General features: G+C 72.0%; 49 protein-coding genes and 4 tRNA genes (1 of these 53 only partly in view). 17 read left to right on the plus strand and 36 right to left on the minus strand.

From position 1 onward, the window contains the following. Positions 1-588 precede the first annotated feature (588 nt). From ACYVK7_RS19455 to ACYVK7_RS19475, 5 genes are all read right to left on the minus strand, one after another. Positions 589-1,281, minus strand: a complete 693-nt coding sequence (locus ACYVK7_RS19455; RefSeq protein ID WP_460889367.1) for a 3-oxoacid CoA-transferase subunit B — start codon at positions 1,279-1,281, stop codon at positions 589-591. Beyond that, positions 1,278-2,009, minus strand: a complete 732-nt coding sequence (locus ACYVK7_RS19460; RefSeq protein WP_460889368.1) for a 3-oxoacid CoA-transferase subunit A — start codon at positions 2,007-2,009, stop codon at positions 1,278-1,280. Before ACYVK7_RS19460 ends, ACYVK7_RS19455 begins: the two co-directional genes overlap by 4 nt. A gap of 104 nt (positions 2,010-2,113) precedes the next feature. Continuing rightward, the gene (locus tag ACYVK7_RS19465; protein ID WP_460889369.1) at positions 2,114-2,908 is read right to left on the minus strand and encodes an IclR family transcriptional regulator domain-containing protein; all 795 of its coding nucleotides are present in this window, start codon (positions 2,906-2,908) and stop codon (positions 2,114-2,116) included. A gap of 343 nt (positions 2,909-3,251) precedes the next feature. Then, positions 3,252-3,324, minus strand: a tRNA-Arg gene (locus ACYVK7_RS19470). A gap of 208 nt (positions 3,325-3,532) precedes the next feature. Next, positions 3,533-3,624, minus strand: a tRNA-Ser gene (locus ACYVK7_RS19475). Between the two features lie 241 nt (positions 3,625-3,865). Here ACYVK7_RS19475 and ACYVK7_RS19480 point away from each other — a divergent pair. Then, on the plus strand, positions 3,866-5,578 hold the full coding sequence (locus ACYVK7_RS19480; protein WP_460889370.1) for a GMC oxidoreductase: 1,713 nt from the start codon (positions 3,866-3,868) through the stop codon (positions 5,576-5,578). On the opposite strand, the gene ACYVK7_RS19485 is transcribed toward ACYVK7_RS19480, so the two are convergent. Beyond that, a complete protein-coding gene (locus ACYVK7_RS19485) occupies positions 5,571-6,191 on the minus strand; it encodes a TetR/AcrR family transcriptional regulator (RefSeq protein ID WP_460889371.1) in 621 nt (206 codons plus the stop codon). The two genes, ACYVK7_RS19480 and ACYVK7_RS19485, sit on opposite strands and share 8 nt — an antisense overlap. A 61-nt stretch (positions 6,192-6,252) precedes the next feature. Between ACYVK7_RS19485 and ACYVK7_RS19490 the strand changes: the two genes are divergently transcribed. Further along, positions 6,253-7,152, plus strand: a complete 900-nt coding sequence (locus ACYVK7_RS19490; protein WP_460889372.1) for an oxidoreductase — start codon at positions 6,253-6,255, stop codon at positions 7,150-7,152. A gap of 120 nt (positions 7,153-7,272) precedes the next feature. Here the strand turns inward: ACYVK7_RS19490 and ACYVK7_RS19495 are convergent. From ACYVK7_RS19495 to ACYVK7_RS19515, 5 genes are all read right to left on the minus strand, one after another. Further along, a tRNA-Ser gene (locus ACYVK7_RS19495) sits at positions 7,273-7,357 on the minus strand. 125 nt (positions 7,358-7,482) lie between these two features. After that, positions 7,483-8,121, minus strand: a complete 639-nt coding sequence (locus tag ACYVK7_RS19500) for a GTP-binding protein (RefSeq protein WP_460889418.1) — start codon at positions 8,119-8,121, stop codon at positions 7,483-7,485. A 172-nt stretch (positions 8,122-8,293) separates the two neighbouring features. Then, the gene (locus tag ACYVK7_RS19505; RefSeq protein WP_020017526.1) at positions 8,294-8,704 is read right to left on the minus strand and encodes a DUF742 domain-containing protein; all 411 of its coding nucleotides are present in this window, start codon (positions 8,702-8,704) and stop codon (positions 8,294-8,296) included. Positions 8,705-8,714: 10 nt separating this feature from the next. Then, on the minus strand, positions 8,715-9,164 hold the full coding sequence (locus ACYVK7_RS19510; RefSeq protein ID WP_020017525.1) for a roadblock/LC7 domain-containing protein: 450 nt from the start codon (positions 9,162-9,164) through the stop codon (positions 8,715-8,717). 38 nt (positions 9,165-9,202) lie between these two features. Next, complete coding sequence (locus tag ACYVK7_RS19515) at positions 9,203-13,294, minus strand: HAMP domain-containing sensor histidine kinase (protein WP_460889373.1); 4,092 nt, start codon at positions 13,292-13,294, stop codon at positions 9,203-9,205. Positions 13,295-13,437: 143 nt separating this feature from the next. Between ACYVK7_RS19515 and ACYVK7_RS19520 the strand changes: the two genes are divergently transcribed. Together ACYVK7_RS19520 and ACYVK7_RS19525 are read left to right on the plus strand one after the other, a co-directional pair. Next, positions 13,438-14,415 (plus strand): NAD(P)H-quinone oxidoreductase, encoded by a 978-nt coding sequence (locus tag ACYVK7_RS19520; protein WP_460889374.1) that lies wholly within the window; start codon positions 13,438-13,440, stop codon positions 14,413-14,415. A gap of 94 nt (positions 14,416-14,509) precedes the next feature. Beyond that, positions 14,510-15,160, plus strand: a complete 651-nt coding sequence (locus ACYVK7_RS19525; RefSeq protein ID WP_460889375.1) for a bacterial proteasome activator family protein — start codon at positions 14,510-14,512, stop codon at positions 15,158-15,160. A 60-nt stretch (positions 15,161-15,220) separates the two neighbouring features. On the opposite strand, the gene ACYVK7_RS19530 is transcribed toward ACYVK7_RS19525, so the two are convergent. From ACYVK7_RS19530 to ACYVK7_RS19540, 3 genes are all read right to left on the minus strand, one after another. After that, positions 15,221-16,339: a hypothetical protein gene (locus ACYVK7_RS19530; protein ID WP_460889376.1), complete on the minus strand. Its 1,119-nt coding sequence runs from the start codon at positions 16,337-16,339 to the stop codon at positions 15,221-15,223. Between the two features lie 98 nt (positions 16,340-16,437). Then, complete coding sequence (gene dcd, locus ACYVK7_RS19535) at positions 16,438-17,013, minus strand: dCTP deaminase (RefSeq protein ID WP_460889377.1); 576 nt, start codon at positions 17,011-17,013, stop codon at positions 16,438-16,440. 75 nt (positions 17,014-17,088) lie between these two features. Further along, positions 17,089-17,559: a TM2 domain-containing protein gene (locus ACYVK7_RS19540; RefSeq protein ID WP_460889378.1), complete on the minus strand. Its 471-nt coding sequence runs from the start codon at positions 17,557-17,559 to the stop codon at positions 17,089-17,091. A gap of 156 nt (positions 17,560-17,715) precedes the next feature. On the opposite strand from ACYVK7_RS19540, the gene ACYVK7_RS19545 reads away from it, so the two are divergent. Further along, positions 17,716-17,789 (plus strand) — tRNA-Gly (locus ACYVK7_RS19545). A gap of 61 nt (positions 17,790-17,850) precedes the next feature. Here the strand turns inward: ACYVK7_RS19545 and ACYVK7_RS19550 are convergent. Together ACYVK7_RS19550 and ACYVK7_RS19555 are read right to left on the minus strand one after the other, a co-directional pair. After that, complete coding sequence (locus ACYVK7_RS19550; RefSeq protein ID WP_460889379.1) at positions 17,851-18,228, minus strand: hypothetical protein; 378 nt, start codon at positions 18,226-18,228, stop codon at positions 17,851-17,853. Beyond that, positions 18,216-18,515 (minus strand): hypothetical protein, encoded by a 300-nt coding sequence (locus tag ACYVK7_RS19555; RefSeq protein WP_460889380.1) that lies wholly within the window; start codon positions 18,513-18,515, stop codon positions 18,216-18,218. The genes ACYVK7_RS19550 and ACYVK7_RS19555 overlap by 13 nt, the downstream gene beginning before the upstream one ends. Positions 18,516-18,655: 140 nt before the next feature. Here ACYVK7_RS19555 and ACYVK7_RS19560 point away from each other — a divergent pair, with 140 nt between their 5' ends. Next, positions 18,656-19,378, plus strand: coding sequence for a GntR family transcriptional regulator (locus ACYVK7_RS19560; protein ID WP_460889381.1), 723 nt, complete (start codon positions 18,656-18,658; stop codon positions 19,376-19,378). 69 nt (positions 19,379-19,447) lie between these two features. On the opposite strand, the gene ACYVK7_RS19565 is transcribed toward ACYVK7_RS19560, so the two are convergent. Both ACYVK7_RS19565 and ACYVK7_RS19570 read right to left on the minus strand, forming a co-directional pair. After that, positions 19,448-20,362 (minus strand): NAD(+)/NADH kinase, encoded by a 915-nt coding sequence (locus ACYVK7_RS19565; RefSeq protein ID WP_460889382.1) that lies wholly within the window; start codon positions 20,360-20,362, stop codon positions 19,448-19,450. A gap of 1 nt (position 20,363) precedes the next feature. Next, on the minus strand, positions 20,364-21,401 hold the full coding sequence (locus ACYVK7_RS19570; RefSeq protein WP_460889383.1) for an SPFH domain-containing protein: 1,038 nt from the start codon (positions 21,399-21,401) through the stop codon (positions 20,364-20,366). An 89-nt stretch (positions 21,402-21,490) separates the two neighbouring features. Here ACYVK7_RS19570 and ACYVK7_RS19575 point away from each other — a divergent pair, with 89 nt between their 5' ends. Beyond that, positions 21,491-22,267, plus strand: a complete 777-nt coding sequence (locus tag ACYVK7_RS19575) for an NUDIX hydrolase (RefSeq protein WP_460889384.1) — start codon at positions 21,491-21,493, stop codon at positions 22,265-22,267. On the opposite strand, the gene ACYVK7_RS19580 is transcribed toward ACYVK7_RS19575, so the two are convergent. Together ACYVK7_RS19580 and ACYVK7_RS19585 are read right to left on the minus strand one after the other, a co-directional pair. Continuing rightward, complete coding sequence (locus tag ACYVK7_RS19580; protein ID WP_460889385.1) at positions 22,236-23,288, minus strand: pirin family protein; 1,053 nt, start codon at positions 23,286-23,288, stop codon at positions 22,236-22,238. The two genes, ACYVK7_RS19575 and ACYVK7_RS19580, sit on opposite strands and share 32 nt — an antisense overlap. 497 nt (positions 23,289-23,785) lie before the next feature. Beyond that, entirely contained in the window at positions 23,786-24,796 is a 1,011-nt protein-coding gene (locus tag ACYVK7_RS19585) for a hypothetical protein (protein WP_460889386.1), read from the minus strand. A 294-nt stretch (positions 24,797-25,090) separates the two neighbouring features. Between ACYVK7_RS19585 and ACYVK7_RS19590 the strand changes: the two genes are divergently transcribed. Next, positions 25,091-25,702 (plus strand): TetR/AcrR family transcriptional regulator, encoded by a 612-nt coding sequence (locus tag ACYVK7_RS19590; protein WP_460889387.1) that lies wholly within the window; start codon positions 25,091-25,093, stop codon positions 25,700-25,702. Between the two features lie 4 nt (positions 25,703-25,706). On the opposite strand, the gene ACYVK7_RS19595 is transcribed toward ACYVK7_RS19590, so the two are convergent. From ACYVK7_RS19595 to ptsP, 3 genes are all read right to left on the minus strand, one after another. Then, positions 25,707-26,843 (minus strand): magnesium and cobalt transport protein CorA, encoded by a 1,137-nt coding sequence (locus tag ACYVK7_RS19595; RefSeq protein WP_460889388.1) that lies wholly within the window; start codon positions 26,841-26,843, stop codon positions 25,707-25,709. 312 nt (positions 26,844-27,155) lie between these two features. Continuing rightward, positions 27,156-28,034, minus strand: a complete 879-nt coding sequence (locus ACYVK7_RS19600) for a sugar phosphate isomerase/epimerase family protein (protein ID WP_460889389.1) — start codon at positions 28,032-28,034, stop codon at positions 27,156-27,158. A 58-nt stretch (positions 28,035-28,092) separates the two neighbouring features. Then, a complete protein-coding gene (gene ptsP, locus ACYVK7_RS19605) occupies positions 28,093-29,742 on the minus strand; it encodes a phosphoenolpyruvate--protein phosphotransferase (RefSeq protein WP_460889390.1) in 1,650 nt (549 codons plus the stop codon). A gap of 149 nt (positions 29,743-29,891) precedes the next feature. Here ptsP and ACYVK7_RS19610 point away from each other — a divergent pair, with 149 nt between their 5' ends. Beyond that, on the plus strand, positions 29,892-30,410 hold the full coding sequence (locus ACYVK7_RS19610; RefSeq protein WP_460889391.1) for a PTS sugar transporter subunit IIA: 519 nt from the start codon (positions 29,892-29,894) through the stop codon (positions 30,408-30,410). An 84-nt stretch (positions 30,411-30,494) separates the two neighbouring features. Further along, a complete protein-coding gene (locus ACYVK7_RS19615; RefSeq protein WP_460889392.1) occupies positions 30,495-31,139 on the plus strand; it encodes an HAD family hydrolase in 645 nt (214 codons plus the stop codon). 51 nt (positions 31,140-31,190) lie between these two features. Here the strand turns inward: ACYVK7_RS19615 and ACYVK7_RS19620 are convergent, their stop codons facing one another. Then, a complete protein-coding gene (locus tag ACYVK7_RS19620) occupies positions 31,191-33,191 on the minus strand; it encodes an NHL domain-containing thioredoxin family protein (RefSeq protein ID WP_460889393.1) in 2,001 nt (666 codons plus the stop codon). Between the two features lie 10 nt (positions 33,192-33,201). Beyond that, positions 33,202-33,417 (minus strand): hypothetical protein, encoded by a 216-nt coding sequence (locus tag ACYVK7_RS19625; RefSeq protein ID WP_460889394.1) that lies wholly within the window; start codon positions 33,415-33,417, stop codon positions 33,202-33,204. Positions 33,418-33,674: 257 nt separating this feature from the next. Here ACYVK7_RS19625 and ACYVK7_RS19630 point away from each other — a divergent pair, with 257 nt between their 5' ends. Next, positions 33,675-34,748 carry a chymotrypsin family serine protease gene (locus ACYVK7_RS19630; RefSeq protein WP_460889395.1) on the plus strand — a complete coding sequence of 358 codons (1,074 nt, stop codon included), beginning with the start codon at positions 33,675-33,677 and terminating at the stop codon, positions 34,746-34,748. A gap of 209 nt (positions 34,749-34,957) precedes the next feature. Next, a complete protein-coding gene (locus tag ACYVK7_RS19635) occupies positions 34,958-35,302 on the plus strand; it encodes a hypothetical protein (protein WP_460889396.1) in 345 nt (114 codons plus the stop codon). 98 nt (positions 35,303-35,400) lie between these two features. On the opposite strand, the gene ACYVK7_RS19640 is transcribed toward ACYVK7_RS19635, so the two are convergent. Further along, positions 35,401-37,557, minus strand: a complete 2,157-nt coding sequence (locus ACYVK7_RS19640; RefSeq protein WP_460889397.1) for a S9 family peptidase — start codon at positions 37,555-37,557, stop codon at positions 35,401-35,403. A 36-nt stretch (positions 37,558-37,593) separates the two neighbouring features. Then, the gene (locus tag ACYVK7_RS19645) at positions 37,594-39,639 is read right to left on the minus strand and encodes a cytochrome c oxidase assembly protein (RefSeq protein ID WP_460889398.1); all 2,046 of its coding nucleotides are present in this window, start codon (positions 39,637-39,639) and stop codon (positions 37,594-37,596) included. A 157-nt stretch (positions 39,640-39,796) separates the two neighbouring features. On the opposite strand from ACYVK7_RS19645, the gene ACYVK7_RS19650 reads away from it, so the two are divergent. Continuing rightward, positions 39,797-40,078 carry a WhiB family transcriptional regulator gene (locus ACYVK7_RS19650; RefSeq protein ID WP_308292390.1) on the plus strand — a complete coding sequence of 94 codons (282 nt, stop codon included), beginning with the start codon at positions 39,797-39,799 and terminating at the stop codon, positions 40,076-40,078. 194 nt (positions 40,079-40,272) lie between these two features. On the opposite strand, the gene ACYVK7_RS19655 is transcribed toward ACYVK7_RS19650, so the two are convergent. The 4 genes from ACYVK7_RS19655 to hisC form a co-directional block, all read right to left on the minus strand. Then, positions 40,273-41,769: a dihydrolipoamide acetyltransferase family protein gene (locus tag ACYVK7_RS19655; RefSeq protein ID WP_460889419.1), complete on the minus strand. Its 1,497-nt coding sequence runs from the start codon at positions 41,767-41,769 to the stop codon at positions 40,273-40,275. A gap of 24 nt (positions 41,770-41,793) precedes the next feature. After that, positions 41,794-42,822 carry an alpha-ketoacid dehydrogenase subunit beta gene (locus ACYVK7_RS19660; protein ID WP_460889399.1) on the minus strand — a complete coding sequence of 343 codons (1,029 nt, stop codon included), beginning with the start codon at positions 42,820-42,822 and terminating at the stop codon, positions 41,794-41,796. Between the two features lie 5 nt (positions 42,823-42,827). Continuing rightward, positions 42,828-43,997 carry a pyruvate dehydrogenase (acetyl-transferring) E1 component subunit alpha gene (pdhA, locus tag ACYVK7_RS19665; RefSeq protein ID WP_460889400.1) on the minus strand — a complete coding sequence of 390 codons (1,170 nt, stop codon included), beginning with the start codon at positions 43,995-43,997 and terminating at the stop codon, positions 42,828-42,830. 418 nt (positions 43,998-44,415) lie between these two features. After that, positions 44,416-45,504 carry a histidinol-phosphate transaminase gene (gene hisC / locus ACYVK7_RS19670; protein WP_460889401.1) on the minus strand — a complete coding sequence of 363 codons (1,089 nt, stop codon included), beginning with the start codon at positions 45,502-45,504 and terminating at the stop codon, positions 44,416-44,418. Positions 45,505-45,518: 14 nt separating this feature from the next. Between hisC and ACYVK7_RS19675 the strand changes: the two genes are divergently transcribed. Continuing rightward, positions 45,519-45,926 (plus strand): phage holin family protein, encoded by a 408-nt coding sequence (locus ACYVK7_RS19675; protein ID WP_460889402.1) that lies wholly within the window; start codon positions 45,519-45,521, stop codon positions 45,924-45,926. Here ACYVK7_RS19675 and ACYVK7_RS19680 read toward each other — a convergent pair. From ACYVK7_RS19680 to ACYVK7_RS19690, 3 genes are all read right to left on the minus strand, one after another. Beyond that, positions 45,923-47,461, minus strand: a complete 1,539-nt coding sequence (locus tag ACYVK7_RS19680; protein WP_460889403.1) for a hypothetical protein — start codon at positions 47,459-47,461, stop codon at positions 45,923-45,925. The genes ACYVK7_RS19675 and ACYVK7_RS19680 overlap by 4 nt on opposite strands. Then, positions 47,455-47,781 (minus strand): hypothetical protein, encoded by a 327-nt coding sequence (locus tag ACYVK7_RS19685; protein WP_460889404.1) that lies wholly within the window; start codon positions 47,779-47,781, stop codon positions 47,455-47,457. Before ACYVK7_RS19685 ends, ACYVK7_RS19680 begins: the two co-directional genes overlap by 7 nt. Positions 47,782-48,010: 229 nt before the next feature. Further along, a complete protein-coding gene (locus tag ACYVK7_RS19690) occupies positions 48,011-50,506 on the minus strand; it encodes an amylo-alpha-1,6-glucosidase (protein ID WP_460889405.1) in 2,496 nt (831 codons plus the stop codon). Positions 50,507-50,671: 165 nt separating this feature from the next. On the opposite strand from ACYVK7_RS19690, the gene purB reads away from it, so the two are divergent. From purB to ACYVK7_RS19705, 3 genes are read left to right on the plus strand one after another with little or no spacing between them, the layout of a single operon-like run. Next, positions 50,672-52,171, plus strand: coding sequence for an adenylosuccinate lyase (gene purB, locus ACYVK7_RS19695; RefSeq protein ID WP_460889406.1), 1,500 nt, complete (start codon positions 50,672-50,674; stop codon positions 52,169-52,171). Positions 52,172-52,191: 20 nt separating this feature from the next. Beyond that, positions 52,192-53,568 carry a M20 family metallopeptidase gene (locus ACYVK7_RS19700; protein WP_460889407.1) on the plus strand — a complete coding sequence of 459 codons (1,377 nt, stop codon included), beginning with the start codon at positions 52,192-52,194 and terminating at the stop codon, positions 53,566-53,568. 44 nt (positions 53,569-53,612) lie between these two features. Further along, the gene (locus ACYVK7_RS19705) at positions 53,613-53,978 is read left to right on the plus strand and encodes a hypothetical protein (RefSeq protein ID WP_460889408.1); all 366 of its coding nucleotides are present in this window, start codon (positions 53,613-53,615) and stop codon (positions 53,976-53,978) included. 79 nt (positions 53,979-54,057) lie between these two features. Here the strand turns inward: ACYVK7_RS19705 and ACYVK7_RS19710 are convergent, their stop codons facing one another. Then, complete coding sequence (locus tag ACYVK7_RS19710) at positions 54,058-56,382, minus strand: hypothetical protein (protein ID WP_460889409.1); 2,325 nt, start codon at positions 56,380-56,382, stop codon at positions 54,058-54,060. Continuing rightward, positions 56,379-57,099, minus strand: partial view of an MMPL family transporter gene (locus tag ACYVK7_RS19715; RefSeq protein ID WP_460889410.1) — the 3' portion only. 2,117 nt of this gene lie beyond the right edge of the window; the window shows 721 of its 2,838 coding nt (coding positions 2,118-2,838); its start codon lies beyond the right edge, outside the window — the gene reads right to left on this strand; the stop codon is at positions 56,379-56,381. Before ACYVK7_RS19715 ends, ACYVK7_RS19710 begins: the two co-directional genes overlap by 4 nt.

Genomic DNA, 57,099 nt, shown 5'->3' on the forward strand with positions numbered 1-57,099 from the left:
CACACCCTGCGAGGATTAAAACTTTGGCATTGACTATCAAGCACACTGTTGAGTTCTCAAACAACCGACGCACACCGTCAGAGTCACCATCTTGTGGATGCTGACCCCATCCGGGGCAACCTCTTCAACTTACCAGACCGGATCCTGCCCCGCAAACTTGCTGGTCCTGATGGACCCGCACGCTCTACAAGAGAGGATCCTCATCCGATATCCCGCAGGGCATTGTGAATCACCCTGCATCAGAGATGGGATCCAGCCCCGGCGCGGCCACTCGGACCGTTTCCGGCCCTCGTGTCCGTCGGCCCGTCGGGCTGACATCCAGAACAGTACGTCAGGTGCCGGGGTGCGTCAAAGCCGGGGGCGGTGACGGCGCACACAGATGCGCTGTTCACCAAGTGTTTTTCCAAGAGCGCGTCGGGTTAGGGCGCTCCGGAGCCATGCCGGAGCGCCCTGGCCGCCCCGTGCAGGGGCTCGTTGGCCGTGACCAGACCAAGAACCCTCCCGGACGGCCATGTCCGCGTAATCTTTGATTCAGATTTCGTCATCCGGCCGCGGGTGCACTCGTGCCGTGCGCGCCGCGCCGGGGCGCTAGCCCGCTGCGGAGCCAAGGCGTAGGCCGAGCAGCTCCTCGAGCTCTTCGTGTGAGACCCCGTGGGTCTCGACGACGCGGGCACCACCCGCGCCCGTGGCGTCCGGACCGACGTCGAGCACCGCGACGTCGGTGTAGACCCGCGACACGCATCCGACCCCTGTGAGCGGAAGCGTGCACCGCTGGACCAGCTTGGGCCGGCTGTCCTTGGTCAGCAGGTTCATCATCACGACGGTCCGCCGGGCTCCCACCGCGAGGTCCATCGCTCCTCCCACAGCGGGGACAGAACCAGCCTCGCCCGTGGACCAGTTCGCGAGGTCGCCGGAGACCGACACCTGGAACGCCCCCAGCACACAGACGTCGATGTGGCCGCCGCGCATCATCGCGAACGAGTCCGCCTGGTGGAAGTACGAGGCACCGGCCAGCTCGGTCACCGGGACCTTGCCCGCGTTGATGAGCTCCGGGTCCACCCGGTCCGGGTGCGGCGCCGGCCCCATGCCCAGCAACCCGTTCTCCGTGTGCAAAGTGATGCCGGAGCTCTCGGGCAGGTGGTCGGCGACGAGTGTCGGAAGCCCGATACCCAGGTTCACGTAGGAACCCGGCATGACGTCCTCGGCCACACGTGCCGCCAGCTGGGCGGCGGACAACGGGGCCGCGCCTCGTGGGTCGGCCGGGATCGCCCCTGGCCTCACGTCGTGGCTCCCTGCCTCTTCGGCCGCGCGCCTTGCTCCGGCTCCGCGCCCGCGAGCGTCGTCGGGCCGTCGACCGGCACGACCACGTCGACATAGATGCCGGGGGTCACCACCGTCTCCGGATCGATCGACCCGGTCGGCACCACCTCGCGCACCTGGGCCACTGTTCGTCGCGCGGCCGTGGCCATGACGGGCCCGAAGTTCCGAGCCGTCTTGCGGTAGACGAGGTTGCCCGCGCCGTCGGCCCGGAACGCCTTGATCAGGGCAAGGTCCGCACGGAGCGGGGTCTCGAAGACCATCGGGACGCCGTCGATGACCCGGGTCTCCTTGCCCTCCGCCAGGGGTGTGCCGTAGCCGGTCGGTGTGAAGAAGCCACCCAGGCCCGCCCCCGCCGCTCGGATCCGCTCGGCCAGGTTGCCCTGCGGCACCAGCTCGAGCTCGATCCGGCCCGCTCGGTAGGCCTCGTCGAAGTGCCATGAGTCCACCTGGCGAGGGAAGGAACAGACGATGCGGCGGACCCGGCCGCGTTGGACGAGCCGCGCCAGTGCGTCCTCACCGTTTCCTGCGTTGTTGGAGACGACGACGAGGTCACCGGCGCCCTGGTCCAGCAATGCCTCGACGAGTTCTACCGGCTGCCCTGCCGGACCGAACCCGCCGATCATCACCGTCGAGCCGTCGGCTACGTCGCGCACGGCGTCCGCCACTGTCGATACGAGCTGGACGGTCATGCGGTGCCCTCGCGGGCGCACGCCTGCTTCATCGATCCACACCCCCGCCTGTTCGCAGAGCGCACATGAGTTCTATCTGCGCACACTCACGCTAACAGCCGGACTCAGCCACCGGTACGGGCCAGATCCGCCTCGATCTCGCGGGCCGCGCGCAGCAGCGAGGGCACCAGCTCGCCGACCATCTCCTCGACCGGCCCGCGGCGCACCGGCGCGGAGACGTTCACAGCGGCGACCACCCGGCCGGCGCCGTCGCACAGCGGCGCGGCGACCGAACGCAGGCCCTCCTCCAGCTCCTGGTCGACGAGCGCCCAGCCCTGCTCCCTGACCGCCTCGAGCTCGGCACGCAGCACGCCCTTGTCGATGATCGTGCGCGGTGTCAGCGGCACCAAGGTGGCGCCGGCCAGGAACGCCTCGCGTTCACCGTCGGACATGTGGGCCAGGACCGCGCGCCCCATCGAGGTGGCGGACGCCGGGAACCTCGTACCGACCTGGATCGCCGCGGACATGATGCGGCGCGTCGCCACGCGCGCCACGTAAACGATGTCGGCTCCGTCGAGCACCGCCACCGACGAGGACTCACCGACATCCTCGACGAGCTGCTCGAGGTGCGGCTGCGCCACCTCGGGCAACGAGAGGCTCGACAGGTAGGCGTACCCGAGCTCGAGCACCTGGGGACGCAGGGCGAACACCCGCCCGTCGGTCACCACGTAGCCGAGCTCCACCAGGGTGTGCAGGAAGCGGCGGGCCGATGCCCGGCTGAGCTCGGCTTCACGTGCTACCTCGCTCAGGGTCATCCGTGCGCGGTCCGTGCCGAACGCGCGGATCACCGCGAGCCCTCGCTCGAGGGACTGCACGAACTCACCTGACCGGGTACCGGCGTCCTGAACGATCTCGCTCATCTCAGGTCCTCCTGCCGCGCGCGTCCGCTTCGCATCCTCGGCCGGGCCTCCGGCCGCTGCAGCTCGCACGTGTGCGACCGACGGGGGTGCGTCGCCTGGGCGGCACGCCCGTCCGGGACCTTCCGGGGCCGACGGCGGAACGCATCGTTGAGCTCCGACGCCCGTCGCCCTGGTCGCACTCCGAACGGGTGTGCCGCACGTGAACGTAGCGACAGCGCCGAGCCCTGGTCAACACTCGAGTGGCCTGGGTCACAACCGTGACCCGATCGGGATGTGAGCGCCTGGCTGTGCAACGACGAAGCCCCGATCAGCTTTTCCGCTGATCGGGGCTTCGTTCCTGATGTGCGCCCGGAGGGATTCGAACCCCCAACCTTCTGATCCGTAGTCAGATGCTCTATCCGTTGAGCTACGGGCGCCTGCTGTACCGCACACTACTGGCCTGCCGTTCACACGGCCGACCGACGAGAACATTACCGCCTGTTCGACGTGGACCCAAACTCAAACCCATGTCAGCCGGGGAGAACTCCGTCACAGCCCTCCGGAGGAGGCACTCACGCACCGGACCGGCGCTCCGAGCCCTCCCACAGAAAAGGCCCCGGGCGTCACGCGCGGCCGGGACCTTCCTGGCGGAGACGGAGGGATTTGAACCCTCGAACGGGTTGCCCCGTTACCACCTTAGCAGGGTGGCGCACTAGACCTGACTATGCGACGTCTCCTCGCGGCCGGCTCTACCCAGGCAGGCCGATGCCGCGCGGCCCAGGCTACCTGGCGTACGGCGCGCTGAGCAAAGCGGCGCGCCTCGCGAGCTCGTTAGGCGCCTCGAACTGGCGTCATCCCGCCGATTTTTCCGCCGGATCTCGCTGCCGCCACAAGCGGTCCCGCACACCAGATGCGTCCGCGACGGCGATCCTCCGCCCCGTATTTCACACAGCGTCAATAGCAGGTACATTCGCGGTCATGGACTACGACGTCTTGGTGATCGGGTCTGGCTTCGGCGGCAGCGTCGCGGCCCTCCGCCTCACTGAAAAGGGCTACCGCGTGGGAGTGCTCGAGGCGGGGCGCAGGTTCGAGGACCATGAGTTCGCCAAGAACTCCTGGCACCTCAAGCAGTTCCTGTGGGCGCCGGCCCTCGGCTGCTACGGCATCCAGCGGGTGCGCCTGCTACGGAACGTCCTGTGTCTGACGGGCGCGGGCGTCGGCGGCGGTTCCCTCGTGTACGCGAACACGCTCTACCGGCCCCTCGACCCCTTCTACGCGGACCGCGCGTGGTCTCACATCACCGACTGGAAGACGGAGCTCGCGCCGTACTACGACCAGGCGGAGCGCATGCTCGGCGTCGTCCAGTACCACGGGAGGTCCCCCGCCGACGCGATCATCCGGGGCGTCGCAGAGGACATGGGCGTGAGCGACACGTTCCGGCCCACCCGGGTGGGCGTGTACTTCGGGCCGGGCGGCGCCGAGGACCCGGCGCCCGGCTGCCGAGCCGCCGACCCGTTCTTCGGTGGCGTCGGGCCCGAGCGCAGCGGCTGCACCGAGTGCGGCGAGTGCATGACCGGCTGCCGGCACGGCGCCAAGAACACCCTGGTCAAGAACTACCTCTACCTCGCGGAGCGTGCGGGGGCCGAGGTGCACCCGCTCACCACGGCCGACGTCGTCCGCCCGCTGCCCGACGGTGGCTACGAGATCCGTACGCACCGCACGGGCCGGCGATGGGGCGGCCGACGGCGGTTCACCGCGCGGCACGTCGTGTTCGGCGCGGGCACCCTCGGCACGCAGCGCCTGCTGCACGCCATGAAGGACGCCGGCACGCTGCCGCGGCTGTCCGAGCGGCTCGGACACCTCACGCGGACCAACTCGGAGGCGCTGCTCGGCGCGATGACGCGCAAGGTGGGCACCACGGACTACTCCCGTGGCGTCGCCATCACCTCGTCGTTCTACCCGAGCGAGAGCACGCACATCGAGCCCGTGCGCTACGGCCACGGCTCCAACGTGATGGCGGCGCTCCAGCACATCCTCGTCGACGGCGGACCGTTCCGGTTCCTCCGGTGGTTCGGTGAGATGGGCAAGAACCTCAGGTCCCTGCCCGTGCTGCTGGACTGGCGCCGCTGGTCCGAGCGCACGATCATCGCCCTGGTCATGCAGGCGCAGGACAACTCGCTGACCACCGTCACCAGGCGTGCGCTCTTCGGCCGCTTCATGACGTCCACCCAGGGCACCGGCGCTCCCAACCCGAGCTGGATCCCCGAGGGTCATGAGGCCGTGCGGCGCATCGCCGACAAGATGGGCGACGGCGGCGCCGAGGGGATCGCCGGCGGGACCATCGGCGACCCGTTCAACATCCCGCTGACCGCGCACATCCTGGGCGGCTGCGCCATCGGGTCCGACGCCGACAGCGGGGTGGTCGACCCCTACCTGCGAGTGTTCGGCCACGACGGCCTGCACGTCATGGACGGCGCCGCCGTCACCGCGAACCTCGGGGTCAACCCCTCGCTCACGATCACGGCGCAGGCAGAGCGCGCATGCGCGCTGTGGCCCAACGCGGGCGAGCCCGACGCACGCCCGGCCCTCGGAACGGCTTACACGCCGGTGGAGCCGGTGCGCCCCGTCGCACCCGTGGTGCCGGAGGCGGCCCCGGCGGCACTGCGCCTGCCGATCGTCGGCATCAGCTAGCGCGGATCGGCGTCGACCGCGGGCCGGCGTCGACCGCGTGCGCCGGGTACTGCGCGACGACGTCGTCGATCAGGCCGTCGAGCTGGTCGGCGGGAAGGACCCCGCAGTTGACGAGGCCCGCGAGGCCCTGCAGGGTCGCGAGGAACAGCAGACCGGCCCGTTCCGGGTCCGGTGACGCGAGCAACCCCTCTGCCTGGCCACGCCCGAAGACCTCCAGCATCGGCGCGAACGCGTCGGCAGCACCCTGTTCCACGAGCGCACCGCCGTCACCCCGCTCATGGGCGAACATCAGCTCGGCCAGGTTCGCGTCCGCGACGGCGAAGGTCACGTACGCGTCGGCGAGCGCACGAATCTGCGCCGGGAAGTCCGGTGCCGCGACCACGGCTTCCCGGAGACGCGCACCGAGTCGGGTGAAGCCCTCTGCGGCGAGACCGTCGAGGAGCGCCTGCCGGTCGGCGAAGTACCGGCGAGGTGCCGAGTGGGAGACGCCGATGTCGGCGGTGAGCTCGCGGAGCGAGATGCCGGAGACCCCACGCTCCCGCAGCACCAGCGCAGCCCGGTCCAGCACCGCCTGGCGCAGGTTGCCGTGGTGATAAGGGCGCGTCGGCGTCATGCGGCCAGCATACAAGAAGTGTCCGTTGACAACATAGTGTCCATTGGCTACATTGCTGGGCATGCCTACTCTCGTCTCGCCCGCACGGATCCCTGACCAGACAGGCCGGACCGCGATCATCACCGGCGGCGCAAGCGGTATCGGCCGCGCCACCGCGGCCGCGCTGGCCGCCCGTGGAGCACGAGTGGTCCTCGCCGTGCGTGACCAGGAAAAGGGCCGCGCGACGGCGTCCGACCTCGGTGGCCACGTGGAGGTCCGCCGGCTCGACCTCGCCTCGCTGGCCTCGGTCCGGGCGTTCGCCGACGGCATCGGCGGCTCCGTGGATCTCCTGGTCAACAACGCCGGGGGCATGAGCGCCACCCTGCAGCACACCACGGACGGCTTCGAGGTCCAGCTCGGGACCAACCACCTGGGCCACTTCGCCCTGACCAACCTGCTCCTGGACCGGGTCGCCGGGCGTGTCGTGACGGTGACCTCCACCGCGTACCGGACCGCCCGGATCGACTTCGACGACCTGCGGTGGGAGCGGCGGCCCTACAGCCCGTTCGGCGCGTACGGGCAGTCCAAGCTCGCCAACCTGCTGTTCACCACGGAGCTGCAGCGCCGGCTGACCGCGGCCGGCTCCGCGGTGCTCGCCACCGCCGCGCACCCGGGCTGGGCGTCCACCGGCTTTCGGATCGCGAGCGGCAACCGGTTCTTCGACCGGCTCATGGCGATCAGCACCCCGCTGGTCGCGCACGGCCCGGAGGGCGGCTCGCTGCCCACTCTGCTGGCCGCCGTGGGCGAGGTCCCGGGCGGCAGCCTCGCGGGGCCGAGCCGGCTCGGCGGCGTGCGCGGCCCGGCCACCACAAGCCGCTCCGCGGTGGCCGACGACGCCGAGGTCGCCGGCCGGCTGTGGGAAGTCTCCGAGCAGCTGACCGGTACTCGCTTTCCGTTGACCGCCGACCCGGCCACGCCCTGAGCGGACCCGTCACGACGCCCGCAGAGCCCGGCAGATGGCCATGCTCTCCGTCCGAACGTTCCCGGCACAAATACGATGACGCGAGACATCTACCAACGATGTCCCGCGTCATCACACGAGCGGAGGGCGAGGGATTCGAACCCCCGGTGCGTTGCCGCACAACGGTTTTCAAGACCGTCACATTAGGCCGCTCTGTCAGCCCTCCTCGCAGCGTCGAACCCGCCGTGCAACAGGCGAGGCGACGCGGCCACACAGTCTAGCGTCTGCCCGGACAGCGACGGCGGGCCGCCCTCAGGGTGGCCCGCCGTCCGCGGTGTGCTGGCGTGTGACTCAGCCCTGCGCCTGTGCGCCGGACCGGAGCTGACGCATCGCGAGCTGAACCAGCGCGATGAGCGTCTGCTTGGTCGCCGCGCGGGAGCGTGCGTCCGTGTACAGCATCGGCACGTGCGAGGGGATCTGCAGCGCCTCGCGTACGTCCTCGAGCCGGTGCTTGGCCACGCCGTCGAAGCAGTTCACGCCCACGACGAACGGGATGTTTCGCGACTCGAAGTAGTCGATCGCCGGGAAGCACTGCTCCAGGCGGTCGGTGTCGACCAGGACGACGGCGCCGATCGCACCGCGCACCAGGTCGTCCCACATGAAGAGGAAGCGGTCCTGGCCCGGCGTACCGAACAGGTAGAGCCACAGGTTGCCCGGGAGCTCGACACGGCCGAAGTCCATGGCCACCGTGGTGGTGGTCTTGCGGTCCGTGACGCCACCGGCGTCGTCGACGCCCACCGAGTGCTCCGTCATCGCGGCCTCGGTGTTCAGCGGCTCGACGTCGGAGATCGAGCCGATGAAGGTCGTCTTACCCACGGCGAAGCCACCGGCGACGACGATCTTGACGACCGTCGGCGCAGTGCGCTCGGCTGCGGGCTGCGCGCCCGGAGCCGCTTGCGCGCCGGCGTTGCCGGCCGGGGCCTGCTGCATCACCGGCGGCGCGGGCTGCGCCTGCGCCGGACGGGATGCCTGAGCGGTGGGCGCCGGAGCGCCACCGCCGCCCCCCAGCACGCTCTGGCGCGCCGGGGTGTTCGAGCTAGCGGTCGCAGTGCCGGCGTTACCCGACACCGGGGCCCAGTTGGGACCGCTGCGGGCCCCGCCGTCAGAGGGCGGAAATGCCATTCAGAACACTCTCCAAGACGCTCAGCGACAGGCCCGAGTTCGAGCTGCCGTGGCCTGTGTGGACGTTAACCGGTGTCGAGGTGTGCACGGTGACGTGCCCTTCCTCCTGCATGTCCGCCACAAGGATCCGGACGACACCGAGGGGCAGCCGCAGGAGGGCTGAGAGCTCGGCGATCGACACGTACGTGTGCGCGGCGTGCTGGAGGATCGCGCGCTTCTCGGGCGGCAACCCGAAGCTGCTGACCGCGCCTGGCAGAACCTCCACGAGAGCCTCGAGCGGCAGGTCGGACAACTCCGACCGCACCCGGCCTCCGGTGACCGCGTAGGGGCGCACGGTGGACGTCTCACGGACGTCCCCCTGTCCCTGGGAACCGAAAGGTGCGTACGTCATGGTCGAGTCCTCATCCCACGCTGGCGGCTCGGGTCTGCCCATCGACCGGGAGGCTGCCACGCATCTCCGAGATCAGCTGCGGCGTGAGCGTGGCCTCGGTGCGGGACACCAGGAGAGCCATCTCGTAGCCGATAAGACCGATGTCGCACGTAGCCTCCGCCACCACGCCGAGCACGGACCCGTTCGAGACGTTCATCAGAAAAAGGAAGCCATTGTCCATCTCGATGATTGCCTGACGGACATTACCGCCGTTGAGCTGCCGAGAAGCTCCACGCGTAAGGCTTGACATACCCGAGACGATCGCCGCCAGCTGATCGCCGCTGGTGCGGTCCAGCTGGTCGGACATCGCCATGAGCAGTCCGTCCGCCGACACGACGAGCGTGTGCCGGCTGCCGGGAACGGTACGCACGAAGTTGTCGAGCAGCCACCCGAAATTCGTTGCTTCGGTGCTGAGGGTCACTCTCTGTTCCTCCTAGTCAGAATCCACAGACGCGCTTGTCACCGCGACTGCGGCGCTGAGTCAGGGACATGATTCACGGTCGAGGGTGCCCACGTCGAGTCCCCGTCGACCTTCTTGCCGTTCTCGTGCTCCGATCCACCCTCGTCAACCGACTCCGACCGGCCACGGGCGGTGGCCGACTGGAACGCCGAGAGACGTGAGCGAAGCTGCTCGGGATCACGGTCAATGCGAGCTGAGAGGCGCTCGACAGTGGGGTCCGCCCCGGTGCCGGAGGCACCGCGAGTACGACGGGTCAGACCGCCGCCCACGACCTCGGTGTTGACGGCCGCCGGACGGTACGAGTCGTTCTCTTTCACATCATCTTCCTGATAAGCCCCTCGGCGCAGGAGGCTCGTCATCTCCTCGTAGAGGACCGCCGAGGCAGTCCACTCCGACCGAGCCTCCACCGAGTCCCGCACGTACTCCGGGTCCAGCGGGTCCTTGCCGTCACCGTCCGTGCCGGCCGCGCGCTTGGCGAGCGGCGCGGGCGAACCGTACGTGGGGTCGTACACAGCGCCCGTCGGGTACGGCTCGCTGAACTCGCGGGCCGGGGTCTCGAGGGTCTGCTGCGCGGTCGTCATCGGCACGGCCTGGGTGGCCGGGCCCGAGGCGAACGAGGTAGGTGCCTGCTCGGGGGCCGGCGCAGGCGCCGGCGCCGCTGCACGCGGCGCCGCGTCGACGAACGGGTTGCTGGTCGGCGCCGGGGCGGGCGCCGCGGGAGCGGCGGGCACGGCCGACGTCAGCGACTCCTGGACCGCCCGCTGGTAGCCCTCCTGGTAGCCCCGCTGGTACGTCGGGTCCGCCAGAGGCTGGTCCGGAGCCGGTGCGGGCGGGGACTGTGCGGGAGCCTGGGCAGGGAAGGCGCCCGTCATCGGCCTTGCCGGCTGCGGGGCGGGAGCCCCCTGCGGCGGTCCGCTCAGCGGCCGGAAGTCCTGCTGCGGCTGGAAGTCCTGCAGACCGCTGGGGACCTGGAAGTCCTGCGGCAGCGCCGCGGGTGTCTGGAAACTCTGCGTCTCCGTGCTCGGAGCACCGAAGGCCGGTGCACCGCCGGCCGGGCCGCTCACCGTCTGGATCGGGCGCGACGCCGGACGCTCCTGCGGCTGGTAGGCGCGCAGCTCACCGGTGGCGGGCTGACCTGGCCGACGGCCGAACAGGCCACGCTTCTGCTGGGCCGGCTTGGCGCCCTGCTGGGTGCCCGAACCGGTCGAGCGGCGGCTCGGGAGGTCCGCCATGAGCTCCTCGAACGCGGGCAGCGCCTCGAAGGAGGAGTCGGGACCCTGCGGAGCATCCGCTCCGAGACCCTGAGACTGGTCGTCCTCGCCTCTGCGCGGGCCACCGGTGCCCTCCTGCGACCCACCGAAGTTCCGGGCGGGTGCCGGCGCCTGAGGACCGTTCCCCGCGGGGAACCGCATCACGTCGGTGTCGGACATCCCCGGCAGGGCGGCCGGGTCCTGCGTGATCGGGTCGAGCTGCAGCGACTGGGTGCTGCCCGGGTCGACCGGGTCGATCGTGTTCAGCGAGCGGAAGCTCGAGAAGAGGGCGCTGCGCTGGTCCACGTCCACCGCGGCAGGCGTGGTGTCCTCGAAGACCGGTGCGACGGGCTCCTCCTGCTTCGGCGCCCGCTGGCGGCTCGGCAGGGAGTTGCCCTCCGACACGTTCGACGGCGGTGCCCAGGCGTTGTCGTCACCCTGGTACTCCTGCGGGAGCGATGGCGTCTGGATCTCCGGCAGCACGATGGAACCGGTCGGCGTCGTCTCCGCCGCCGGCTGTGCGGCCGTCGAGCTGCGGCGCCGGGCCAGACCGAGCGCGGTCGTGCCGTCCGTCAGGGCGTTGATGTCGACCTGCTGCGCGGTCGGCGCCGGCTGCGCGGCGAACGCCGCCGCGGCGATCTGCGACGTCCCGGTCGGGACCGGCAGGCCGCCCTGCTGCGGAACCGACGTCGTGGCCGGCGAGGCCGCGGTGACGGCGGGCGCGCCGAAGCCGCTCGTCGGGGCACCCGCGCCGCGCATCGCACCGGTGCCAGGACCGGTGGCCAGGCCGCCGTTGAACTGCGAGGCGGCCGCCTGTGTGTTGGCCTCCAGCGGGTCCGTCGGCATCGGCAGCGGCATCGCGTTGTCGGGCATGAACAGCACGGCGGGGAAGCGGACCGTCACCTCGGTGCCGGTGCCACCCTCGCCGACGCCGAACTCCACCAGGGCGCCGAGGCGGTCGGACAGGCGGCCGACCACGTAGAGGCCGAGGCGCTGGGCGCCGACGGCGTCCGACGCGGCGTGGCTGAGCACCTTGCGGTTCGCCTCGGCCACCTCGTCGGGGTTCATGCCGAGGCCGTGGTCACGGACCACGACGGTGACGAACTGCTCGTCGCGCGCCGTGGTGACCTCGACCGGCGTGTGCGGCTCGGAGAACATCGTCGCGTTCTCGAGGAGCTCCGCCAGCAGGTGCGCAGCGTTCAGCGCGTTGTGGCCCAGCATCATCGGGTCGACGACGAGGTTCAGGCGCACGCGGTCGTACAGCTCGATCTCGGAGGACGCCGTACGGATGACGTCGGAGACCGGCATGGGCTGGCGTACACGACGACCGGAGTCGATGCCCGCGAGGACGAGGAGCGACTCGGCGTTGCGGCGCATCCGGGTCGCGAGGTGGTCGAGCCGGAAGAGGTTCGACAGCGTCGACGGGTCTTCCTCGGAACGCTCGAGGTCGTCGAGGAACGCCAGCTGCCGGTTGAGCAGCACCTGGTCACGGCGGGCCACGTTGACGAACATCTCGGCGATGGAGCCGCGGAGGGCCGCCTGTTCGCGGGCCACGTCGATGGTCGTCCGGTTGACGTCGTTGAACGCCGCGGCCAGCTGGCCGATCTCGTCCGAGGACTCGACGGTGATCGGGTCGAGGTCGATGCTCGGGCCCTGCCCGGGGACGGACACCTGCTCCACCAGGGTGGGGAGGCGGTCACGGACCACGCCGGCGGCCTGGGTGAGGCGACGCAGCGGGGAGACCAGGCGACGCGCGATGACGAGCGCGGTGATGATCGAGAAGCCGAGGGCCGCGATCGCGATGCCGCCGGTGAGGTAGGCGCGGTTCGCGGCGACGTCGGCCTGCTCCTGTGCGAAGCCGGCGGCGTCCTCACGGACGGCGTCACGGACGATGCGACCCTCTTCGACCCACTTGGCGGACTCGTCCTCGAACGCGGCCATCTGCGCCGGCTGGATGGCCTCGAGCTGACCCCGCGCCACGTTGCCGCGGACGGCGCCGTAGACGCCGTCCATGCCGGGAACCTGGTAGTCCCCGGGGATGCGGTCGTAGAGGTCCTGCGCCTCGTCCCACTGGCGGTCGCCGAGGTTCACCAGGTCGGCCGCCCGCAGGGACATGGTCCTTGCGGCCTCGCCGTGCTGCGGGTGGTTCGCGAAGATGCCGAGCGTCAGGCCGACGACCGGACGCTCGTACGTGTTGGTCAGCATGAGCTGGTCCATCGCGTGGTACGCCTCGAGGCGGGTACCCAGCTCGCGGTCCTCCGACGTGTCGGCGATGGCGTCCATCACCTCGAGCGCTCCGTCGATGTACCCGCCGTACGCATCCGTCGCCGCCTGCTCGGTGAGCCGGCCGGCCGCGACCTTCTTCTGCACGTCGGTGATCGCTGCGCGGTCCTCGATGGTCTGGGTGACGGCGGTCTTGACCCGCTGGTCGAGCATCGAGATGTCGATGTCCAGCAGGGCGTCGTCACGCTCGTCGAGGGCCTTGATCGTCTGCGCCTGAGCGGCCGGCTTCGCCCACTTAGGGCTGCCGTCCTCGTTCTTCGCCTGGGTGACGCCGTCGTCCTCCATCTCCGGCTCGCCCTGCAGCAGGGCGGTGCGGGCCAGGCGGCCTCTCTCGGTGTCGTCGATCATCGCCACGATGTTGTACGCCCGCTCCTGCGCGAACGTCGTTCCTGCCGCGTCCTGGTACTCGAGCGCGGCGACGAGATCGCTCGTCTGCTGCGCGCGCATCGCGTCGACCACCGACAGACCGATGATGTACGCCGCCGCGATGACCAGGACGATGGCAGGCGTGACCAGTGTCGCAAGAACTTTCCCGCGCACTCCCAACCTGCGGAACATGCGTACCTCTCTCCATCACTGATCCGGAAGGGGGTGGCGTGCGTGGTGCCCGCCGAACACCCCTCGGTGCTGCGTACAAGTTACCGGCACCCGGTTTCCGCTGACGACCCTCGTGAGGCCACACGGAAGTAGGCTTCATCGATGTGCGAGCCGTCACGATATCCGGACCGGGCCCATCAGGGAAACTCTCCGTTTCCTCCCTGAATCCACCGAATGCTGGCCAAAGGGACGTGGTGATCACCGTCGCCGCTGCCGGCGTGAACCGTGCTGACCTGCTCCAACGCGCCGGATACTACCCCCCTCCGGCAGGTGCCCCCGACTGGCCGGGTCTCGAGATATCAGGAACTGTGAGGCGTGTCGGGCCCGGCGTGTCGCGATGGCGCGCCGGAGACCGGGTCACCGCACTGCTCGAGGGCGGTGGTTACGCCGAGGAGGTCGTGGTCCCCGAGGCCCAGGTGCTCCCCGTCCCCGACAGCGTCGACCTGGTCGACGCGGCAGCGCTTCCCGAGGCGGCGTGCACGGTCTGGAACAACCTGGTGGACGTCGGGCGGCTGCGCTCCGGGGAGTGGGTGCTGGTCCACGGCGGATCCGGCGGCATCGGCACCTTCGCGATCCAGGTCGCCCGGGCGCTCGGCGCACGCGTGGCTACCACGGCCGGCGGGCCGGAGCGCTCGGCGCGGTGCGCCGAGCTCGGCGCCGACCTGGTCATCGACCACCGCGAGCAGGACTTTGTCGAGGAGGTGCTGCGGGCGACGGACGGCCGCGGCGCCGATGTCGTGCTCGACCTGCTCGGCGGTGGCGCACTGGGCGACAACGTGCGCGCGCTCGCCCGGGGCGGCCGCCTGGTCGTCATCGGCATGCAGAAGGGCCGGCGCGGCGAGCTCGACCTCAGCGACCTTCTCTCCCGGCGGGGGACCGTCACGGGCACGCTGCTCAGGTCGCGGCCCGCGGACGAGAAGGCGCGCATCGTCGCCGATACCGAGCAGCACGTCTGGCCGATGGTCGCCGAGGGGCTGGTACGGCCCGTGGTGCACGCCCGCGTCCCGTTCGCCGAGGCGCAGTCGGCGCACGAGCTGCTCGAGTCCGGCGAGGCCTTCGGCAAAGTCCTCCTGGTCCCCTGATCATCCCGTGCCTATATATAGGCATGGCCGACAATTTCGTTCTCGCCCGATAACTGCCATGCGAACGACCGGCGATCCGGGCAAGACTGGACTCATGACCGACGAGCGAGCCAACCCCCAGCCCGACGAGCGACGCGACGACAGCTCCGACCACGGCGAGCGAACCGAAGGAACGCCTACCGCCCACCCTCAGGTGGTGACACCCGACGGCACCGCGGTGCCCGCGGACCGCACGCCGGAGAGCACCGACGACGAGGACGAGATGAACGAGGCCGAGGCCGTGGTGGGGCAGGTCGAGGAGCCGGCGAAGGTCATGCGCATCGGTGGCATGGTCAAGCGCCTGCTGGACGAGGTCAGGGACGCCCCCCTGGACGAGGCCGCGCGCACCCGCCTGGCCGAGATCCACGAGCGCTCGATCCACGAGCTCGAGGACGGGCTCTCCCCCGACCTCGTCGACGAGCTGCACCGGATCACGCTGCCGTTCTCGGACGACTCCGCGCCGTCCGACGCCGAGCTCCGGGTGGCTCAGGCGCAGCTGGTGGGCTGGCTGGAAGGCCTCTTCCACGGGATCCAGACCGCGCTCGTGGCGCAGCAGATGGCCGCACAGGCGCAGCTCTCACAGATGCGCCGTGCCCTGCCGCCCGGCACCGGAGCGTTCGTCCCGGGCGGCCCCGGCGGCCCCGCCATGCCGGGCCAGGAGGAGGAGCCGGGCGGCGAGCGCCGGACCCCTGGTCAGTACCTCTGACCCAGCCGCTGACCCAGCGGTCAGTGGCGCGCCCGCCCGCGTCGCCGCTCCGGATCGCCCTCAGAGGTCGGAGGGATCTACCAGAAAGCCGTCCTCGTCGGCGATCTCGCCCCCAGCGGCGGCGTGGACGGCGCCGGCGAGCCGGGCCACCAGCTCCGCCGCGCGCTTCCGGGCGACCCGTAGCTCCATGGACGGGAACTCCCGCTGCGACTCCACGAGGTCGTGCGGCTCCCAGTGCACCCAGTAGCGCACCGCCCCGTGCTCGGCCCACGGCAGACCGCGCAGCAGACGCGGGAGCTTCTCCTCGCCACTGATCTCGACCGACACGATCCCGTCGACGCCGAGCTCCACCACCAGCCCGTACCCGTCCAGGACGCGCGGTCCGGTGAGCGCCTTGATGTCGTAGTCGTCGGCGGCGGCGTGCAGCTTCTTGCGCAGCTCGGGGTCCAGAGGGTCGCCTGGGTAGAGCGGCTTGTCCGCGATACCGCTGGGCGGGCCGCCCCACTCCTGGCCGTCCATGTGGAGACGTGCCCGCGGGTGGACCTTCTGCAGGATCGTGTGCGCGGCCTGCGGGTCGAGCCAGACGTCCGAGTACACGGTCATGTCGATGGCCGCTCCGGCGTCCGGGGTCAGCACCACACCGGCGCCGGGCTTCGCCGCCTCGCCGCCCGGTGCGTCCCACACACCGCCGACGTCCAGGCGGAGCGAGCCGCCCAGGCGCCGCGCCACCGAGACGAGCCACTCGACGAGTCGGCGCTCCTCGCGCTCGGGCATGCCGGCGGCGAACGCACGCCCGATGCCGTCACGGTCGCCCGCGGGGAACGGCGGCTCGCCGCGCTCCCGGTGGCAGACGACGTCGAAGGCCATCGCGGCACCCGGCGGCACACCGAGGTCGAACCCCACGCCGGCGGGCTGGTACGGCCCGTTGATCACGGCGTGCCGGGAGACCCGCAGCACGCCCACCTCCTTGCCCTGGGCACGGCGGCCCTGCGGGGCTCCCGCGACGTTGCCCGGGAGGATCCCCGCCGGCACCACGTCCCAGCGAGTGGCGGAGAACCGGGAGAGCGCGAGGACCTCGATCTCGTCCAGCTCCACGTCACCGGGCACGGTCAGCACGTGCCGGGCCTGGTGCGCCTGCGCAACCGTGCGCGGCAAGAGCGGGAGCTGGGGAGCGGCCATCGGGATCCCTTCGGGCGTCGGGGTGCCCGGTCCGCGCCGGGCACCCGGAGCCTACCTCTCGGCGCGGGGCCTCCGAAGCGATGTCCGGACCTGCGGGTTCATACCGCGCTGCGGTGGAAGTTCTTGGCCGAGCGGGACGCCGTGGGGCCGCGCTGACCCTGGTAGCGGGATCCGTACAGGTCCGACCCGTACGGGTGCTCCGACGCCGACGACAGCCGGAAGAAGCAGAGCTGCCCGATCTTCATGCCCGGCCACAGCTTGATCGGCAGGGTCGCGACGTTGCTCAGCTCGAGCGTCACGTGCCCGCTGAACCCCGGGTCGATGAAGCCGGCGGTCGAGTGCGTGAGCAGGCCCAGCCGGCCGAGGGACGACTTGCCCTCGAGGCGGGCGGCCACGTCGTCGGGCAGGGTGACGGACTCGAACGTGCTGCCCAGCACGAACTCACCGGGGTGCAGCACGAAGGCGTCGCCGTTGTCCGCCTCCACGAGGCGGGTCAGCTCGGGTTGGTCGGCCGCCGGGTCGATGAACGGGTACTTGTGGTTGTCGAAGAGCCGGAAGTACCTGTCGAGACGCACGTCGATGCTCGACGGCTGCAGCATCGACGGTTCGTACGGGTCGAGGACCACGCGTTCGGCCTCGAGCTCGGCACGGATGTCACGGTCGGAGAGGAGCACCCGGATACGGTACTGGGCGCCACGGGACGGTGCCGCCCCGTGGCGCGGTGGTACCGCGACGTCACCGGGTGACCGTCACCACTGCAGCGGCTTGTGCTTCGCGTCCACCGACCAGTAGCCCTTGCGCATCACGAGGTACAGGATGCCTTCGATGCCTCCCCAGATCGCGGGGACGAACCAGGCCTGCCCCAGGGACACGGCGGTGATGAGCAGCATGATCCAGCCGAGGCCCTTGTAGCCGAGGTAGAACCGGTGCGCGCCCACCACGCCCAGCAGGATGCCGAGCAGGCCCGCGGTGATGCGGGACTTGCGGCCCGGGACGTGCTCGGCCGGCGGCGTGGGACGGTCGTAGTCGTACTGCTGCTGGTAGTTCGCCGGTCCGGCGCCCGCCGACGCGCTGCCCGCCGGCGTCTTCGGATTCTTCATCGCGCGCGTGGCTCCCGGCGGTGGCGGCGGGGGCTTGGGCGGGCTGGACGGGCGTGGTGGCAGCCGCTTCGTCTCCTGGTAGATCGGCTCGGTCGGCTTCTCGCTGGGGTGCTCGGTCACTGCTGCTCCGGCTGCTCGGCGACACTCGCTCCGGAGTCCGGTTCGGGCATCCGGGCGAGGTTGGGTATGATCGGGTCGCACGCCAGGTTCACGGGCGCTGTTGTGGAACCCTAGCGGGGTTCTCGAACGGCAGATACCCGGTCAGAACCGGACGATGCGGGTGTAGTTCAATGGTAGAACTTCAGCTTCCCAAGCTGATAGCGCGGGTTCGATTCCCGTCACCCGCTCCACGGGCTCCGCCCCAGGTCAGAGGACGTTTCCTGACCTGGGGCGGAGTCGTTCCCGGAGTACTCAGCCCCGGACCGGCGCCGACAGACGCAGCGAGACCGCCAGCCCGCGTTCGGCGACCGGCACCCAGCCGGTCCAGCGCCGCCACACCATCGGCCCCTCGCCGCCGTGATGCCCCCGGTACTCCGCCAGGTGGAGCATCCCGGCGAGCCGCACGGCGTCCCGCACCCGCGCGGCGACGACGTCGACGGTCACCACACCCACCACGTCGTCCTCGAGATCGAGATGGTCCACACCCGCCCGCACGTCCAGCGTGTGGATGTCGAAGATGTGCGCGATCAGCGCGGTGACCTCGACGAGCTCCGCGAGGTGCGCGCCCGGCATCGGGCAGTCGTCGCCGCCGGGTACCGCATCGCACGGTCCGGCCGTCACATCGGCCACGCGCGTATCGTCCGCGCCGTTCCCCGCAGCTCGCCGTACACGAACATGTCCATGTTGTTCCAACAACCGGTCCAGACCGTGAACCCGGGCTTCGTCGCCGGGTAGTCGGTCGCGACCGTGATCCCGAGCTGGGCCGCGATGTCCGCCCCCTCGCTCAGCCGCGCCGGATGCACGACCAGATGGTCGCGAAACACCTCGACCCACTTGATCCGCGCGTCCCCCACCTCCGCCAGCAGCCGCGCCGCGCCAGCCGCCGAATCGGCCAGACTGGCCGCAATCGTCGCCATCTCTCCCACCTCTCCGCGCCTACCTCTAGGCGCATAGACAGCCTGTTGGGGGGTGACCGGCGGCCGCAACCGCTACGCCGAAAAGTTGCGTATACGCACTGGCTGCGGGTTAGGTGGGTTCCGTGTCTAGAGAGGGACGTGTGACTGCCGCAAGCATCGCCAAGGATCTTCGTGCCGCGATCCGCTCCGGGACCTACAAACCGGGCGATCGCCTTCCGAGCGAAGCAGCGCTCATGTCGAACTACGGCGTGGCGCGCATGACCGCGCGCCACGGCTTGTCGATGCTCAAGGACGAGGGCCTGACCGTCACACGGCACGGCTCCGGTGTGTTCGTGCGCGCCTTCGAGCCGATCGTGCGGGACACGACCGGTGCACCGGCCGACGGCTCCACCGTGACCGCCGAGACCGACGAGACCGGCGCGGGGCTCACCGTGCGCACGCTCGCCGTCACCGCCGAGACCGAGCCGCCCGAGAAGGTTCGCACCGCGCTCGGCCTCGCCGAGGGCGACAAGGTGACGGTGCGCGAGCGCCTGCACCTGCGTGAGCGCAAGCCGGTGCTGTTCGCGACGTCGTACCTGCCCGCCGCGATCGCCGCCGGGACGCCGATCGCGGACCAGGAGGTGGGTCCGGGCGGCACGCACGCGCGGCTCACCGAGGCCGGGCACGCGCCGGTCCGGTTCCGTGAGGACGTGGTGGGCCGGATGCCGACGATCGAGGAGATCGAGGAGCTGCGGATCGAGCCGGGCACTCCGGTGCTCGCGGTCACGCGGACCGCGTTCACCGAGGACGGCACCGCCGTGGAGGTCAGCCACGTCGTGCTCGACGCCGGCGAGTTCATGCTCCGCTACGACGTCGGGGCATGACGGCAAGACCGCCGCGAGAGCACGCCAGCCGAGTCTGAGCCGGCACCACGAGCCGCGCGGACGCGCGCCTCACACGAGCCGGAGCCGTCGCTCCGCCCTGCCGACCCGGATCTCCTGCCCCCAGGACACCTCGAGCCGGTCCGACTCCATACCGTCCCCGAAGACCACGAGCCGGTCGGACTGGACGGTCACCACGAGCTCGGCGTCGTCCCCGAGCACTCCCTCGGTCATCGAGACGCCCGTCACCGGCGACGGCCACGCCTCGCGGACGAACCACGCCAGGACCGGGTCGGTCCGTCCGGGCAGACGCCGGCCGCCGCGGTCGTGAGCGATCGAGGCACACCAGCCGGTGGCGCCGGTCCCCGTGCTGACGATCAGGCCGGACGACGACTGCCGTTCCGACTCCGCGCCGACCGTCAGCACGTAGCGCGCGGACTGATGGCTCGCGTGGCCGACGAACAGCTCGTTGACGGCCTGGAGCTCCTGGCCGTCGTCGAGCCGGGCGTGCACCATGGTGAGCTCGTCGCACCGCACCGAGGCGAACGCGGCGGCGCCCGCCGCGCGCGTCACCGTGGCCAGGTTGCCGATGATCCGCGCGGCGGCGCCGGCGTCGTGCCGGACCAGGACGCCGAGGTTGGCTCCGGGTTCCGGGTTCACGCCGACCACGAGCTGCCGGTCCAGGTACTTGGCGACGTTGGCGACGAGCCCGTCCTGACCGACCACCACCACGACGTCCTCGGGCGCGAAGAGGAACCGGTCCAGGTCGGCACGTTCCACCTCCGCGAGCGCCCAGTCGGACGGGACGCTCGCCGCGACCGCCCTACGGGCCGAGGCCGCGGCGTCGTGCCTGGCCTCGACGTCCTCCAGGGTGCGGCCCCGGGTACGGAGGAAGAACTCCGCCTGGCCGCGGGTCGCGTGCCGGTCCAGCAGCTCGTCGAGCTCGGTCCGGCGGTGGACCAGCACCGCGCGGGTGCGGAGCGCCACGTCAGCGCTCCGCGGCGGGCGCGGCGTCGGACGCAGTCCCGTCCGTCCGGTGGGTCAGCGCGCTCAGCACACCGCTCACCAGGTCGGGCGTGACGGTCAGGGACCCGATGTTCGGCAGCCGCGGGGCGGCGTCACGCAGGGCTAGCGCCGTGAGCACGTCGCGTCCCACATTCGCGTAGACCTCCATGAGCGCCGCCTCCTTCGCGGCGGCGGCCTCACCGAGCTGCCGCACGGCCGCCGCCTCGGCCGCGGCCGCGATCTCGCGCCGTTCGGCGTCGGACTTCGCCGACACGAGCGCCGCCGCGGCGGTCTCCTCGGCCTCGCGGCGCTGGTTCGCGCCCTCCTGGGCGACGAGCCGCTCCCGGCGGGAGGCGAGCTCGATCTGGCTGGCGAGCTCGTTCTCCGCGATCTTGCGCTCCCGCTCGACGGCGACCGCGCGCCGCTCGTAGGTCGCGCGGTCGGCCTCGGACTGGAGCCGCTCGCGGACGGGCGTGCGCAGAGCCTTCTCGACGTCGCCCTCCGGCCGGACCGCCAGAACCCGCACTCCGAGCACCTCGATGCCCGTCGCGGCGAGCCGCGCGTCGTCACCGAGCGCGCCGAGCGCCGTCCGCACGCGGCCGATGCCGGACTCGAGGGCCTCGGCCAGGTCGAGCGTGGCGATCAGGTCGACGGTGAGGCTCTGCGCGAGCTGGCCGACGATGGCGCCGACCTGCTGGCGTCCGCTCGCCTCCTGGCCCGCCTCCTTGACGGGGAAGATGCCGAAGTCGAGGCGCTGGGACGCCAGGACCGGGTCGCCGAACCGGTAGGTGACGCTCGACTGCACGCTCACGTCCTGCTGGTCCCGCGTGATGGCATGGAACAGGACCGGGAGCTCCTGGTCCGTGGCGGGCACCTCGCTGAGCACCGACACGTCGGGACGGAACCAGAACGCCTGGCCCACACCCTCGTGCCGGACGCGCCCGTTGCTGAGGTGCACCACGTACTCGCTCGCGGTGCCCAGGAACTGGCGGACCCACGGGTAGCGCTTGATCGTTGCCATCGTCGACGTCTCCTCCGGTTTGTCGTCACATTGACGATATCCAACCTCTCAACTTTTCGTCAAGCTGACGAGAATGTACGGTCGACTACATGGCCGACATCGAACCCGCTCTTCCCGCCATACCTGACACGGCCGGCTCCTTCCCCGTCACCGTCGACGTCGTGGCCCTCACGGTGCGTGAGGGCGCGCTGCACGCCCTGGTGGTCGACCGGCTCCTCGAGCCGTTCCGGGGCCGGGCCGCGCTGCCGGGCGGGTTCGTGCTGCCCGGCGAGACCCTGGAGCGGGCAGCGGGCCGGGAACTCGAGGAGGAGACAGGGCTCACGGTTCCGGCGGCCACCGCGGGAGCCGGGCCGTGGCACCTGGAACAGCTGCGGACCTACGGGCCGCTCGGCCGTGACCCGCGCGGACCGGTGCTGTCCGTGACCTACCTGCTGCTCGCCCCCGCCTTCGGGCTGCCAGCCGCAGGCGGTGACGCCGCGGAGGCCCGGTGGGTCCCGGTCGACGGCGGCACGGGGCCGCTCGCCTTCGACCACGACCACATCCTGGCCGACGGCGTCGAACGTGCCCGCGCCAAGATCGAGTACTCACCCCTCGCGGCGGCGTTCTGCCCGCCCGAGTTCACGGTGGCGGAGCTCCGGGGCGTGTACGAGGCGGTCTGGGGCACACAGCTGGACGCCCGCAACTTTCACCGCAAGGCGACCGGCACACCGGGATTTCTCGAGCCGACCGGTCGCCTGGGCGGGGGTGGCCCCGGCCGCCCCGCGGAGCTCTACCGGCTCGCCCCCGGCGTCGACCTCACGGCGACCGTCCTGCACCCGCCGCTGCTGCGGCCGGTCAGCCCTGGCCGGGCCGCGCCCTCGGCCTGAGGCGAAGATCCGGCAGCGCCGGTGCGCGCAGCGGCCCGCTCGGATAGCCGTGCACCTGGCCGAACCGACGGTCGGCGGCGCCGTCGGCATAGACCGTGGCGCCCCCCGGCGCCGCGGGGTCGGCCTCGGCGACCAGCGCCATCCAGTCGTCGCGCGCCCGCACGATGTCCTCGTGCGTGCGGCCCATGAAGTTCCACCACATGATGACGTCCTCGGCGAACGGCAGGCCGCCGATCAGGATCACCCTCGCCGGCGCGCCGGCAGCGGCGCGCACCGTGAGCGAGGCGCGCCCAGGGGCCACGTAGCCGAGGTTGGCCGGCGGTACCGCGCTCTCCTCGAAGGTCACGTCGCCGGCGTCGACGAGCAGCGCGTGCTCGTGCGCGGGGTCGACGCCGAGCCGGACCGTCGCGCCCGGCTCCAGGTCGATCTGGGCGCCGACGAGCGGCGTGTACGTCGTCGCCGGCGAGTCGAGCACCTGGCCGCCCACCGCGAGCCGCCCGATGAACACCCGCACGACGGCGCCGTCGTGCCGCCCGACGGGGAGGTCACCGTGATGCTCGAAGTGCGGGTCGATGCCGAGCGCGGAGCCGGGCAGCGCCGTCCACAGCTGCACGCCGTGCAGCAGCGGAGGACGCACACCCGCGGGAGACTCCTCCGAGTGCGAGATGCCCACGCCCGCCGTCATCAGGTTGAGCTCGCCCGGCCGGACCGTCTGGAGCGAGCCGACGGAGTCGCGGTGCAGGATCTCGCCCTCGAAGAGCCAGCTCACCGTCTGGAGCCCGGTGTGCGGGTGCGGCGGGACCTGCATGCCGTCGCTCGACGAGACGTCGTCGGGGCCGTAGTGGTCGCTGAAGCACCAGGCGCCCACGAGGGACCGGGCGCGCTGCGGGATGGTACGCCGTACGTTCATCGCCCGCGGGCCCCCGAGCGGCACCTCACGCGGGGTGAGGAGCTCGACGCCGTCCTTCTGCTCGCCCGCCGCACAGACCTGCTCGGCCGGCCGGGTCTCGAGGTTGCTCATGCACTGAGCCTAGGTCTGGACGCAAGGCCAGGGCCCCCGGGGCAGGCCGGGGGCCCTGGCGTGAACCGCGGACCCGTGGCCGCCGTCAGCGGAGACCAGAGCGCCGTGTTGACGTCACGGCCCCGAACCACCCGTCAGACCCGGATCGCCAGGTCTGTTCTTCACGGACGCTTCGGACGCGGGCGGTCTTCCGGCCCCGTACAGGCACCTGTGACGTCATCCACAGCCCGCACCGCGGTACGGGACGTCCTGTCGTTCTCCGGTCAACCATGTGTCCGATGCTCGGGCCGGTCGGTACTGCTGCAGCGCACCGCATCTGCACCCGAATCGTCGAACCATTGCCCACGTTTCTATCCGCGTGGCGCACCAGCGGCAACCGCTCCACCGTTGTAATTTTCACCCTCTCGTCGCCCACAGATTTGTCCACAGCGACAGGCCCGGATTTCCCACACTGCACACAGGGCTGTGGATAAAATCTGTGGATAACTAAGGACCGGTCATACCCAGGCCCGAGACCCTTGAGGGCCGCCCGCTGTCGGGTCGTGCCGGCCGTCCAGCTCCTCCGGGGCGGCGATGAAGCCGCCCTCGTCCACCACGACTCCCCCGATGCGGCTCTGGAGCGCGACCGCCAGGCGCGCGACGGAGACCCGCATACGGGAGCGGGCGATGACATGCAGCCCGGACGCGCGCTCCAGCTCGAGCTCGTAGGGGTCGGCCGGCGCCCAGCCGATGCGGTAGGCGAACGGTCCATAGCTTCGCCAGTCGAGCGCACCCAGCGCGCGCGGGACCCGCGCGACACGCTCCACGTCGACGACTATCGCCCCGTCGTAGGCCGTGCTGCCGGCAAGGGTGTAGCGCGGCGACCCGTCGGGCGTGGTCTGCTCCGCCGACACGTCTGCGGTGGCGATGAGCGACCGCAGCATGGGCAGCACGTCGCCCGGCAGCAACGGGTGCGCGGCGTAGAGCGCCAGGTTCACCGAACCCGCGGCGTCGGGGAGCAGCGCCTGCCTGCCGTCGGCCAGCACGCCACCACCCGACTTGCGGGCGGCCGCGACCATCCACTGCACGATGCGCAGCTCCTCGCCCTGCGGCAGCGCGTGCGGGAAGGTGCGAGCGATGCCGTCCCTGTCGTCGTACGACGACGGGGCGGCGCCTCGGACGTCCCGCAGACCGTCCGACCGGGTCACCGAGTACGCCTCGGCCTTCGTCGCGAGGACCTTGAGCTCGGCGAGGTGCGCCTCGCCGACCTCGAACGGGCCGGTCGCCACGTGCTCCTCCCCCAGGCGCATGACACCGGGGACGAGCGTGTCCTGCTGCGCCATGCCCCGGAACCGGGCGCCGGCGACCCGGCGCGACCCCGCCGTGCGGGACGGTTCTCGGAGCCATTCGACCTCCGGGAACCAGGCGGCAGCGAGCTCGCTGACGGCGACGGGGCCGTGCGTACTGGGCAGGACCAGAATGTGACCCGAGGCGTGTTCCGCCGGAATCACACCCGCCAGAAATGTCATGCGGGGCACTTTACTGCCGGCCACTTTCCACGATGATGCGGGCGTGTTACGGCGAGGAAACGTGCTCGTGACAGCGCCTGCACAGCGTTTAGGTGGCAAGCGACAGCACTATCGGAAAAGCAGATCCGCATACCAATGAATATGCATATGCCGACTGAGTCTCAGTTCAAGAGGGCCAAGAAATTCGCCTCTTCACGCACCGGCGGCCACCGTCGCTCCCCGGTACGCCGCCGCGGCGCCCGATGGCCGATCCGGAGTTCCAGTTACCTGACGACGCGTGCCTATGATGTCAGCATGCCCAAGATCATCGGCAAGAGTCTGCACGAGCACCGGCAGATGACCAGGCACAAGCTGTTCACCGCTCTGTCCACCCTCATGGCGGAGCGCGGGTTCGACACCATCACGCTGGCTGACATCGCCGCAGCGGCGCACGTCGGCCGGACCGCTGTCTACAACCACTTCCACGACAAGGAAGCGCTGCTCCTCGGCTTCATCACGCACGAGACCGAGCAGTACGCCCACACGCTGGAGCGCGCGCTCGACGGCGTGGACGACCCCGTGGAACAGCTGCGCACCTACATCCGCCAGCAGGCCCAGCTCACCCGCGTGTTCCACCTCGCCCCCGGGCCCGACCTGCGGACGGTCCTGTCCCGCGCCACGCAGCAGCGACTGCGCGAGCACGCCGACATCGTCGAGGCGATCCTCCGCCGCATCCTCACCGCCGGGATCGATGCCGGGACCTTCCCGCCGCAGGACATCGAGCCGACGGTGCATCTCGTCAACGCCTGCCTGTCCGGCCGCCTGATCCCCGACGAACCCGCCGCCCGCGAGCGCACGATCCGCGCCGCCGAGGCGTTCGTGCTGCGCGCGGTCGGAGCCCGGGCGCAACAACCGGTCCCGGCCTGACCCTCTAGATCCAGCGCTTCCAGCGGAAGACGCCGAACAGTCCCACGCTGACTGCGAGCATCGCGACGAGCGCGGCGGGGTAGCCGTACGCCCAGCCGAGCTCCGGCATGTCGTCGAAGTTCATGCCGTAGACCGTCCCGACGAGGGTCGGGGCGAACAGGATGGCGGCCCAGCCCGAGATCTTCTTGACCTCCTCGCCCTGGCGGATGCTGACCTCCGACAGGTGCTTCATCTCCTCGTTCTGCCGCTGCGCGACGAGCGTGGCGGCGACGGTGAGGATGTCGCGCAGGGCCGCCCGGAAGACCTCGATACGGTCGGCGACCTCGGTGAGGTGGTCCGCGACGTCGCGCAGGTACGCCTGGAGCTCCGGGTCCACGCCGTACTTGTCGGCGCCCTTGGCGAGCGAGGCGCACAGGCCCTGCTCCGGACGCACCGCCCGCTGGAAGTCGATGACCTCGCGCGACAGCTCGTAGATGCGCCGGGACACGTCGGGGGCTCCGCCCCAGACGTCGGACTCGATCTCGTCGATGTCGTGGTCCAGCCCGGCGACGACCGGAGCGTAGCCGTCCACCACGCTGTCGAGGATCGCGTACAGGACGGCCTCCGGGCCGCGTGCGAGCATCTCGCGGTCCGACTCCATGCGGCTGCGCACCGCCGCCAGGTCGGGCGAGGCACCGTGCCGCACGGTCACCACGAAGTCGGGGCCCACGAACACGTGCAGCTCGCCGAACTCGACCTCCTCGGCGTCGTCGAGGTAGCGCGCGGCGCGGAGCACCACGAACAGCGTGTCGCCGTACCGCTCGATCTTGGGGCGCTGGTGCGCCAGGATCGCGTCCTCGATCGCGAGCGGGTGCAGGTCGAACTCGCGGGCGAGCGACATCAGCTCGGACTCGTCGGGCCGCTCCAGACCGATCCAGGCCATGCCGCCGGGCCGCGAGCGGAGCGCGCTGAACGTCTCCGCGAGGTTGTCGTGGGCGGCGGTGCGGATCCCGTCGTTGTAGATCGCGGCGGCGACCATCGACGATCGGGGCGCCGGCGCGGCCGGGCGCGGGCCGACGTCCGGCACGACGTCGACGGCGCGGCGCGGGCGCAGGGCGCCCAGCAGCGGACGGGTGGGGCGGGAGGTCAGGAACGTGGCCATGGGGAACTCCTGGGGTCGAGCGCAGGAAACGGACTGCGAACGGACACCGCAGCGGAGACGGCCGAACGACCGGTGGACCTCACGCCCGGACAGGGCGGAGCGCACCGGTGCGCGAGTGCCCGCCGAGAGAGGCGGGCGGGGAACCGTAGCTCAGCTGCGGTTCGGACTACTCGGAGGGTCGCTGCGGGTCATGCGCGCCACCTCCTTGGTCCCTGCGGCGGATCGCCGCGCCATACGTTCTCGACGAGCACCCAGTCTAGCCATGTCATGGCTCGAGATCGAACCCATTCGAGAGCAGAGTCACAGAACTCGTCACCAGGCGTCGTGCGGCCGGTGGTGCACCCCGGGCGGCGTGTGGAACTCCTGCGGCGTCGGCGACAGATAGGCCCGGGCGAACTGGAGCGAGGCAGCCAGATCGTCGTGCCGTTCCCCTGCCGTGCGCGCCGCGCGGGTCGAGATCTCCACGCACACGTCGCCGCTCCAGCGGCGGGCGACCAGCTCCTGGAGCACCTTCTCGGCCTGCATGCTGCCCCGGCCCGGCACGAGGTGCTCGTCCCGCGCGCCGTGGTTGCCGTCCGCCAGGTGCACGTGCCGCAGGCGGTCACCGAACGTGTGCAGCAGCGTCAGTGCGTCCTGCTGCGCCACGCTCGCGTGCGAGAGGTCGAGGGTGACGGCGTCGTAGTCGTGCTCGGCGGGGTCCCAGCCGGGCAGGTACGCCTGGAACTCACGCTTCCCGCCCCGCCACGGGTACATGTTCTCGACGGCGATGGTGACGCCCACCGTCTCGCTCAGTGCGCGCACCTGGTCCTGGAACTGCCGCGCGTACTTGTACTGCCAGCGGAACGGAGGATGCACGACCACCGTGCCCGCCCCGAGCTCGAGGGCCATGTCCGCGGTCCGTTCGAGCTTGGCCACCGGGGAGCGGCCCCAGACACGCTGGCTCACCAGGAGCGTCGGCGCGTGCACCGAGCGGACCGGCATGCCCGTGTCGGCGGAGAGCTTGGCGAGGGAGCGCGGGTTCTGGGTGACCTCCTCGGACCAGACCATGACCTCGACGCCGTCGTAGCCGAGCTGCGCGGCGGCCTCGAAGGCCAGCGGCACACGGCGCGGGAAGACCGACGCCGTCGAGAGCGTGACCTGCACGTCGGGTGCGGCCGGCTCCTGCGGTTCGGTCCGGATCGGTTCGGGCATGCGGGCCACCTTAGAGCGCCTACGTGACTGTGATGTGACCGGGGAGTTCAGATGGGGTTCATGCGAGCAGACGTCCCCGTACGACGTCGCGCGCCGCCTGCGCCGTCGGGCACTCGAGCACGGTCCGTGCCAGCTCCGCGCACTCGTCGCGGGAGACACCTGCCAGAGTGCCCGCGACGTCGGCCAGCGCGCGGGGTGTCATAGACAGTGACGTTACGCCCAACCCCACCAGGACGGGGGCGAGCAGCGGGTCCGCCGCTGCCTCGCCACACACGCCCACGGGAGCACCATGCACCGCGCCGCCCTCGCACGCCACCCGGACGAGTTCCAGGACGGCCGGCTGCCACGGCGTCGACAGCGCGGCGACGCCGGCCAGGTCCCGGTCGGCCGCCATCGTGTACTGCGTGAGGTCGTTGGTGCCGAGGCTGGCGAAGGAGACCTCCGCCAGCACGTGCCGCGCCTGCAGAGCCGCCGCCGGCGTCTCGATCATCACGCCGGACTGCTCCAGACCGTGCGCGGCGCAGGCAGCCGCGAACTCGCGGGCCTCGTCCACCGTGGCCACCATCGGCGCCATCACCCAGACCTCGGCGGTCTCGGCGGCGGCGGCCCGCGCGATCGCGTCCAGCTGCCGGTCCAGCACGTCCGGGTGCGCGACGGCGGTGCGCAACCCGCGGACGCCGAGCGCGGGGTTGTCCTCGTGCTCCGGCATGAGGAACCGCAGCGGCTTGTCGGCGCCGGCATCGAGCGTCCGGACCACCACGCGCCGGTCCGGGAAGTGGGACAGGACCGCCCGGTAGGCGGTCACCTGCTCCTCGATGCTGGGTTCCTCGCCCCGTCCGAGAAAGCAGAACTCCGTGCGGAACAGGCCGACGCCCTGGGCGCCCGCGGCTGCGGCCGCCTCCGCTGCCGCCGGGTCCGCGACGTTCGCCACGAGCTCCACCGCTGACCCGTCACGGGTGGCGCCCCGGCCGTCGAACGTGACGGCGGCGGCCCGGCGGCGGGCCTCCTCGACGTCGTCGGCGGTCGGGGCACGAAGGACCGTGCCGAGCGTGCCGTCGACGACCAGCTCCTCACCGTCGACCAGGTCGCCCGCCCCGGGGAGGGCCACCACGGCCGGGATGCCGAGGGCGCGAGCCAGGATGGCCATGTGCGAGGTGGGGCCGCCGCGCGCCGTGACGACCGCCGTCACGACCGCCGGATCGAGCATCGCGGTGTCAGCGGGGGCGAGGTCGCTCGCGACGAGCACGAAGGGGTGCCCCGGGTCGGGCACCCCTGGAGGGGCCGCTCCGGTGAGGGCGGCGACGATGCGGTCCCGCACGTCCCGCACGTCCCTGGCCCGCTCCGACATGGGCGGGCCGAGCGTCTCGAGCTGCGTCGCCACGGAGCCGGCCGCGTCCCACACCGCACGTTCAGGGGTGAGGCGATCCTCCCGGACCCGGCGGGCGGCGCCGGCCGCGAGGGTCGGGTCAGCGGCCATCGCGGCGGTGACCGCGAGCACGTCCGCCGCCGTGCCCGACGCCCGCCCCGCGCGCTCCGCCAGGTCGGCCTCCACACTGGCGGCGGCCTCCTCGACGGCGCGCACCGCTTCGTCGGCCGAGCCGGACAAGCGGCTCGTCCTCGGCTCGGGCACCCGGGCCGGCATCCGGACCACCACTCCCACCGCGCGACCCGGGCTCGCCGGGACCCCCGTGAGCCTCTCGCTCGTCATCCGTACGCTCCCTCGGGCTCGTCGTCGAGTGCGCTCGGAACGTTACACGCGAGCGCCCCGCCGGGCGAGGCTCGATCCGCGAGGGAGGAAAGGGCGACTCTCGTCAAGAGTTGCCCTCGTCGGGGTCCGCCGTCTGACAAGATGACCCCATGGCCGAGGCTCTGATCGTCGGATCCCCCGTCGCCGGACGGGTGGTCGCGATGCGCGACGTGCCCGACCCGGTCTTCTCGGAGAGCATCGTCGGACCAGGTCTCGCGATCGATCCCGACCCTGAGCTGGGCGGACGCGTCGTCGCACCGTGCGCCGGACTGGTCGTCAAGCTGCACCCGCACGCCTTCGTGCTGTTGGTGCCACCTGCTCAGGGCGTGCCGGAGGCGGGCGAGGGCCAGAATCCGGAGGCCCCGGTCGGCGGGCGTGGCGTCCTGGTGCACCTCGGCATCGACACGGTCCAGCTGAAGGGCGAGGGCTTCACCCTGCTCGCCGCCGAGGGCGACACCGTCGTGGCCGGCCAGGCGCTCATCGCCTGGTCCCCCACCGAGGTGTCCGACGGCGGCCGGTCGCCCCTCGTACCGGTCGTGGCCCTGGACCTCGCCCCGCTCGGCCTCGAGGAGCTGGCCCGCCCAGGCGTCCTGGTCCAGGCGGGCGACCCGCTGTTCCGGCTGGCCTGAACGACCTGTCAGACGCTCGGGCGCGTGTCAGACCTACAGGTCACCCGGGTGACCTGTGCGTCTGACACGTCTTAGGGTCGGGCCATGGTGCGCACCGTGGTGTTCGACGTCGGCGAGACGCTCATCGACGAGTCCCGGATCTGGCTCCGCTGGGCCGAGCGGCTCGGGGTCCCGCCGCTCACGTTCCTCGGTGTGCTCGGCGGCTGCGCCGCGCTCGACCTGCCGCACGGAGACGCGTTCGAGATGGTGCACCCGGGGCTCGACGTCGAGGCGGAGATCGCGCGCTGGGTGCGGGACGACCCCGACGGCCTGCGCAACGGGTTCGACGCCGACGACCTCTACCCCGACGTCCGGCCCGCTCTGACGGCGCTCCGCGCGACCGGCTTCGACGTCGTCGTCGCGGGGAACCAGCCGCCGGAGGCCCGCGCCGCGCTGGAGGCGATGAACCTGCCGGTGAGCGCGATCCGCACCTCGGACGAGTGGGGCGTGCAGAAGCCGGAGCCGGAGTTCTTCGCACGCGTGGCCGAGCTGTCCGGAGTCGCGCCCGAGGAGATCGCGTACGTCGGCGACCGGCTCGACAACGACGTGCTGCCCGCCGCCGACGCAGGCATGCGGCCGATCCTGCTGCGGCGCGGCCCGTGGGGCTACCTGCACGCGCAGCGCCCGGAGGCGGCGCGGACCGCGGTCATCGACTCGCTGACGGAGCTGCCCGGGCTCCTGACGGCCTGAGGCCCCCGAGCTGTCAGAAGCCCGCGCACGTGTGCGGGAGGGGCTGACAGGTCAGCCCCGGAGCGGGAGGGTGAGCGCGGCGTCGCCGTCCGGCACCACGCGGACGGGGACTCCCCAGTCCTGCTGCGCCAGGTGGCATGCGGGGAACACGTCGGGGTCGGGCTCGCCGTCCGGCAGCAGGGGCACCTCGTCGCACGACGCCGCCTTGGCGGTCACGTGCAGCACACCCTCGGTCACCTCGGGGTTGATCACGAGGTCCCGGAACAGGTCGGTGCCGTCCCCCGCCCCGGACAGCAGCAGCTCCGGCGGTGTCGCGCTGACCTGGAGCGACGTGGACGGACCCCAGCGGTCGTCGAGCTTCTGGCCCGGCGCGGGGACGAAAGGCACGTCGAGCCGGAGCGGCCCGCCACCGACGTCGGTCGCGGGCCGGGCGACGCGGTGCGCCCCGCCGTCGAGCACCTCGCCCGCGAGGCTCGCCGGGAGCGCGATCCGCGTGAGCCGGTGCGCCGCAGACTCCACGACGAGCAGGTGCACGGCGGAGCCCGCCACCTCGACGAGGACGTCCGACGGCTCGGCCAGGTCCTTGGCGAGGGTTGTCACCTCGGCGGTGGCGGGGTCGTACCGGCGCAGCGCCCCGTTGTACGTGTCGGCGACGACGACGGACGCGTCGGGCAGCGTGGCCACGCCGAGCGGGTGCTGCAGCAGCGCCTGCTCTGCGGCACCGTCCCGGTGGCCGAAGTCGAACAGCCCCTGGCCCACGGCGGTCCGGAGCTCCACGCCGTCACCCGCGGGGAGCACCCGGCGCAGTGCCGACGTCTCCGAGTCCGCGAGCCAGACCGTCCCGTCCGCGGCCCGGGCGAGACCGGACGGCTGTGCGAACCAGGCGGTGGTGCCCGGCCCGTCCTCGAGCCCTTCGTTCATGGTCCCGGCGAGCAGGCGCACGCTCCCGTGCCCCTCACGGGCGACGGGGTCGAACGCCCAGAGCGTGTGGTTGCCGGCCATGGCCACGACGAAGGCTCCGAGCTCGGACGACCACTCGACGTCCCAGGGCGACGAAAGGTTCACGGTGCGCGCGGGATGGTCGTCCCCGGCGTGGAACGGCCCGGCCGCACCGCTCACCTCCGGGACGAGCCGCGCGCCGGGTACCGCGGAGTCCTCGTCGATCCAGCCGGAGCGCAGTACGTTCTCCTGGCCGCCCACCATGAACTGCCGCCCCGTACCGGCGACCGTGAAGACGGAACCGTCCGACAGCCGGACGCCGCGCAGCGTGTGGTTGACCGTGTCGGCGACCAGCACGTCGTAGCCGAGGCTCGCCGTGCGGTCCTCCGGCACCAGGCACAGGCCGTTCGGCTCCGAGAACCGCGCTTCCTCCGGCCGGCCGTCGACAAGCCCGCGCTCCCCCGAGCCGATGCGCCGCACGAGCGTCTCGCCGTCGGGCGCGAGCTCGGCGAGCGAGTGGTGCCCGGCGTCCGCGACCAGGAGGTTGCCGTTCGGCAGGGCGAGGGCCTTCGCGGGGAACCGCAGCGTGCCGGACGCCGGCGCGGGCGGCACGTACGGCCCCGACCCGCGGTGCAGGGTGCCCTTGGCCCCGTGCTCGGCGATCAGGTCGGTCACGAGCGCGGCGATCGCGGAGCCGTGCCCCTCCCCCGCCATCTGCGCCACGATGTAGCCCTCGGGGTCGATCACCACGAGGGTGGGCCAGGCCCGTGCGGTGTACGCACCCCAGGTGGTCAGTTCCGGGTCGTCCAGCACGGGGTGCCGCACCTCGTACCGCTCGACGGCGGCGGCGAGCGCCTCGGGGTCCGCCTCGTGCTCGAACTTGGGCGAGTGCACGCCGACGATGACGAGCTCGTCGCGGTGGCGCTCCTCCACCTCGCGCAGCTCGTCGAGGACGTGCAGGCAGTTGATGCAGCAGAAGGTCCAGAAGTCGAGGACGACCACCTTGCCGCGCAGGCCGGCGAGCGTGACGGTGCGGCCGCCGGTGTTCAGCCAGCCTCGTCCGACGAGCTCGGACGCGCGGACCCGGGGGAAGTTCTGGACGCTGGTGCTCACCGGCCCATTGTCACTCCGCGGGGGCGGTGTCCTGGTCGGCGTCCGGCTTGCGGGCACGCCACTGCTCGACGAGGGCCTTGTCGGCCCGCCGTCGCGCGAGGTCGCTCTTGGTGGAGTGCACGGCCGCCCGGTGCTGGAGCAGAGCGGCGCGGTCCCGCTCGAGTGCCCACATGAGGGCCTCCCGCACGTCGGCGCGGGTTACCCGCACGGTCCGTGTCTCATCCATCGTCCCGATCATTCTCGCCGTTCCGTGTCTGTCGACGTCCGATCGAACGCCGCCAACGATTCAGGAGGCTGTCCGATGATGTTTTGTGACATCCCGGGTCTTCCTGGCTTTCACCCGGCCATGGTTGGGTGTAGCAGAGGAACGTACCGCGCAAACCTGGCAGGGCGATATCCACCTTTCGGATGACTTTCCCGACAGATCGGCGTGTCGCTCGCTGTGTGCCGTGTGGTGTTGGTGGGTGAGGAGAGGATCAGGGCATGGACCGCGACCAGGCCAGGAAGATGAAGGAACAGCTCGCAGCCTTCGCCCGAGAGCTAGCCGAGAAGCACGGAGTCATGGCAACACCGCGGTCACTGGGCGGGCAGACGGTCTCGGAGGCGGCCGACCTCGTACGCGCCCCCACCCTCGCCCTCGGTCTCGTGCCGCAGGCCGAGGGAGGCTTCGGCATCGCCGTCCGCTACCGGCTCGGGGTGCCGAGGGCCCGTTCGATAGTGCGCAAGGTCTCAGCGGAGATCGGGCCCGACGCCGACGTCCGGCGCACCGGGCGCATCCGCCCCGTCTCCGAGCTGGGACCGCGTCCGCCCGCGCCGACGGCACAGGCCGACGGCGAGACGGACCGGCGCCGACCGCTGCGGCCCGGCATCTCCATCGGCCACGTGGGCGTCACGGCGGGCACGCTCGGCGCCTTCGTGACGCGGGCGAGTCCCGGTGACGACGGCCGCGCCAAGGACGGTGCGCTGTACGCGCTCTCGAACTACCACGTCCTGGCCGGCTCCCCGGAGGCCCGGCCGGGCGACGTCGTCCTGCAGCCCGGACCCGCCGACGGCGGCCTCGCGCCGGGCGACCGGATCGGCGAGCTGACGCAGGTGGTGAACCTGGAGCAGGTGGAGCCCGCCTACACCGACGCCGCGATCGCGCGCCTCGACCGCGTTCCCGTGGACTTCGAGTACCCCGTGGGACGGGTGGTCAAGACCGCGCGCGCCCTCGGCGGCGAGATCGTCGGCAAGGTGGGCCGCACGACGTCCGTCACACGGGGGCGGGTCACCGCCATCGAGCTCGACGACGTCATCGTGGGGTACGAGGACCTCGGCGCGCTGAGCTTCGACGACCAGATCGAGATCGAGAGTCTCGACGACGGGCCGTTCTCCCGAGGCGGCGACTCGGGCGCGCTCGTCTACCGGGAGGACGGCGTGGCGCTCGGCCTCCTGTTCGCGGGATCGGAGTCCGGAGGGCGCAGCGGCAAGGGGCTCACGTACGCCAACCCGATCGACCAGGTGCTCGAGATCCTCGGGATCGAGCTGGCCCGTGAGACCACGCACCCCTTCGGGTGACGTTCGGTAGGCGCACCAGCGTTTCCGGCGCCGGGCGTGTCGTCCTCGACGGTCGGGCACGTGGGCGTGTCTCTCCGGCGCGTCATGTGCCACATCCCCTCTGACCTGCACCGTCGCTCGGGGCCGCGGTGAAGGGTGTTCGGCCGCCGCCGAACTCCGTGCAAGGGGTAGACACGGGGGACACAATGGATGACCAGGAGGTGATCGGGATGGCAACACTCGAAGAGGCTCGGTCGGCAAAAGCCGCATTGCGGGAAAAAGTGACCGGGCTCGACGGTGTGATCGGAGTTGGCGTCGCCCCTGAGTACACGACGTCCCTCGGGCAGGCCCCGCGCGAGTACCCGGCGCGCAAGCACTCGGTGCCCGACACGTCCGGTGGTTCGCCGGTCGAGGTGCTCGCCGAGGAGGTCTCGGTGGAGCAGGTCACCGGACCCGGCGGGAGCTGGGTGCTGCAGGTCAACGTGACGGACCCCAGCCTCGTGGACAAGGTGCCCGAGGAGATCGACGACGTGGCCGTGCGGGTGCGCGTGCTCGGCGCGGTCCGGGCCGGCTGAGCGCGGCGGTCAGACAGAGCGTGGTACCGAGGCAGAGCGCCTGAACGGCGCTCCGCCCCAGCACGCTCCGCCCCAGCACCCGCGGGCCGGCTCCCGGCTCAGCCGAGCGTCGTCGGCAGCTCCACCGTCTCGCCGAGCACCTGCTCCGCGAGGAACGCCGACACCACCTGGTACCAGACCTTGGCGTTCTGCGGTGTGAGGACCCAGTGGTTCTCGTCGGGGAAGTACAGGAACCGGTGCACGGTCTCGCCGTCGTCGGACGCCGGGAGACCGGACGCGGTCAGCAGCTCGTACCACAGCCGCAGGCCCTCCCCGATCGGGACCCGGTAGTCCTTGTCGCCGTGGATCACGAGCATCGGGGTGCGGATCTCTCCCACGGCGAGGTGCGGGCTGTTCGCGAGCGCCATCTCCGGCGTCATCTCGCGTGCCCAGTAGAAGCCGGCGTCCGTGGTGGGGCCGAACTGGTCCAGCGCCCACAGACTCGCGTGGGTGACCACCGCCCGGAAGCGGTCGGTGTGCCCGGCCACCCAGTTGGCCATGTATCCGCCGAACGATCCGCCCATGGCGGCCGTCCGGGCCTCGTCGATCTCGGGCAGCGCCTCGGCGGCGTCGGTGATCGCCATGAGGTCGGTGAACGGGGCGCCGCCCCAGGCACCCCAGCCACGCTGGACGAACTCCTGCCCGTAGCCGGTCGACAGCGCCGGGTCCGGCAGCAGCACGGCATAGCCCTGTGCCGCCATCAGCCACGGGTTCCAGCGCCAGCTCCAGGCGCTCCAGCTGCTGAGCGGGCCACCGTGGATCCAGAGCAGGAGCGGGGCCTTGGCATCGGGCCCCGCGTCGGCGGGCAGAGCCAGCCAGGCACGCACCCGCGTGCCGTCCTCCGTGGTGGTCTCGACCTCGGTGAGCCGGCCCGGCAGCTCGGGGGCAGCCACCGGGGAGCGCAGCAGGGTCGCCGCGAGCGGCGTCCGCTCCCCCGGGGCGCCCGAGGCGAGGAAGCCCGCCAGGTCGATCCGTACGGGCTCCGCCGGGGCCGCGTAGGAGCTGCGCAGGGCGAACACGGTGGCGCCGTCGGGTGTGACGGAGACGTCGGAGAACGTGGCATCGTCGGCCGTCAGCCTCTCGACGACCACGTCGTGGCCGGGCAGCGCCCCGGTGAACGTGAGCAGGAAGACCGGGCCACGGCCGTCGTCGTCGGCCTGGACCAGCAGACCGCTCCCGTCCGGGAGCCACGTGGGCCGGCCGGGCCAGCGGTCCCAGTCGTCGGCGAGGACCACCGGTTCCGCCGATCCGTCGGTCGGCACCAGGGCGAGGCGGATCACCGGGGCCTCGTCCGGGGTCGAGATGGACTCGGTCACGTAGGCGACCCACGCGCCGTCGGGCGAGATGCGAGGTCCGGAGGCATCGGCGTCCGGGTCGTCCACGAGCACCCGGCGGTCGCCGGTGGCCGTGTCCACGACCACGAGAGCGGTGCGTACGGCGGCGCCCGGGTCCGGCAGCGCCCAGGACGCCACGAGCGTGCTGCCGTCGGCGGACAGGTCCGCCGAGTGCTCCTCGAGGTGCCGGCCCGCGCCCGTCAGGTCACGCAGCTCGAGGTGCTTGCCCGGGGCCGTGGTCTCGCGCTCCGCGTCCGGCGTACCGGGCAGCGGTGCGGCCGGCTCGTCGGTGAGCGCCGCGAGGTCGCCCGCGAAGCGTCGGGTCTGTTCGGGCCCCAGGTCGTGGTCCCAGAGCCGGACCGGGTAGCCGGTGTGCAGGATCGCTGACACCTTCTGGTCCTGACGTGCCTTGCGCAGCTCGGCGTCCTGCGTGAGGCCCTTCGCGGAGGGCAGCAGGTCGGCGGCGACGCTCACGGTGTCGGTGTCACGGGCGGTGAGCGCGCCGGAGACGCCGCCGGGAGGGGCCGCGATCACCCGGGCCTCGCCGCCGGGCGCCGGCAGCAGCCAGAGGGCGGCCGTCGGCTCGGTCCCCGAAGCGGTTCCGTCGGGGTCGGGCCGGGCGGAGGTGAACAGGAGGTCACCCGAGCGCGTGAAGACGGCGGACGACTCGCCCTTCGTCGAGCGGGTGAGGCGCCGGGCGGGTGCCGCACCGGCCGGGTCCACCTCCCACAGCGCCGTGCGGTACCCGGTGCGCTCGTCGTCGAGCGTCTGGACTCCTACGACGAGGCGGGAGCCGTCCTGGCTGGCCGTCAGGCCGGTGAGGCGCGGTATCGCGACGTAGTGGTCGAGGTCGTGGAACGGGGTCTGCGTAGATTCGCTCACCGGACACGTCTATCACGCCCGTCCGAGGAGCCGCGGTCAGGTGTCGGTGCGGGTTGCCCTGTCGGCCTTCTCCGCCAGCATCGCGTTGTACGCCTCGAGCTCGGCGTCGCCGTCCCGCTCCGCCTTGCGGTCGGTGCGCTTGGCCTCGCGCGCGTCGGACCGGGCCCAGGAGAGGGCCACGCCGACGGCCAGCAGCAGCATGGGCAGCTCGCCGATCCCCCAGGCGACGCCGCCGCCCTTCTGCTGGTCCTCGATGGCGCTGGGGCCCCAGGGGCGGCCCATGAGCCCGAACCACTCGGGCAGGAGGAGCGCAGTACCCGACATGAGCGTCACGCCGAAGAACGCGTGGAACGCCATGGTCGCGAACAGCAGCACGAGCCGCAGCGGGTAGCCGGGGCGGGCCGGTCCGGGGTCGATGCCGATCAGCGCGTTCGCGAAGAGGTACCCGACGAGCGTGAAGTGGACGACCATCCACACGTGCCCCACGTAGGTGGACATGGCGAACGAGAACAGGGGCGTGAAGTAGAAGACGATCATCCCGCCGGCGAACAGGACGGCGGCGACCAGCGGGTTGGCCATGAACCGGCCCACGGCGGAGTGCACGAGGACCAGGATCCACTCGCGCGGGCCGCGCGAGCCGTCCTTGCGTGCCGGGACCGCCCGCATGAGCAGGGTGACGGGCGCGGCCAGGACGAGGAACAGGGGCACCACCATCGCCAGGACCATGTGCTGGACCATGTGGGCGCTGAACAGGACGTGCCCGTACGCGGCCGCGCCACCGTTGGTGGCCCAGAAGAGGACCACCATGCCCAGGCACCAGGAGATGGTGCGGCCCACGGGCCACCCGTCCCCGCGCTGCCGCAGCCGCAGCGCCCACCGGACATAGACGAGCACGGCGGCCGCGCAGGCGAACGCGAGGACGACGTCCCACTGGAACTCGGTGAGCCACCGGAGCACCGTGGGCTCGGGGGGCAGGGGATGCCCGGTGACGAGCTCGGCCGGGGTGGGATCGGCGATCGGCTCGTCGGGCACGGGCGGCGCCGTGGAACCGAGCGCCACCGCCACGCCGGACACCGCGCCCATCACCCCGACCTCCACGGCGGCGAGCCGCCAGAACAGGCCGATCGCGGCGTTCCGGGTGACGGTCCCGGCGGTGAACCGGGCGACGACGGTGCTGCGGTGCAACCAACCCAGACCACCCAGCACGATGAGCAGCACGACCTTGACCACGAGCAGGACGCCGTAGTCCGTGCTCAGCCCGTCGAGCGACCCGATCCGGACCCAGGCGCTGACGAGCCCCGAGACCGCGACGGCCGCGAAGCACCAGAACGCGATCTCCGAGTAGCGCCGGATCACGTCGGCCGTGGCGGTGTGGCGCAGGCCGACGACCGCGATGGCAACCAGCCCGCCGATCCAGAGGGCTGCGCCGCCGAGGTGCAGGAACAGGGCGGAGACCGCGACGTCGTGGCTGGCGGCGCCGGCTGCGTGCCCGGTGGAGGACTGCATGGCGAGGGCGGCCAGCGGCAGCGCGACGGTGCACAGGGCACCCGCCGGGCCGCGTACGAGCAGTGCGACGGCGGCGGTCACCGCCGCGAGGATGACCATGCCCAGGTAGGTGCGCCCCACCGGGATGGTGGAGATGTACTCCATGAGCGCCGGGCCGAAGCCCGGCGCGTCCAGCGGCAGATAGGTGGACCACGAGAACCGCAGGACGAGCTGCACCAGCCCGGCGAGGGTCCAGAGCCCCGCGGAGACGCCGGCGACCCCGAGCGCCCGGTCGACGAGCGGCCCGGGCGGTAGCACGCAGGCCGCCAGCGCGAGGGAGCCGATGGTCAGCGCGAGGGCAAGCTCCGTGACGACCGTCGCGACGGGCATGCCCCAGCGCACGAGCGCGCCCGGGTCGGCGAAGTTGGCGAACGCGGTGAAGGCGCCGGAGAACGTGCCGGCCGCGAAGAGGGCCGCCAGCGCCACGAGGGCGGCGGCCGGCAGGGCGAGGACGAGCCACGACGGGCTCGTCGGGCCGCTCGCGGTGCTCGTGCGCGCACTTCTGCTGGTGCTGTTCCGGGCGTCGGTCGGGGTCACCAGTCCAGCCTAGGCGCGCTCCGTGGCACCGCTGACCGCCCCCTGGTGTCCGGTTGACCACTCCACGAGCGACGCAGAACCGGGCATTTCGACTAAGTTCAGCAAAAATTCGGGCCGATTATGAACCAAACCCAACCCTTCGGCCCTCTTCTGCGTTGTGACCAGTGTGGACCTCGCGAACATCATCACCGAGACCGACGACTCCGTGCCGTGCTCGGACCAGCCCGAGCTCTGGTTCGCGGAACATCCCGCGGACCTCGAGGAGGCGAAGCGCGCGTGCGCCGTCTGCCCGCTCAAGGCACAGTGCCTCGCGGGCGCCCTCGCCCGCCGCGAGCCCTGGGGCGTCTGGGGCGGGGAGATCGTCGTGGACGGCACCGTGCGGAGCCGCAAGCGCCGTCGTGGCCGGCCGCGCTCGATCGGGGGCATGCGCGTCGCGTGAGCCACGCGACCACTGAACATCGCCCGAGGCACGGCGACCGAGTCCAGTCGCCGTGAGACGCCGGGGCAGGGCGCTCTCCGCACCGAGGATCTCCCAGACGGATCCGGACGAGCGCACTGCCCCGGTCGCTCCACGTGTCAGGCCCTCAGGTCACCTGTGACCTGAGGGCCTGACTCGTTTGCGGAACCCTGCGCTCAGCCCCAGACGAGGCCGTGCGCCGGCTCCTCCAGCACGCGCGCGACGTCGGAGAGGAACCGCGCGCCGAGCTCGCCGTCGGCCAGCCGGTGGTCGAAGCTGAAGCTCAGCTGTGTGACCCACCGCGGCTTCACCTTGCCCTTGTGCACCCAGGGCTGCTTGCGGATCGCGCCGAAGGCCAGTATCCCGGCCTCCCCCGGGTTGAGGATCGGCGTGCCGGTGTCGATGCCGAACACACCCAGGTTGGTGATCGTGATGGTGCCGTCGGACATGTCCGTGACCGACGTACGGCCCGCCCGTGCGGTCGCCGTCAGCCCGGCCAGCGCCTTCGCTATGCCGAGCAGATCGAGCGTGTGCGCGTCCTTGATGTTCGGCACCACGAGCCCCCGCGGCGTCGCCGCGGCGATGCCGAGGTTCACGTAGTGCTTGTAGACGATCTCCTGGGCGGCGTCGTCCCAGGAAGCGTTGATCTGCGGGTGCCGCTTCACGGCGAGCAGCACCGCCTTGGCGGCCACCAGCAGGGGCGTCACCTTGACGTCGGTGAAGTCGCGGTCCTCCTTGAGGTTCGCGACGAGCCGCATGGTCTTGGTGACGTCCACGGAGTGCAGCACGGTCACGTGCGGCGCCGTGAACGCGCTGGCGACCATGGCCTCGGCGGTGCGCTTGCGCACCGACCGCACGGGGACGCGCGTCTGGCGCCCGTCCGGCGAGACCACACCCGAGGCGAGCCACGGCTCGTCGTCGGGGTAGTGGGTCAGCGTGCGCACCGACGAGCGCTCGGCGTGGGCGACCACGTCCTCGCGCGTCACGATGCCGCCGGGGCCCGACGCGTGCACACCCGCCAGGTCCACCCCCAGGTCCTTGGCGAGCTTGCGCACCGGCGGCTTCGCCAGTACCCGAGCCCGCGCGGCCGTGGTGGTGCCGGTGTCCGACGCCGGTGCGGCCGCCGGCACACGCGCCGGAGCCTGAGCCGGTGCCTTGGTGGCGACCGCCGCGCCGCCGGAGCCGGCCGCCGGAGCAGGCTCGGCCACCGGCGCGGACGCAGCCGGTGCCGACGGAGCCGGCGCAGCGGCCACGGCCGTCTGGTGCCGACGGCGCCGTCCGCTCGCCTTCGCCTCCGCCGTGCCGTAGCCGACGAGCACGGAGCCCGAGCTCTCGTCCTGGGCACCCCCGTCAGCGGGGGCACCGCCGGACCCGGTGTCCGGACCGCCCTGCGCGGTGGAGCCGTTCGACCCCGCCGGGCCGGCCGCGCCGTCGGACACGGTGATCTCGATGATCGGCGTACCGACGTCCACCGTGGTGCCTGCCTCGACGAGCAGGGCGGACACCGTGCCCGTCCAGGGCGACGGCAGATCGACGAGCGACTTCGCCGTCTCGATCTCCACGATCGTCTGGTTCACCTCGACCGTGTCGCCGACGGCGACCTGCCACTCGACGATCTCGGCCTCGGTCAGGCCCTCTCCGACGTCGGGGAGCGGGAACCTCTGGTTCTTCAAGCTCACTCTCGGCTCACTCCTGGGTCAGTGCGCGAAGGCACGGTCGACGGCGTCGAGCACGCGGTCCACGCTCGGCAGGTACTCGTGCTCGTGCTTCGCCACCGGGTAGGGGGTGTGGAAGCCGCCCACGCGGAGCACGGGCGCCTCGAGAGCGTAGAAGCACTCCTCGGTGACCCGCGCCGCGATCTCGGCCCCCGCGCCGAAGAACACCGGGGCCTCGTGGATCACCACGCAGCGCCCGGTCTTGCGCACGCTCGCCACCACGGCGGCCGTGTCGATCGGCGAGATGGCGCGCAGGTCGAGCACCTCTACCGAACGGCCCTCCTCCGCGAGCGCCTCGGCGGTCTTGACGGCCGTCGCGACCGACGGCCCGTACGCGACGAGCGTGACGTCGGTGCCCTGACGGACCACGTGGGCCGCGTTGAGGGTGTCCGTGCCGACGGGCGCGTCCAGGTCGACCGCGCCCTTGCCCCAGTAGCGGCTCTTCGGCTCGAAGTACAGCACCGGGTCGGGGGAGGCGATGGCCTCCTGGATCATCGTGTAGGCGTCCTGCGGGTTGCTCGGCGAGACCACGCGCAGGCCCGCGGTGTGCGCGAACAGCGCCTCCGGGCTCTCCCCGTGGTGCTCCACGCCGCCGATGCCGCCGCCGTACGGGATACGGATCACGACGGGCATCTGGATCGCGCCACGCGTGCGGTTGTGGATCTTCGACAGCTGGGTGGTGATCTGGTTGAACGCCGGGAAGACGAACCCGTCGAACTGGATCTCGCAGACCGGCCGGTAGCCGCGCATGGCCAGGCCGATGGCGGTGCCGACGATGCCGGACTCCGCCAGCGGCGTGTCCACCACCCGCTGCTCGCCGAACTCCGCCTGCAGGCCGTCGGTCACGCGAAAGACGCCGCCCAGCGGGCCGATGTCCTCACCCATGACCATGACCTTGTCGTCGTGCCGCATGGCGGCGCGCAGGCCCTCGTTGATCGCCTTGCCGAGCGTCAGGGTCTTGGTGCCGGACGCGTCGGAGTCGCTGGATGTGGTGTGCGTACGTTCCGCCATGGTTGTCATCGTGCGCCTCCCTGCGCTGAGTCCGCGATCGCATACTGCGAGGCCGGCGGGTCGCCGGCGTCGTAGGCCTCGTACCAGGCCCGCTCGGCGGCGACGACGCCGTGGGGCGTCGCGTACACGTCGTCGAACGTGCTCGCCACGGCCGAACCGCCGTCGAGGGCACGGACACCGGTGCGCAGCGCGGCGCCCAGCTCGTCACCCGCCGCCTTGATCTCTGCCTCGAGCTCCGCGTCGAGCGCGTCCTCTGCCCGCAGCAGTGCGGCGAGACGGTCGATCGGGTCGCGGCGCCGCCACTGCTCCTCCTCGTCGGAGGTGCGGTACCGCGTCGGGTCGTCCGAGGTGGTGTGGGCGCCCATGCGGTAGGTGAACGCCTCGATGAAGCTGGGGCCCTGGCCGAGCCGGGCCCGCTCGAGCGCCTCCTGGGTCGCGGCGTACACGGCGAGCACGTCGTTGCCGTCGACCCGCAGGCTGGGCAGGCCGAACGCCTCGCCGCGCCGGTACAGCGGAGCCTTGGTCTGCCGGGTGGTCGGCTCGGAGATGGCCCATTGGTTGTTCTGCAGGAAGAACACGACGGGGGCGTTGTTCACCGCGGCGTAGACCATCGCCTCGTTGACGTCGCCCTGCGACGTGGCACCGTCGCCGAAGTAGGTGATCACCGCGGTGCCGTCGTGCTTGTCGTGCGGGGTGCCGTCTCGCTGGACGCCCATGGCGTAGCCGGTGGCGTGCAGCGTGTGCGCGCCGATGACGATGGTGTAGACGGCGGTGTTGCTGTCGTTCGGGTTCCACCCACCGTGGTCCGAACCGCGGAAGAACCGCAGCCGGTCGACAGGGTCCAGGCCACGGACCTGCAGAACACCGTGCTCCCGGTACGACGGGAAGACGTAGTCCTGCGGGCGCAGGGCGTAGGCGCTGCCGACCTGCGCGGCCTCCTGGCCACGAGCCGGCGCGAACAGGGCGAGCTCGCCCTGCCGCTGGAGCGAGGTTGCCTCGTCGTCGAAACGACGGGTGAGGACCATGTCGCGGTACATGCCACGGAGGTCTTCCGAGGTCAGGGCAGCGGCTCGGTCACGGTATCCCTTGGTACCGCGCGTCGTGACGCGGTTCCCTTGGGGATCGAGTAGCTGCAACGTCGGGATCGCCTCGTTGGAGCCGTTGGTCGTAGTCACGCTTCCTCCTTCAACTGCGGACGCGAGCGCCCGCTGTTGCGGAGACGCCCGGCCCGTTCCGGGGACCTTTCCATCCTGGCACGGGTCCGGCCGGAAATTTAGCCGATCCGCAACCTACGCTCTCGTAGCCTACGCAAGCGTAGGCTACGGCTCCGTAGGTTGGTCTGCCGCGATGTCGCCCAATCTCTCGGCCGAGCGTTTGTCGGATTCCACCAAGGTCAGCGACGGAGTCTCTGCTGCCCCCGCCCGGCCGCCCGAGCACGCGCCTGAGTCTCGCGAGGGCGCGCCTAGTGGTCAGGCGGTCGGTAACGCGCCTAGTGGTCACGTGGTCGGTAACAAGTCAGGTGATCGGCAACTCGAGTTGCCGATCACCTGACGAATTGCCGACCACGCCGGCCGGGCGCTCAGCGCCGGGCGCTCAGCGCCAGGCGGCCGCGATCTTCAGGAACGCGTCGTTCGCCTCGGGGGTGCCGATCGTCACGCGGAGCCCGTCGCCGGCGAACGGGCGCACCAGCACACCGGCCGCCTTCGCGGCGGCGGCCCGTTCGATCGTCCGCTCGCCCAGGCCGAACCAGACGAAGTTGGCCTGCGTCTCGGGCAGGTCCCAGCCCTGGTCGCGCAGCGCCTGGACGACGCGGGTGCGCTCGTCGACCAGCGTGTCGACCCGGCCGAGCAGCTCGCCGCGCGTCGTCGGCTCGAGGGAGGCCAGCGCAGCGGCCTGCGCCACGTGCGAGACGCCGAAGGGAGTCGACACGGCGCGCACCCCCGCGACGAGGCGGGGTTCCGCGATCGCGTAGCCGACACGGAGCCCTGCGAGGCCGTGCGCCTTGGACAGGGTGCGCAGCAGCAGCACGTTGGTGTGGCGGGTGAACACGTCGATACCGTCCGGCACCTGCGGGTCACGGACGAACTCGAGATAGGCCTCGTCCAGCACGACGAGCACGTTCTTCGGCACCGCTGCCAGGAACGTCTCCAGCTCGTCGGCGCGCACCGCAGGACCGGTCGGGTTGTTGGGTGTGCAGACCAGCACCACGCGGGTACGCGGCGTGACGGCGGCCGCCATCGCGGGCAGATCGAGCCTGCCGGTCCCTTCCTCGAGCGGCACGGTCACGCTCGTGCCGCCGGACACCGCCGCGGCGATGGGGTACGCCTCGAACGACCGCCACGGGTACACGATCTCGTCCCCGTGGTCGACGAAGGCGTTCAGGACGTGCGACAGCACCGCGACGGAACCGTTGCCGACCACCACGTTCTCGGGAGCGACGCCGCAGTAGGCCGCAAGAGCCTCGACGAGCTCGCCCGCGTACATGTCGGGGTAGCGGTTGATCTCGGTGGCGGCTCGCGCGATCGCGTCGACGACGGCGGGCAGCGGCGCGTAGGGGTTCTCGTTCGACGAGAGCTTCCAGGCCGGGGCGTCCGAACCCGCGCGGGCGCCGGGAACGTAGGCGGGCAGGGCCGACACGGCCGGGCGGAGCGGTACGAATGCTTCTTCCACGGAGGTCAGCATGCCACGATGACCAGATGAAGCTCGTGGCGCGCATCCTCATCACCGCACTCGCGATCGGGTTGTCGGCCCTGATCCTCGGCTCCCACATGGACATCGTCAGCGACGGCACCACCCTCGGCACGATCCTCGCCACCGTGGTGGTCGCCGTGGTCTACGGTCTGGTCCACATGATCGTGAAGCCGATCGTCCAGCTCATCTCGCTGCCGCTCTACATCCTCACGCTCGGCCTGGTGTCGCTGCTGGTGAACACGCTCATGCTGTGGATCACCACGCTCATCACCAACCAGTCCTGGTTCTCGGACCAGCCCAACTGGGGCCTGGAGGTGACGGGCGGCTTCTGGTGGTTCGTGCTCGCGGCGCTCGTGATCTCGGTGGTCCAGGCCATCCTGCTGGCGATCCTGCCGAAGCGGGTCTCGGACTAACCGGCGCCGGTCCGCTCGGCGCCTGCCCGCTCGGCGCGGTAGAACCTGGTGCTCACCGTCGCGCCGTCGAGCCCGGCGCCGATCCGATCCGCCACCTCGGCGACCCGGGGGTCGCCGAGGTCGAGCGCCAGGTCGAGCGTGCGGACGTGCGTCGCCACCGCGTGCGCCTGTGCCACGTCACCCGACGCCACGCGGTCGCCGGCGTCGGCCGAGTCCCGCAGCGACCGCACCACCGTGACCCGGTCCGGCGTGCGGGGGTTCTCCGACGCGGACCGCCCGTCGGCGTGCGAGACCAGCTCCTCCGGGGTCTCCAGGTGCAGCACCGGCACACCGGGTGGAGTGGCGAGCAGCCCGGTCGGCGACCCGGCAGTGACGAGCCCGCCGACCCGGTAGCGCTCCGCGAACCCGGCCCGCGACACCAGTGCGGCCGCCGCGATCCCGCCCAGGCTGTGCCCGACGAACGTGACCGGCTCGTCCGGACCGACGCCGGACTCCGCGAGCGCCCGCTCGACGGCCATGGTCGCGGCGTCCGGTCGTCCGGCCACGAGCTCGACGTCGGTCCGGCCGTCCCAGGGATGCTCCGCCGGGAGTGCCGACTGGGTACCAGGGATCAGCACCGTCCAGGACACGGTTCCGTCGACCCCGGTGACCCTCTGGACCGCGAGGGTGGCAGACGGCGCACCGCCCTGCTCGGGGTAGAGGCTGTCGACCCTGGTCAGCGCTTCCTGGACCGACCGGGCGCCCGTGCCGGACCACGCGGGGACCGAGCCGCCCGCGAAGTCCTCGGGGCCGAGGCGCCGGACCCGCGCTCCGTCGTCGTCGTTTCCCAGCACGGGCAGCTCGCGGGCCACGTGCGTCAGCACGCCGGCCCCTCCCCCTACGCCGGCACGCCCCTGGGCGAGCCCCGGCCGGACCAGTGCGACGCCGCTGCCCATCCCGGTGAAGGCCTCGTCGGAGAACGGGGCGGCGCCCCGGGTGGCCACCGTCGCGATCCGACCGGTGGCGGCCCCGGAGACACCGCCCGTGAGAGCTCCGCCGGCCAGGTGCGCGGCGACACCCGCGCCGCCCAGGACACCGATCCCCGCGAGCCCAGCCCAGCCCAGGCTGCCGAACGCGGCACCCATGCCGAAGGACCCCGCGGTGACGAGCGCACCGACCACCCGCTCCGCCGTCGACTCCGCCTCCTCGTACAGGCCGGCCGCCCGGAGCAGGCGCCAGCCCAGCAGCTCGCACAGGTCGGCGGACACGGCGAGCCCGCGCGCGATGTCCTGGGCCGCCGCCTCGAGCACGCGAGCCCGTGCCGCCGCCTCGGCGGGTATCCACCCTGCCGCCTCGGCCCTGCCGGCTCCTGGCACGGCGAGGTCGCCGCTCACCCCCAGGCAGCGCACGGCTGCCGCGCGCAGGTCGGCGGCGGCGCCGCCGATGAGCGCTGCCGACCGCCGTACCGAGTCCAGGTCGACGGCCGAGGCGCCCGTCCCGCCGTGCACGGCGACGGTGTCCACGGGCGCCAGCGCGCCACCCGGCGGAGTCACCACGGCCGTGCGCTCTCGGTGCGGGGCACGGCGGGGCCGCCGGTGGGGCCCGGTTCGCCGGGGGAGGAGAAGGCGGTGGCCCGGAGGGCACTCGCCTGCCGCATCGTCTCGTCGAGCCGCTCCCTGTCCCGGACGAGGGCATGCAGCACGTCGACGACCGCGGCGCGGTACAGCTCCGCCGCACGGCACTCCCACGCCACGTCGCCCGACGCCCGCACCACGTCGGTCGCTCGGTCCGTCAGGCCGGCGGCGTCGGCGAGCGCCGTCGCCGGGTCCGCCCCCCACCCGTCCCTGCCCTGCGCGAACGACCCCTCGCCGTTCATCGACGTGCTCCGTACATCGGCGCTCCCTGCCCCCTCTCGCGTCGAGCCGGCCGGCTCTTCCGACGACGTTACGGAGGACGCGGGTCCCGGCGCGGCACAGGTCGGGCTGCCTGTGCACAGGGCGGCCCGGTGGGTAGCTGTGGTCGGGCTCGTGCCCGCCGGACGCGGTCGGGAAGGGCGATGGCCTGCCCGGACGGTGTTCCGGGCAGGCCATCGGTGTGTGTGCCGGCTAGAGGCACATCTCGGTGCGACCGGCGTCGACGGTGGCCTGGTGCGGGGCGCCGCTCTCCGGGTAGACCTGGAGCCGGACCTGCTCCTTCGCGTTGATCTCGAAGCAGACACCGTCCGCGGACGGGGTGAAGTCGCGTACGACGACCCGGCCGCCGACCGCCTGGAACACCCGGCGCCCGTCCTGTCGCAGCTCGGTGCGGTCGGGGCTGACCGTCGCGGCATACCGGTGCCCGTGCACGACGACGTCATCGACCGCGTTCCGGCCCGACAGGTCCCACGACCCGAAGGTGACCGAGCCCGGCTCGCCCCACGGGTCCTCCGCGACGAGCTCGTGCACCGCCATCAGCGGCATCACGTTCGACCACGTGTAGTAGCGCCACGCGCTGTCGACCGCCGACGCGCTGATCGCCTGGCCCGGCTCGGGGTCGAAGTACTCGGGGAACCAGCTGTTCTTGTCCCAGCTGTCGAGCCACATCCGCGTGCTCTTCGACGCGAGCTCGCCTGCCGCCCCGTCGAGCCCGTACCGCTTGACGCCGTCGTACACGGACGCGTTCATCGGCGGCCACACCGCACCGCGCCACTGCTCGCAGGCGTTCTCGTCACCCCAGGCGAGGTAGTACCTGTAGTGCTCCGAGTCGTTCGGGCGGTCCAGGCCGTTCGCGCAGTACTCGGGGTCGGACCGGCTGATGCTCGGTATGCCGTACTCGCCACCGAACTTCTCGGGGTCGAGCAGGTTCTCCTCGACGGTCCGCCGCGCCCGCTCCTGCGTGGCCACGCCACCGAAGAGCGGGTAGAAGATCGTGGGCGTGATGACCTCGCCCCAGGTTCCGTCGAGGTGCCGGTCGAGGTACATGCCTTCCTCGTCGTTCCACAGCCGCTCGTTCACGGCCTCCTTCACCGTGCCGAGGACGGCGCGGAAGCGCTCCGCGTCGGCGGGCCGGTCGAGCACGGCGGCGAGCTCGGCCAGCGACTCCGCCATCAGCGCGTAGTACGACGTGAGCGCGACGTCGGTGAGGTCGGTGTTGTCTCGCTCGTCCCCGCTGCCGCCCTCCTTCGGGATGCGCTCACCTGCCCGGTAGACCGGAAGGTCGTCGAGCCCGAGGTGGTTCCCCACCTTGCTCGAGTCCGCCTCGTAGGGCGCCTCGAGGAGCCCGTCACCGTTCACGTCCCACTCGGGCAGCTTGTCGAAGAACTCCACGAGCGCGGGATAGGCCTGCTCCACGAGCTCCCGGTCTCCGGTCGCCGCATGGATCCGCTTGACCGCGTAGGCGTGCATCGGTCCCGAGTGGAGCTGGTCGTAACGGGGCCCGCCGACGTCGAAGAGGTCCCGTTCGTGCTCCCTGGCGAGCTCCGGGTCGACGGTGAGCGCGATGATGGCGTCCCATGCCGAGTCCCAGCCGGTGAAGATGGTGTCGTTCTCGGCGCCGCCGCGACCCCAGCCCCAGACGAGGAAGCTGTGCCGGAAGGTCTCGTCGTAGTTGGCGTTGAGCGCGATGGCGGAGCGCATCACCGTCGCCGCCCTACCTGCCGGCCCCTCCCCGCTCAGGGTGCCCACGTCCGCACGCGCCTCAGCACGGTCGAGCACCGCGAGGATCTCACGCTCGTCGGTCGCTCCTGCGGGCACCGGAGCCCCCGAGACGGTGGACGTGAACGTCACCGTCTCGTTCGCGTCGAGCGTGTAGCGCAGGGCGGCCGCCGCCTGCCCGGGCGCCGCCTGCTCACCTTCCATCGCCGCGACCAGGTCGTCCTCCGAGGCGTACGACGCGCCGCTGTCCGGACGCTCCGTCGGCGTGAGCGCGAAGTGACCGGTCTGCTCCGGGTCCTCCACGCCGGCCCCGCTGGCGCGGATCCCCTCGTCGGTGACCTGGTAGGTCCCGGGCTCGTCCCACGGCGGCGCCGCCTCCAGGAAGACGGTCGTGTCGTCGTCCAGCGCCGTCACCGCACCCACGAGGACGTTGGGCGCCGTCCGCGCGAACCGGATGCGGATCGTCTGCTTCTCACGCTGAATCTGCTCGTAGCGCGACTCCATCACCGGGAGCAGCTCGCGCGCCTCCGCCACCTGGTCGGCCGACCAGTCGTCGGGGTGGGCGACGATCTCCCGGAGGGCCCCGAGCTGCTCGGGGGTGATCTTGCGGTCGTCGCTGCCGACCTCCACCTCGTAGTAGGAGCCGTCGACGGTCGCCGGACCGACGTCGGCGACGTAGGGGATCAGGCCCTGGTTCTCGCGGATGAGCCGGTTGGTGCTCGTCAGCAGGTTCACCCGCATGGTGAACCTGCTCTCCCCCTCGCCCACGAACAGCGCACCGTTGTCGTCGCGCTCCGTGTAGCCCGGCATGGCGAACGGGCGCTCCAGCCCGCTCGTGTCTTCACTGGCTTCCGACGCCGTGACCTGGGCGTTCGCCGAGAGTCCCAGCGCCGCCAACGACACCACGGCGGCGCCGGCGACGAGGGGACCACGACGTACGAGCCGGATCACACCTTTGTGATCTGTCATCTGTCTGTTTCCTCCACTGATGTGGGCGCCCTCGAACTGAGCCACGGAATCCTGGCCGCAGATGTGAGCGCTAACAATCGGACGAAACCGAGCGTAACATAACATGTATCATATGACAACGGTCTGGAACGCAGCCTCGGGCCGCGCCAGGCCAGGCGTGGGAGAATGGAGCACGTGCCTGAGACGACCGCGCCCGCCGCCAGCCCTGCCAGCCCCGTCACCCGCGTCACCCTGGCGGAGGTGAGCCCGGCCATCGCGCTCGGACCGCTCGACGGCCGGTACCGCAAGGCCGTCGCGCCGCTCGTGGACCACCTGAGCGAGGCCGCGCTGAACCGCGAGCGCATCCACGTCGAGGTGGAGTGGCTCATCACGCTGTGCAACGGCACACCCGGCGACCCGTCGCCCGTCGTCCCGGGTGCCCCCGCGCTGACGAAGCAGGAGGTCGACTACCTGCGCGCGATCCCCGCGACGTTCGGCGCGGACGAGATCGCCGAGCTGGCCGAGATCGAGCGGGAGACGGTGCACGACGTCAAGGCGGTCGAGTACTTCATCAAGCGCCGCATCGCGGCGGCGCCCGAGGCGCTCGGTGAGACCAGCCTCCCGGCCGCGAGCGAGCTGGTGCACTTCGCCTGCACCAGCGAGGACATCAACAACCTGTCGTACGCGCTGATGGTCCGTGGCGCGGTCCGCGAGGCATGGCTCCCGGCCGCCACCGCCGTCGTCGACCAGCTCGCGGGCATGGCGCGCGAGCACGCGGGCGCGCCCCTGCTCAGCCGTACGCACGGGCAGCCGGCGACGCCGACCACGCTGGGCAAGGAGCTCGCCGTGCTCGCCCACCGCCTGCGCAGGCAGCTGCGACGCATCGACGGTGCTGAGTTCCTGGGCAAGCTGAACGGCGCCACCGGAACGTACGGCGCCCACACGGTCGCCGTCCCCGGGGCCGACTGGCCCGCGGTGTCGAAGGCGTTCGTCGAGGGCCTCGGGCTGGACTGGAACCCCCTGACCACGCAGATCGAGTCGCACGACTGGCAGGCCGAGGTCTACGCCGACATCGCGCGCTTCAACCGGATCCTGCACAACCTCGCGACGGACGTGTGGACCTACATCTCGCTCGGCTTCTTCACACAGATCCCGGTCGCGGGCGCCACCGGCTCGTCCACGATGCCGCACAAGGTGAACCCGATCCGGTTCGAGAACGCCGAGGCCAACCTCGAGATCTCGTGCTCGCTCCTGGACACGCTCTCCGCGACGCTCGTGACGAGCCGCCTGCAGCGCGACCTCACCGACTCGACCACACAGCGGAACATCGGCCCGGCGTTCGGGCACAGCCTCCTCGCCATCGACAACGTGGCACGTGGCCTGGACCGGCTGGCCGTCAACGAGACGCTGCTGCGTGAGGACCTCGACGCCAACTGGGAGGTGCTCGGCGAGCCCGTCCAGTCCGCGATGCGTGCCGCGTCGGTCGCGGGCGTGCCCGGCATGGAGAACCCGTACGAGCGCCTCAAGGACCTCACGCGCGGCCAGCGCGTGGACGGCGCCCGCATGCGCGAGTTCGTGGCAGGCCTCGGCCTGCCTGACGACGTCGCCGCGCGGCTCGCCGCCCTCACCCCCGCCACGTACACAGGGCTGGCCGAGCAGCTCGTGCAGGACTACCTGAAGGCCTGACCCGGCGCGGCGCTCCTACGATGGACCGCATGAGCCGCTCCACCCCGCCGAGCACCGCGTATCTCGACCACCTCGTCGCCGAGACCGCCGTGCGGCGGGAGGCGCTGACCGGCGCGGCCTCCGCGGGCGGGCACGGCTCCGTCGGCGGGCCTGAGACGCTGGCTTCCCGCGGCGCGCCCGCCGCTCTGGTCGCCGCTGCCGAACAGGCGGCCGGGCGGCTCGAACCGGACCTCGCCGAGATCGTCCGGCGGCTGCACGAGCACCCTGAGCCGGCCTTCGAGGAGCACCGCAGCGTGGCGACACTGGTCGAGGTGCTAGCGCGGCATGGCGTCGAGGCGGAGGTCGGCGCCCACGGGGTGGCGACGGCGTTCCGGGCCGAGGCAGGCGGTCCGGACGGACCCACGATCGCTGTCTGCGCCGAGTACGACGCACTGCCCGGCATCGGCCATGCCTGTGGCCACAACGTCATCGCGGCGTCGGGGGTCGGCGCCTTTCTCGCCCTGCGCGAGGCCATGGCCTCCGCTGACGCCCCCGCCGGCCGCGTCGTGCTGCTCGGCACACCCGCCGAGGAGGGGCACAGCGGCAAGGAGGTCCTGGCGCGCAACGGGGCGCTCGACGGCATCGACGCCGCGATCATGGTGCACCCCTACGGGCTCGACGTCGCCGATCAGGTCTGGCTCGGTCGCCGGCTGCTGACCTGGACGTTCACCGGGCGTCCCGCGCACGCCTCCGCCCAGCCGTACATGGGCCGCAACGCGCTGGACGCCGCCAGCCTGGCCTACCAGGGCATCGGCCTGCTGCGGCAGCAGATGCCGCCGGTGGACCGGGTGCACGCGACGATCGCGGAGGGCGGCACGCGGCCCAGCATCATCACCGAGCGTGCCGTCGTGCACCTGTACGCGCGGTCCAAGTACGTGGACACCCTGCGTGACCTGTCGCGTCGCCTCGACGACATCGCGCACGGCGCGGCCCGCATGACCGGCACCGACGTCGAGATCATCTGGGACGACGGCGCCCACCCGAGCCTGCCCGTGCGCGGCAACCGGGCGCTCACCGAGCGCTGGGTCGCGGCCCAGCGCCGTCGGGGCCGCGACCCCCTACCGGCCGGCGTGCTGTCGGAGACACTCGCGGCGTCCACCGACTTCGGCAACTTCTCGTTCCGCGTCCCCGGTATCCACCCGCTCGTCCAGGTATCCGCCCCGGACGTCGCGCTGCACACCGCGGAGTTCGCCGCCGCCGCGGCGACCCCGGCGGCGGTCTCGGCCGCCGTCGACAGCGCGGCCGGGCTCGCCTCGACGGCCCTGGACTACCTGTACGACGCCGACCTGCGGGCCGCCGTCCACGCGGAGTTCGCCGACGAGGGTGGCGCCGTCGACGTGCCGGCGTACTTCGACTGAAAATCAGGGGGGCCGACCGCATGGGCCGGCCCTATGGTCGGGCCATGACGACCCCGGAGATCGCCCCTACCGACACCTGGCTCGCCGTCACGCGGGAGGACGGCGAGACCGTCGGCTACCTGGAGCCGCTGACTGCCGACTACGCCGACGTGCTCCCACGCAACCGCCTCGGCCACGCCGTGGGCGACGCCGGCGACTTCCACACGGCCGAGGAAGTAGTCCTCGAACGCGGCCTGCGCGAGCTGGCGGAGCACTGGCTGCTCGACGGCGAGGGGCCCGAGCTCGCCGTCATCGAGCTCGCACCGGACGGCATCGTGCTCCGCGACGCGTTCCTGTCCAAGTCGCTGGCCCCCACGAAGCGGGTGCACGTGCCGTGGCCGGACACCTCGGGCCGCCTGCGCCGGGTGTGACCGGGCCTGCGCCAGGTGACCGGGCCTGCGCCAGGTCCGACGCCGGGCCTGGCTGCTCAGCGACTTCGGCAGGGCTAGGTCAGGCAGCTCGGAGCAGCTCCGCGACCCGAACCGTGCGGCGTCTCGCCACCATGGCCGTCGTCAGGGCGATCCCCGCGACACCCCACAGGGAAACAGCTGCGACGGCTGTACCGACACCACCCACACCCGGCTCGATGAGTCCCACCAGGCCGTCGAGGCCCGCACCCACCGGCAGGAACGACGCGAGGCCCTCCAGTACGGCAGGCACCGTCGACACCACTCCCGTCGCGATGACCAGCACCGCCACCAGCAGGCTGATCCCGCGGCCGACATGGCCGAACGCGGCCGCCAGCGCCTGGTTGACCGCCACGAAGGCGACCGAGACCAGCGACCCGAAGCCCATGGTCGCGATCCAGCCGCCGAGGTCGAGGTCCTCGATACCGGCCAGCACCGCACCCGTCCCGAGGCCCGTGACCAGGCCGACCACAGCGGGCACCGCGAACGTCTCGAGCGTGAGCCGCAGTGCGCCCCTGGTCGAGCCGCGGGCGTGCAGCGGGACTGGGGTGAACACGATCATCAGTGCGAGCGCACCGAGCCAGAGCGCCAGGACCGCGAACATCGGGCCGGTCGCGCCGGTGTCCAGGTCTGTGACCGCGCCGTCGGTGGCGACCGGGTCGGCCACCACGGAAGCAAGCGACTTGCGCTCCTGCTCCGTGTACGAGGGGATCTCCTCCGTGGCCTGCCCCAGGCCGTCCGAGAGGTCCTCCGCGCCGCCGGCCAGCTCACCGACGCCGTCGGCGAGACCGTCGACTCCGGTCGCGAGCTGGGTGGTGCCGGTGCCCAGGTCGCTGACACCGTCTGCCAGTCCGTCCACACCCGTGGCGAGCTGGCTCGTGCCCGTGACCAGCTGCCCGGCACCGTTGGCGAGCTCGCTTGCGCCTGCCGAGATTCCGCCCGCGCCGTCCGACAGTTCCCTGGCGCCTGCGGACAGCTCGGTCACGCCACCCGCGGCCTGGTCGGCGCCCGCTGCGAGCTCGTTCAGGCCGCCCGAGAGCTCATGTGCACCGCCCGCCAGCTCCGCAGCCCCACCGGACACCTGCTCCGCGCCGCCAGCAAGCTCTCCGGCCCCGCCGGCGAGACCTGAGATGCCGGCGGACAGCTGGTAGAGACCAGTCGGGTCCTCGTCGGCAGATCCAGGGGTCCCCGCGAGCCCCGCCATGCCGGCGGCAAGCTGGTTCAGGCTCTCCCTGTCGGCGCAGATCGCCGTGAGCCGGGGGTCGGCGGACGGCAGGGCGCACGCCTGCTCGATACCGTCGACGAACTCCTGCATGCCGCCCGCCAGAGCCTCCGCGTCCTGGGGGATGCGCTCGGCGCCCGTCGCGGTGGCCGCGAGCCCGTCGGCCAGTTCCCTCGTGCCGGTCGCGACTCCCTCCGTGCCGGTCGCGAGGTCGTCCGCGCCGGCCGCCAGGGTCGCGGCGCCCTCCGCGGACTGGCCGGCGCCTGCGGCCAGCTGCCCCACACCCGCGGCCGCCTGGTCCGCACCAGCGGCCCACTGGTCCGCGCCCGCGGCCCACTGCCCCGCTCCGCCGGCCAGGCCGCTCACGCCTTCTCCGACCCCGGCCACGCCCGCCGCCGTCTGATGGGCGCCATCAGCGAGCTCCTGCGCGCCGTCTCCGGCGTCACTCGCCCCGGCGGCGAGCTCGCCGGCGCCGTTCGCCAGCTCCTTGGCGCCCTTGCCCGCCTCGTTCGCGCCGTCGGCGAGCTGGTCCGCGCCGTCGGCGGCCTTGCCCAGCTCCTCGGAGAGGGTGGAGAAGCCGACGAGCACGTTGTCCACGTACGTCTCGGTCAGGGTGCTGCCGAGCACTCCGGTGGCGGTCTGGGCCACGACCTGGGCGAGGGCGTCGTCGAGCACGCGCCCGTTGGCCGGTGTCGCGACGTCGATGGTGGCCTGTCGTGCCTTCGCCGGGTCGTCGCCGCCGAACGACGTCGCGGCGGCGGAGAAGCCCTCCGGGATGGTCACGACGGCGGCATAGGTGCCGTCGGCGAGGCCGTCGGCCGCGCTCGACGCGTCGGAGATCTCCCAGTCGTAGCTCGCGTCGGAGGCGGGGACGGCCGCCGCCTCGCCGGCCGTGGCGTCCGCGGTCTCGCCGCCGCTCACCAGTCCGGCGGCGAGCTGCCGGCCGAGCGGCACCGTCTGGCCGTCGACCTTGACCGGCTCGTCAAGGTTGACGATCGCCGCCTTGACGGTGTCGAGCCGGTCCTGCGGGTTCCAGAGTGCCGAGATCAGCAGACCGAGGATCATCAGCGGAAGGAGCGCCACGGCCACCGCGCGCCATGGGTTCCGGATCGGCTCCGGCCGCAGCCATCTCGTTGCGGTGCTCATGCCCGCACCTCCTGCTCGGTCACGTCGGCTAGCTGGTCAGGTTCTGTACTGGGGGGTTCGGCGCGTGCGCCCGGGCTGACGTCCAGCACCGGGGTGCCCCGCGGCGCCAGGTCGGTGGCCGCGAAGCCCGTGGAGCCGAGCAGCACCGCGACGCCCGCGTCCCGCGCGGCGGCGACGGCCTGCGCCAGCTCCGCGCGCGCCGCAAGGTCGCCCACCGTCTCGGTGCCGTCCACGACGAGCACGGCCGGCCTGTCGCGCAGCGCTCGGCGGATTGCCTCCGCGGGGTACCCGCCCTCCGCCGCCGAGTCGACGACCGCCGCCCGGTGCCGCACGGACGACGCCCGCTCGGGTAGCACGAGCCCCGCGGTCTTGGCGACTCCCCCCGTCACGCCGAGCCGGCCGGCGACGGCGAGCAGGAACGCGCTGACCGGTGCCGAGGCGTCGCCGCGGACGAGCAGCGTGCCGCCGTCGGGGACCCGGACGCTCACCGGGCCGACGATCACGCCGGACCGCCCGTGCACCTGCAGGTCACCCACGGCCACCGCGTCGGTCGCGCCGGGCTCCGGCCAGTCCGCGAGCGACAGCTCGCGGGCCAGCCCCTCTCCCTCGACGTCGAACGACGGCAGCACCCGGTCGAGCCACTTCGGCATGTACCAGGCCTTCTCGCCCAGCAGGGCGAGCACGGCCGGGACGAAGACCATGCGCACGACGAACGCG

The sequence above is a fragment of the Promicromonospora xylanilytica genome (genome assembly GCF_054782895.1).

Coding starts and splice junctions, on each gene's coding strand:
- ACYVK7_RS19460 (WP_460889368.1), bottom strand. CDS start 2,009: ATGACCGTCCAGCTCGTATCGACAGTGGCGGACGCCGTGCGCGACGTA.
- ACYVK7_RS19465 (WP_460889369.1), bottom strand. CDS start 2,908: ATGAGCGAGATCGTTCAGGACGCCGGTACCCGGTCAGGTGAGTTCGTG.
- ACYVK7_RS19480 (WP_460889370.1), top strand. CDS start 3,866: ATGGACTACGACGTCTTGGTGATCGGGTCTGGCTTCGGCGGCAGCGTC.
- ACYVK7_RS19485 (WP_460889371.1), bottom strand. CDS start 6,191: ATGACGCCGACGCGCCCTTATCACCACGGCAACCTGCGCCAGGCGGTG.
- ACYVK7_RS19490 (WP_460889372.1), top strand. CDS start 6,253: ATGCCTACTCTCGTCTCGCCCGCACGGATCCCTGACCAGACAGGCCGG.
- ACYVK7_RS19500 (WP_460889418.1), bottom strand. CDS start 8,121: ATGCAGCAGGCCCCGGCCGGCAACGCCGGCGCGCAAGCGGCTCCGGGC.
- ACYVK7_RS19505 (WP_020017526.1), bottom strand. CDS start 8,704: ATGACGTACGCACCTTTCGGTTCCCAGGGACAGGGGGACGTCCGTGAG.
- ACYVK7_RS19515 (WP_460889373.1), bottom strand. CDS start 13,294: ATGTTCCGCAGGTTGGGAGTGCGCGGGAAAGTTCTTGCGACACTGGTC.
- ACYVK7_RS19525 (WP_460889375.1), top strand. CDS start 14,510: ATGACCGACGAGCGAGCCAACCCCCAGCCCGACGAGCGACGCGACGAC.
- ACYVK7_RS19530 (WP_460889376.1), bottom strand. CDS start 16,339: ATGGCCGCTCCCCAGCTCCCGCTCTTGCCGCGCACGGTTGCGCAGGCG.
- ACYVK7_RS19555 (WP_460889380.1), bottom strand. CDS start 18,515: ATGGCGACGATTGCGGCCAGTCTGGCCGATTCGGCGGCTGGCGCGGCG.
- ACYVK7_RS19570 (WP_460889383.1), bottom strand. CDS start 21,401: ATGGCAACGATCAAGCGCTACCCGTGGGTCCGCCAGTTCCTGGGCACC.
- ACYVK7_RS19575 (WP_460889384.1), top strand. CDS start 21,491: ATGGCCGACATCGAACCCGCTCTTCCCGCCATACCTGACACGGCCGGC.
- ACYVK7_RS19580 (WP_460889385.1), bottom strand. CDS start 23,288: ATGAGCAACCTCGAGACCCGGCCGGCCGAGCAGGTCTGTGCGGCGGGC.
- ACYVK7_RS19585 (WP_460889386.1), bottom strand. CDS start 24,796: ATGACATTTCTGGCGGGTGTGATTCCGGCGGAACACGCCTCGGGTCAC.
- ACYVK7_RS19590 (WP_460889387.1), top strand. CDS start 25,091: ATGCCCAAGATCATCGGCAAGAGTCTGCACGAGCACCGGCAGATGACC.
- ACYVK7_RS19595 (WP_460889388.1), bottom strand. CDS start 26,843: ATGGCCACGTTCCTGACCTCCCGCCCCACCCGTCCGCTGCTGGGCGCC.
- ACYVK7_RS19600 (WP_460889389.1), bottom strand. CDS start 28,034: ATGCCCGAACCGATCCGGACCGAACCGCAGGAGCCGGCCGCACCCGAC.
- ptsP (WP_460889390.1), bottom strand. CDS start 29,742: ATGACGAGCGAGAGGCTCACGGGGGTCCCGGCGAGCCCGGGTCGCGCG.
- ACYVK7_RS19610 (WP_460889391.1), top strand. CDS start 29,892: ATGGCCGAGGCTCTGATCGTCGGATCCCCCGTCGCCGGACGGGTGGTC.
- ACYVK7_RS19615 (WP_460889392.1), top strand. CDS start 30,495: ATGGTGCGCACCGTGGTGTTCGACGTCGGCGAGACGCTCATCGACGAG.
- ACYVK7_RS19625 (WP_460889394.1), bottom strand. CDS start 33,417: ATGGATGAGACACGGACCGTGCGGGTAACCCGCGCCGACGTGCGGGAG.
- ACYVK7_RS19630 (WP_460889395.1), top strand. CDS start 33,675: ATGGACCGCGACCAGGCCAGGAAGATGAAGGAACAGCTCGCAGCCTTC.
- ACYVK7_RS19635 (WP_460889396.1), top strand. CDS start 34,958: ATGGCAACACTCGAAGAGGCTCGGTCGGCAAAAGCCGCATTGCGGGAA.
- ACYVK7_RS19660 (WP_460889399.1), bottom strand. CDS start 42,822: ATGGCGGAACGTACGCACACCACATCCAGCGACTCCGACGCGTCCGGC.
- hisC (WP_460889401.1), bottom strand. CDS start 45,504: ATGCTGACCTCCGTGGAAGAAGCATTCGTACCGCTCCGCCCGGCCGTG.
- ACYVK7_RS19675 (WP_460889402.1), top strand. CDS start 45,519: ATGAAGCTCGTGGCGCGCATCCTCATCACCGCACTCGCGATCGGGTTG.
- ACYVK7_RS19685 (WP_460889404.1), bottom strand. CDS start 47,781: ATGAACGGCGAGGGGTCGTTCGCGCAGGGCAGGGACGGGTGGGGGGCG.
- ACYVK7_RS19690 (WP_460889405.1), bottom strand. CDS start 50,506: ATGACAGATCACAAAGGTGTGATCCGGCTCGTACGTCGTGGTCCCCTC.
- purB (WP_460889406.1), top strand. CDS start 50,672: ATGGAGCACGTGCCTGAGACGACCGCGCCCGCCGCCAGCCCTGCCAGC.
- ACYVK7_RS19700 (WP_460889407.1), top strand. CDS start 52,192: ATGGACCGCATGAGCCGCTCCACCCCGCCGAGCACCGCGTATCTCGAC.
- ACYVK7_RS19705 (WP_460889408.1), top strand. CDS start 53,613: ATGACGACCCCGGAGATCGCCCCTACCGACACCTGGCTCGCCGTCACG.
- ACYVK7_RS19710 (WP_460889409.1), bottom strand. CDS start 56,382: ATGAGCACCGCAACGAGATGGCTGCGGCCGGAGCCGATCCGGAACCCA.